47 protein-coding genes (2 of these 47 running past the window's edge) are annotated in these 57,671 nt (G+C 66.2%); 25 read left to right on the top strand and 22 right to left on the bottom strand.

Annotated elements, in window-relative coordinates; translation table 11 throughout:
* On the bottom strand, window positions 1–361 hold the 5' end (the start) of the coding sequence (locus tag ACP7AR_RS16790) for an alpha/beta hydrolase (protein ID WP_426188322.1). It extends 458 nt beyond the left edge of the window; the window shows 361 of its 819 coding nt (coding positions 1–361); it begins with the start codon at window positions 359–361; the stop codon falls past the left edge of the window.
* A gap of 172 nt (window positions 362–533) precedes the next feature.
* Here ACP7AR_RS16790 and ACP7AR_RS16785 point away from each other — a divergent pair, with 172 nt between their 5' ends.
* Window positions 534–1,514: a LacI family DNA-binding transcriptional regulator gene (locus tag ACP7AR_RS16785; protein WP_426188320.1), complete on the top strand. Its 981-nt coding sequence runs from the start codon at window positions 534–536 to the stop codon at window positions 1,512–1,514.
* A 28-nt stretch (window positions 1,515–1,542) separates the two neighbouring features.
* Here the strand turns inward: ACP7AR_RS16785 and ACP7AR_RS16780 are convergent, their stop codons facing one another.
* Window positions 1,543–4,773, bottom strand: coding sequence for a family 78 glycoside hydrolase catalytic domain (locus ACP7AR_RS16780; protein ID WP_426188318.1), 3,231 nt, complete (start codon window positions 4,771–4,773; stop codon window positions 1,543–1,545).
* 209 nt (window positions 4,774–4,982) lie between these two features.
* On the opposite strand from ACP7AR_RS16780, the gene ACP7AR_RS16775 reads away from it, so the two are divergent.
* The 6 genes from ACP7AR_RS16775 to ACP7AR_RS16750 are packed head-to-tail and all read left to right on the top strand — an operon-like array spanning window position 4,983 to window position 14,913.
* A complete protein-coding gene (locus ACP7AR_RS16775) occupies window positions 4,983–6,329 on the top strand; it encodes an ABC transporter substrate-binding protein (protein ID WP_426188316.1) in 1,347 nt (448 codons plus the stop codon).
* 59 nt (window positions 6,330–6,388) lie between these two features.
* Window positions 6,389–7,345 (top strand): carbohydrate ABC transporter permease, encoded by a 957-nt coding sequence (locus tag ACP7AR_RS16770; RefSeq protein ID WP_426188314.1) that lies wholly within the window; start codon window positions 6,389–6,391, stop codon window positions 7,343–7,345.
* Window positions 7,345–8,172, top strand: coding sequence for a carbohydrate ABC transporter permease (locus ACP7AR_RS16765; protein ID WP_426188312.1), 828 nt, complete (start codon window positions 7,345–7,347; stop codon window positions 8,170–8,172). Before ACP7AR_RS16770 ends, ACP7AR_RS16765 begins: the two co-directional genes overlap by 1 nt.
* On the top strand, window positions 8,169–10,772 hold the full coding sequence (locus ACP7AR_RS16760) for a family 78 glycoside hydrolase catalytic domain (protein ID WP_426188310.1): 2,604 nt from the start codon (window positions 8,169–8,171) through the stop codon (window positions 10,770–10,772). The genes ACP7AR_RS16765 and ACP7AR_RS16760 overlap by 4 nt, the downstream gene beginning before the upstream one ends.
* On the top strand, window positions 10,769–13,570 hold the full coding sequence (locus tag ACP7AR_RS16755; RefSeq protein ID WP_426188308.1) for a hypothetical protein: 2,802 nt from the start codon (window positions 10,769–10,771) through the stop codon (window positions 13,568–13,570). The genes ACP7AR_RS16760 and ACP7AR_RS16755 overlap by 4 nt, the downstream gene beginning before the upstream one ends.
* Window positions 13,567–14,913, top strand: a complete 1,347-nt coding sequence (locus ACP7AR_RS16750; protein ID WP_426188306.1) for a GH1 family beta-glucosidase — start codon at window positions 13,567–13,569, stop codon at window positions 14,911–14,913. The genes ACP7AR_RS16755 and ACP7AR_RS16750 overlap by 4 nt, the downstream gene beginning before the upstream one ends.
* 45 nt (window positions 14,914–14,958) lie before the next feature.
* On the opposite strand, the gene ACP7AR_RS16745 is transcribed toward ACP7AR_RS16750, so the two are convergent.
* From ACP7AR_RS16745 to ACP7AR_RS16730, 4 genes are all read right to left on the bottom strand, one after another.
* Window positions 14,959–17,793, bottom strand: a complete 2,835-nt coding sequence (locus tag ACP7AR_RS16745) for a DUF5722 domain-containing protein (RefSeq protein WP_426188304.1) — start codon at window positions 17,791–17,793, stop codon at window positions 14,959–14,961.
* A gap of 222 nt (window positions 17,794–18,015) precedes the next feature.
* Complete coding sequence (locus ACP7AR_RS16740; RefSeq protein WP_426188302.1) at window positions 18,016–19,482, bottom strand: ABC transporter substrate-binding protein; 1,467 nt, start codon at window positions 19,480–19,482, stop codon at window positions 18,016–18,018.
* A gap of 117 nt (window positions 19,483–19,599) precedes the next feature.
* Window positions 19,600–20,472, bottom strand: a complete 873-nt coding sequence (locus ACP7AR_RS16735; protein ID WP_426188300.1) for a carbohydrate ABC transporter permease — start codon at window positions 20,470–20,472, stop codon at window positions 19,600–19,602.
* Window positions 20,469–21,350 carry a carbohydrate ABC transporter permease gene (locus ACP7AR_RS16730; RefSeq protein ID WP_426188298.1) on the bottom strand — a complete coding sequence of 294 codons (882 nt, stop codon included), beginning with the start codon at window positions 21,348–21,350 and terminating at the stop codon, window positions 20,469–20,471. The genes ACP7AR_RS16735 and ACP7AR_RS16730 overlap by 4 nt, the downstream gene beginning before the upstream one ends.
* Before the next feature lie 319 nt (window positions 21,351–21,669).
* Here ACP7AR_RS16730 and ACP7AR_RS16725 point away from each other — a divergent pair, with 319 nt between their 5' ends.
* Window positions 21,670–22,659, top strand: coding sequence for a LacI family DNA-binding transcriptional regulator (locus tag ACP7AR_RS16725; protein ID WP_426188296.1), 990 nt, complete (start codon window positions 21,670–21,672; stop codon window positions 22,657–22,659).
* Between the two features lie 20 nt (window positions 22,660–22,679).
* Here ACP7AR_RS16725 and ACP7AR_RS16720 read toward each other — a convergent pair whose 3' ends face one another.
* Window positions 22,680–25,679, bottom strand: coding sequence for an MGH1-like glycoside hydrolase domain-containing protein (locus ACP7AR_RS16720; protein WP_426188294.1), 3,000 nt, complete (start codon window positions 25,677–25,679; stop codon window positions 22,680–22,682).
* 132 nt (window positions 25,680–25,811) lie between these two features.
* On the opposite strand from ACP7AR_RS16720, the gene ACP7AR_RS16715 reads away from it, so the two are divergent.
* The 3 genes from ACP7AR_RS16715 to ACP7AR_RS16705 all read left to right on the top strand — a co-directional run bounded on the left by ACP7AR_RS16715 (window position 25,812) and on the right by ACP7AR_RS16705 (window position 27,875).
* Window positions 25,812–26,600, top strand: a complete 789-nt coding sequence (locus ACP7AR_RS16715) for an EI24 domain-containing protein (RefSeq protein ID WP_426188292.1) — start codon at window positions 25,812–25,814, stop codon at window positions 26,598–26,600.
* Window positions 26,593–27,366 (top strand): DNA-formamidopyrimidine glycosylase family protein, encoded by a 774-nt coding sequence (locus ACP7AR_RS16710; protein WP_426188290.1) that lies wholly within the window; start codon window positions 26,593–26,595, stop codon window positions 27,364–27,366. The genes ACP7AR_RS16715 and ACP7AR_RS16710 overlap by 8 nt, the downstream gene beginning before the upstream one ends.
* Window positions 27,367–27,467: 101 nt before the next feature.
* Entirely contained in the window at window positions 27,468–27,875 is a 408-nt protein-coding gene (locus ACP7AR_RS16705; protein ID WP_426188288.1) for a transferase, read from the top strand.
* An 11-nt stretch (window positions 27,876–27,886) separates the two neighbouring features.
* On the opposite strand, the gene ACP7AR_RS16700 is transcribed toward ACP7AR_RS16705, so the two are convergent.
* Genes ACP7AR_RS16700 through ACP7AR_RS16690 form a run of 3 tightly spaced genes read right to left on the bottom strand, consistent with a single transcriptional unit; the run spans window position 27,887 to window position 31,593 of the window.
* Window positions 27,887–29,716 carry a PhnE/PtxC family ABC transporter permease gene (locus ACP7AR_RS16700; RefSeq protein ID WP_426188286.1) on the bottom strand — a complete coding sequence of 610 codons (1,830 nt, stop codon included), beginning with the start codon at window positions 29,714–29,716 and terminating at the stop codon, window positions 27,887–27,889.
* Window positions 29,713–30,609, bottom strand: a complete 897-nt coding sequence (gene phnC / locus ACP7AR_RS16695; protein WP_426188284.1) for a phosphonate ABC transporter ATP-binding protein — start codon at window positions 30,607–30,609, stop codon at window positions 29,713–29,715. The genes ACP7AR_RS16700 and phnC overlap by 4 nt, the downstream gene beginning before the upstream one ends.
* Before the next feature lie 39 nt (window positions 30,610–30,648).
* Complete coding sequence (locus tag ACP7AR_RS16690) at window positions 30,649–31,593, bottom strand: PhnD/SsuA/transferrin family substrate-binding protein (protein WP_426188282.1); 945 nt, start codon at window positions 31,591–31,593, stop codon at window positions 30,649–30,651.
* A gap of 168 nt (window positions 31,594–31,761) precedes the next feature.
* Between ACP7AR_RS16690 and ACP7AR_RS16685 the strand changes: the two genes are divergently transcribed.
* Both ACP7AR_RS16685 and ACP7AR_RS16680 read left to right on the top strand, forming a co-directional pair.
* The gene (locus ACP7AR_RS16685) at window positions 31,762–32,505 is read left to right on the top strand and encodes a substrate-binding domain-containing protein (protein ID WP_426188280.1); all 744 of its coding nucleotides are present in this window, start codon (window positions 31,762–31,764) and stop codon (window positions 32,503–32,505) included.
* Between the two features lie 19 nt (window positions 32,506–32,524).
* Entirely contained in the window at window positions 32,525–33,241 is a 717-nt protein-coding gene (locus tag ACP7AR_RS16680) for a glutamine amidotransferase-related protein (protein ID WP_426188278.1), read from the top strand.
* A 10-nt stretch (window positions 33,242–33,251) separates the two neighbouring features.
* Here ACP7AR_RS16680 and ACP7AR_RS16675 read toward each other — a convergent pair whose 3' ends face one another.
* The 3 genes from ACP7AR_RS16675 to ACP7AR_RS16665 form a co-directional block, all read right to left on the bottom strand.
* A complete protein-coding gene (locus ACP7AR_RS16675; protein ID WP_426188276.1) occupies window positions 33,252–35,792 on the bottom strand; it encodes an ATP-dependent Clp protease ATP-binding subunit in 2,541 nt (846 codons plus the stop codon).
* A 72-nt stretch (window positions 35,793–35,864) separates the two neighbouring features.
* Window positions 35,865–36,344 (bottom strand): glutaminase, encoded by a 480-nt coding sequence (locus tag ACP7AR_RS16670; protein WP_426188274.1) that lies wholly within the window; start codon window positions 36,342–36,344, stop codon window positions 35,865–35,867.
* Entirely contained in the window at window positions 36,341–37,549 is a 1,209-nt protein-coding gene (locus ACP7AR_RS16665) for a cation:proton antiporter (RefSeq protein ID WP_426188272.1), read from the bottom strand. Before ACP7AR_RS16665 ends, ACP7AR_RS16670 begins: the two co-directional genes overlap by 4 nt.
* A 97-nt stretch (window positions 37,550–37,646) precedes the next feature.
* Between ACP7AR_RS16665 and purU the strand changes: the two genes are divergently transcribed.
* A complete protein-coding gene (gene purU, locus ACP7AR_RS16660; RefSeq protein ID WP_426188270.1) occupies window positions 37,647–38,492 on the top strand; it encodes a formyltetrahydrofolate deformylase in 846 nt (281 codons plus the stop codon).
* Between the two features lie 23 nt (window positions 38,493–38,515).
* Here the strand turns inward: purU and ACP7AR_RS16655 are convergent, their stop codons facing one another.
* The 3 genes from ACP7AR_RS16655 to ACP7AR_RS16645 are packed head-to-tail and all read right to left on the bottom strand — an operon-like array spanning window position 38,516 to window position 41,843.
* Entirely contained in the window at window positions 38,516–39,244 is a 729-nt protein-coding gene (locus tag ACP7AR_RS16655) for an amino acid ABC transporter ATP-binding protein (protein ID WP_426188268.1), read from the bottom strand.
* Window positions 39,241–40,767 (bottom strand): amino acid ABC transporter substrate-binding protein/permease, encoded by a 1,527-nt coding sequence (locus ACP7AR_RS16650; RefSeq protein WP_426188266.1) that lies wholly within the window; start codon window positions 40,765–40,767, stop codon window positions 39,241–39,243. Before ACP7AR_RS16650 ends, ACP7AR_RS16655 begins: the two co-directional genes overlap by 4 nt.
* A gap of 11 nt (window positions 40,768–40,778) precedes the next feature.
* Entirely contained in the window at window positions 40,779–41,843 is a 1,065-nt protein-coding gene (locus ACP7AR_RS16645) for an NAD(P)H-dependent flavin oxidoreductase (RefSeq protein WP_426188264.1), read from the bottom strand.
* A 45-nt stretch (window positions 41,844–41,888) separates the two neighbouring features.
* On the opposite strand from ACP7AR_RS16645, the gene ACP7AR_RS16640 reads away from it, so the two are divergent.
* On the top strand, window positions 41,889–42,176 hold the full coding sequence (locus ACP7AR_RS16640; protein ID WP_426188262.1) for a DUF6412 domain-containing protein: 288 nt from the start codon (window positions 41,889–41,891) through the stop codon (window positions 42,174–42,176).
* Window positions 42,177–42,266: 90 nt separating this feature from the next.
* Window positions 42,267–43,016, top strand: a complete 750-nt coding sequence (locus tag ACP7AR_RS16635) for a YidC/Oxa1 family membrane protein insertase (protein ID WP_426188260.1) — start codon at window positions 42,267–42,269, stop codon at window positions 43,014–43,016.
* Here the strand turns inward: ACP7AR_RS16635 and ACP7AR_RS16630 are convergent.
* From ACP7AR_RS16630 to ACP7AR_RS16615, 4 genes are all read right to left on the bottom strand, one after another.
* Window positions 43,003–44,091 (bottom strand): alcohol dehydrogenase catalytic domain-containing protein, encoded by a 1,089-nt coding sequence (locus tag ACP7AR_RS16630; RefSeq protein WP_426188259.1) that lies wholly within the window; start codon window positions 44,089–44,091, stop codon window positions 43,003–43,005. The genes ACP7AR_RS16635 and ACP7AR_RS16630 overlap by 14 nt on opposite strands.
* A gap of 1 nt (window position 44,092) precedes the next feature.
* Window positions 44,093–44,803 carry an HAD family hydrolase gene (locus ACP7AR_RS16625; RefSeq protein ID WP_426188257.1) on the bottom strand — a complete coding sequence of 237 codons (711 nt, stop codon included), beginning with the start codon at window positions 44,801–44,803 and terminating at the stop codon, window positions 44,093–44,095.
* Window positions 44,800–45,939 (bottom strand): TIGR03364 family FAD-dependent oxidoreductase, encoded by a 1,140-nt coding sequence (locus ACP7AR_RS16620; RefSeq protein ID WP_426188255.1) that lies wholly within the window; start codon window positions 45,937–45,939, stop codon window positions 44,800–44,802. The genes ACP7AR_RS16625 and ACP7AR_RS16620 overlap by 4 nt, the downstream gene beginning before the upstream one ends.
* A 426-nt stretch (window positions 45,940–46,365) precedes the next feature.
* Window positions 46,366–47,508 (bottom strand): sensor histidine kinase, encoded by a 1,143-nt coding sequence (locus tag ACP7AR_RS16615; protein ID WP_426188253.1) that lies wholly within the window; start codon window positions 47,506–47,508, stop codon window positions 46,366–46,368.
* 228 nt (window positions 47,509–47,736) lie between these two features.
* On the opposite strand from ACP7AR_RS16615, the gene ACP7AR_RS16610 reads away from it, so the two are divergent.
* From ACP7AR_RS16610 to ACP7AR_RS16595, 4 genes are read left to right on the top strand one after another with little or no spacing between them, the layout of a single operon-like run.
* Window positions 47,737–48,396, top strand: a complete 660-nt coding sequence (locus ACP7AR_RS16610; RefSeq protein ID WP_426188251.1) for a response regulator — start codon at window positions 47,737–47,739, stop codon at window positions 48,394–48,396.
* Window positions 48,397–48,450: 54 nt separating this feature from the next.
* Window positions 48,451–49,749 (top strand): M18 family aminopeptidase, encoded by a 1,299-nt coding sequence (locus ACP7AR_RS16605; protein WP_426188249.1) that lies wholly within the window; start codon window positions 48,451–48,453, stop codon window positions 49,747–49,749.
* 35 nt (window positions 49,750–49,784) lie between these two features.
* On the top strand, window positions 49,785–51,236 hold the full coding sequence (locus ACP7AR_RS16600) for a purine-cytosine permease family protein (RefSeq protein WP_426188247.1): 1,452 nt from the start codon (window positions 49,785–49,787) through the stop codon (window positions 51,234–51,236).
* A complete protein-coding gene (locus tag ACP7AR_RS16595; protein ID WP_426188245.1) occupies window positions 51,233–51,802 on the top strand; it encodes a cysteine hydrolase family protein in 570 nt (189 codons plus the stop codon). Before ACP7AR_RS16600 ends, ACP7AR_RS16595 begins: the two co-directional genes overlap by 4 nt.
* Window positions 51,803–51,831: 29 nt before the next feature.
* On the opposite strand, the gene ACP7AR_RS16590 is transcribed toward ACP7AR_RS16595, so the two are convergent.
* Window positions 51,832–52,542 carry an MBL fold metallo-hydrolase gene (locus tag ACP7AR_RS16590; RefSeq protein ID WP_426188243.1) on the bottom strand — a complete coding sequence of 237 codons (711 nt, stop codon included), beginning with the start codon at window positions 52,540–52,542 and terminating at the stop codon, window positions 51,832–51,834.
* 103 nt (window positions 52,543–52,645) lie between these two features.
* Here ACP7AR_RS16590 and ACP7AR_RS16585 point away from each other — a divergent pair, with 103 nt between their 5' ends.
* The 5 genes from ACP7AR_RS16585 (at window position 52,646) to ACP7AR_RS16565 (ending at window position 57,555) form a co-directional block, all read left to right on the top strand.
* Entirely contained in the window at window positions 52,646–53,206 is a 561-nt protein-coding gene (locus ACP7AR_RS16585) for a TetR/AcrR family transcriptional regulator (protein ID WP_426188241.1), read from the top strand.
* Window positions 53,207–53,299: 93 nt separating this feature from the next.
* Entirely contained in the window at window positions 53,300–54,364 is a 1,065-nt protein-coding gene (locus ACP7AR_RS16580) for an alpha/beta hydrolase (protein ID WP_426188239.1), read from the top strand.
* 62 nt (window positions 54,365–54,426) lie between these two features.
* Window positions 54,427–55,293 carry a tryptophan 2,3-dioxygenase gene (locus ACP7AR_RS16575; protein ID WP_426188237.1) on the top strand — a complete coding sequence of 289 codons (867 nt, stop codon included), beginning with the start codon at window positions 54,427–54,429 and terminating at the stop codon, window positions 55,291–55,293.
* A complete protein-coding gene (locus ACP7AR_RS16570) occupies window positions 55,293–56,339 on the top strand; it encodes an amidohydrolase family protein (protein WP_426188235.1) in 1,047 nt (348 codons plus the stop codon). The genes ACP7AR_RS16575 and ACP7AR_RS16570 overlap by 1 nt, the downstream gene beginning before the upstream one ends.
* Before the next feature lies 1 nt (window position 56,340).
* Complete coding sequence (locus tag ACP7AR_RS16565; RefSeq protein WP_426188233.1) at window positions 56,341–57,555, top strand: kynureninase; 1,215 nt, start codon at window positions 56,341–56,343, stop codon at window positions 57,553–57,555.
* A 17-nt stretch (window positions 57,556–57,572) separates the two neighbouring features.
* Here ACP7AR_RS16565 and ACP7AR_RS16560 read toward each other — a convergent pair whose 3' ends face one another.
* Window positions 57,573–57,671 carry the 3' portion of a gluconokinase gene (locus ACP7AR_RS16560; protein WP_426188231.1) on the bottom strand. Its footprint extends 420 nt past the window's final position, so 99 of the gene's 519 nt are visible here — the last part of the coding sequence; its start codon lies off the right edge, out of view — the gene reads right to left on this strand; it ends in the stop codon at window positions 57,573–57,575.

Below are 57,671 nucleotides of genomic sequence, written 5' to 3'. Positions count from 1 at the left end.
GGCGCAGCACCGCACCCGCGACGAGATTGCCACCCGCACTCGCTCCGCCGACCGCCGTACGCCCGATGTCGATGCCGAGCACGTCGGCGTGATCCAACGTCCACGTCCACGCGGTGAGGATGTCGTCGGAGGGCGCGGGGTAGTGAAATCCTCCGCCGAGGTGCCGGTAGTCGACGGAGATCACAGTGACTCCGCGCGCGGCGAGCGCACCGGACGTCCAGTGCGCCTCCGGCATGTCCAGATCCCCGCCGCGAAAGCCGCCGCCGTGGGCCCACATCAGCGCCGGCGTGCGGCCCGACTTCCCGGGCGACGCCGGATAGACGCGAACCAGCCCGTCGGCCGCGTCGAATGGCTCAGTCATGCTCATGGCCTCCTGGCCTGTCGTCGTGCGCATCCACAGTCTGCGCGCTACGCTACATGAATCGTTTCAAGACGCGCAAGCCACCGGTTGCGATCCATATGATGGATTTCACCGCGCGCCGCGCGACCAGCTAGATGAGGTGCATGTGACCGGGCCAGTAGGAATTCGTGAGGTGGCCGAGCGTGCGAACGTGTCCGTCGGCACCGTCTCCAACGTGCTGAACAAGCCCGAGCTCGTCTCGGCTCGAACCCTCGCGCTCGTGCAGTCGACGATGGACGAACTCGGCTTCGTACGGAACGATCTCGCCCGGCAGCTGCGGATGGGTGGCGGCACCACACTCGGCATGATCGTGCTCAACGTCGCGAATCCGTTCTGGGCTGAGCTGGCCCACGCGTGCGAGGCCGCCGCAGAGGTGCAGGGCCACACGGTGATCTTCGGCAGCAGCGATCAGCTCGATGGACGCGAGGACCGCTACATCGACCTCTTCGAAGAGCAGCGGGTGCGGGGAATGCTGATCGCGCCCCTCGATGGCGCGACCGAGCGGATGAATCGGCTCACCCGACGGGGCATGCCCCTCGTCCTCTTCGACATCCATGCCGCAGGCGGCGACGTCTGCTCCGTCGCGCTCGACGGCAACGTCGGCGGCTATCTCGCGGTGAAGCATCTTCTCGACACCGGCAGGCGCAGGGTCGCGTTCCTCGGCGGACCGCTGCACCAGGTGGAGGACCGGTGGGAGGGAGCCCAGCGCGCCATCTCGGAGGTGGCAGATGCGACGCTCACCCATTTCGACACCGCAGATCAGACGATCGCAGACGGTCGCGCGATGGGTGAGCTGATCGCCGACCTGCCGGAGCACGCGCGCCCCGATTCGATCTTCGGCGCCAACGACCTGCTGGCGCTCGGCGCGATGCAGTCCCTCGTACTCGCCGACGGCGTGCAGGTTCCACGCGACATCGCGATCGTCGGCTACGACGACATCGACTATGCGGCATCGGCTATCGTGCCACTCACCACGATCCACCAGCCGAGACAAGCGCTGGCGACCGAAGCCGTACGGCTCGTGCTCGACCACGCGGCGACCGGAGGCGCGCACGAGCATGAACACCTGCTGCTGCCGCCTCAGCTCGTCGTGAGGGAGAGCACAGCACGCTGATCAGGACCAACCGATCACAGTCTGCCGATCACCACGTCGGGCGCCGCGTACTGTAACCGACCTCGCCCAGATGGAACGCGAGCGGAGTGAGATCGGCGGCGTCGTACGGCCCGGCATTGGATGCGTCGGTGCCAGAAGCTCGCACGCGGATGCCGACCTCCACCTCGGTGATCGCCGTACCCGTGACCAGGTCGGAGACGTCGACTGCCACGCGGTTCCATCCGGCCGGCCAGATGGTTCCGGTGCGCTGCACACTCGTGCCGTCCGCTCCGTGCACGATGATGATGCTTTCGAGGGGGCGCCGCGGATTCGGCGTGCACAGGTCCAGGAGCGCATAGACGAAGCGCGCACGCGACAGCATCCGCCCCGTCGCGGGATCCACGCTAGTCCCCGGCGGCATGCGCACAGTCACGCTTCCGACGTTCGAGTCGGACGACGCACCCTGCCGGGATCTCACCAGGAGGACAGGTCCCGCCGGCTGCTCATGCGGCACTGGCATGCAGCGGATGCCGTCGCCCAGGACCTCGACCGACAGGGCCGACGAGTCGACGACGGCCCCGGCAGTGATGGTCCGTGTGAGCCAATCACGTTCGCCCTCGACGTCCGGCGAGGGCGACGGACGGAACGGCGGCGTCCATACCGCCTCATCGGGCGGCGTCAGCCGACGCTCCGGAGGGCGAACCGTCGAGACGGGGACGGTTCGCTCGTGCACGCCCGCCCCCAGCGCCTCCGCCGTCCGTCCTGGCAGACGCAACTCTGCGTGAGACCCGACGGGCACTGTGAGGAGGAGGGACACCGTCTCGGCATCCTTCCGGTAGCTCAGAGCGACAGTGCCGCGCACAGTGCGCGACGACAGGGTCAGCGAGTCCACGCCGTCCACGAACTGCGGTTCGGCGACGAAGGCCGACCAGCCCCCGCCGGTCGGACGGACGCCGGCGAGCCACTGCCAAGCCCAGCCGGCGAACGGTCCGCCGAGTCCGATGTGATCGAGTGACCCTGTGCCGGTGTTCAGCGGGTCGATCCACCAGCACTCCCAGAACGTGCCGGGCCCGTGATCGAGCATCGCACCGATCCCTGGTTCAGCCGACTGATGCAGGGCATCGAAGACCGCCTGCGAATGCCCGGTGCGCGCCAGCGCACGAACGACTGTCCGCGTGGTGGCGAAGCCGGATGTCACCCGGTCTCCACCGGCTCGCACACCGGCGGCGATGCGCTCGGCCGCGCGCTCGCGCTCGTCCGGGAACAGGATCTCTCCCTCGATTCCGATGGCGTCCGCACCCTGCGTGCCGTTGCCGAACACGTCACGCTCCGCGTCGAAGAACGCCGAGCGTGCGGCCGCGCGGAGCTCGTCGGCGCTCGCGCGCCGTTCAGCAGCGGCATCCGCCTGCCCGACCGCGTCCTCGAGCGTCGCCAGAGATTCGAGGCAGTCGATGCTCGCCAGAGTGTGATGCAGCGGCGGAGGCGTCTGCACGAGTCCGAGCCAGTCCGATCCGTAGCTGATCGGGGCCAGCCCGATCACACCGTCATCGGTGCGCAGGGCCAGTTGATAGTCGGCCCAGCGCCGCAGCACGGGGAGCATGTCGCGCACGACGCGGGCATCGCCATAGTGCAGCCAATGGCCGAGCAGCACCCGCTGGAGGGCTGCGCCCCATACCGGGTCGGGTGTGATCCTGGGATCGCGGAGGTCGGGAGAGATCGCCGGAATGCTCCCGTCCGCCTGCTGACTGGTGCGCAGGTCTCCGAGCCACTTCGTGAAGAAGCCCTGCATGTCGAAGGCCGAGAAGTCGAATTCGGCGGCAGATGCGGTGTCTCCCGTCCACCCCGACTGTTCGCGAGTGGGACAGTCCTCCGGAATTCCATGCACGTTGTTCCGCAGCGTGCGCCTGGCGACGCGAACCAACGCATTGACCTGCGCGTCGTCCGTCTCCAGGTCACTGCTCGACTCCAGATCGGAATGGAGGCTCCACGCCTCCAACTCGACCTCGGCGTCGGCGGGGAGGCCGAGCACCTCGACATAGCGGAATCCGTGATAGCAGAACCACGGCGTGAGAATCGCGTCGGTCTGCCCGCCGACGACGTACTCGACGGCCTGGCGCACGCGCCCGCGGTCGTACGGCATCGTCAGATTGGTGGTGTCGATGCGACCGTCTGCGCCGAGATGCTCGCCGTGGACGACGCGGATCACGCTGCGCTGCGGCAACCGGGCCTTGACAGTGAGCGCGGTTCGCCCAGCGATGTTGGTGCCGATGTCGTACACGCGATACGCACCCGTGCGCGCGAGGAGCGTGGCGCCGTGCACAGCCACCCTGTGCACTGCCGGCGACGGGTCAGGGGCGATGTCGCGCGGGGGCGACTGAGGCGATGAGGGCGAGGCGCTCGGCTCGAGCAGCCGAGCAGCGGATGCCGGATGGAAGCCCGAATGCGTGGACAGCGTCTCATGCCGCTCGAGATAGAACGGCTCTTCCACCGTCACCGGGCTCGCAGCACTGAGCATCCCCTCACCGGTGCCGGCGCGCAGTACCGTGCCGTCCTCCAGGTGCACGACGACGACGGCGAGCACGCGCGGATCCAGCCCGGTTCTCGCCCACTCACCTGAAGCGACGGCGAGGTCGACCGCGTTCTCACCGGACTCGTCGCCACCCGACCGCAGCAGGTCGGTCACGTCGTAGCTGCGGTAGAGAGCACGTGCAGAATCGGTCCGCGACGGATCGGACGATGCTGGGTTGACCGCGACGCCGTTCACGGACGCCCGCACCAACCCCTGCGCGGTGAGGTGAAGACGGGCGGAGACGACCGGTGCGCCGACGTGGAACTCTCGCCGCAGGATCGACAGCGGCGGATGCGACACCCACTGCGCACCCCAGTCGGAGAAGACCCATGGCCCCGTCTCGATGTAGGACGGGGCCGACCAGTCCGACCAGACCCCTGTCTCGTCGCGCGCGCGAACGGCCCAGAGGTACGCAGCGTCAGGATCGAGTGGGGTCGTCAGCTCGACGAACGGATCGGCGCCGTCCTCACCCTCAGCCTTCACCACGACTGTCAGGACAGCATCCGCACGCCGGGGATCCGCGCCGTCCGACGAGACCCGCACCTCGAATGCTGTCTGCCTCTGCCCCGACCGCAGCAGAGGTACGACCCAGGACAGCCTCGGACGACGATGCGAAGCAAGCCGAACGAAGCGGTCCTCGCCGTTTCGTCCGACGGCCGCGCGCGGTGAATGGCCATCGGCACGCAGCGTGGTGGGTACGGGACTGGTCACTTCGCTCCTTCGCCGGCCGAACGGAAGATCAGAACAGCCTTCGCCCATCTTCGACCGTTCGAGAATTTGAAACGTATCATAATCGTGATCAGCAATTCAGTGAGGCACGCTTGACAAGCGGAATCCTGTCGCACATCATGATCTGAAAGGTTTCAATACCCGAGCCTCACCAGTGCACGGCAATCACATCCATGAAAGGAACGATGACAATGATGTCTCAGCAGGCGAAGAAGACGCGTAAAGCGCTCTTCGGACTCGCCGTAGTCGCGACGCTCCCGCTCTTCGCCGCCTGCGGCGGCGCAGCCGGTACCGGCGGCGGAGCCGCAGGAGAGGTCGACGGAAGTTCGATCGTCCTCAACACGATCACCGGCCTCGAGCCCCAGTTCCAGGAGTACGCGGACGCCTATATGGAGGAGTTCCCCGACCGCAAGGTCGAGGTGCGCAGCACCACGGACGATGCCGCAGAATACGCCCAGGGACTCGCCACCGCTCGCCTGAGCGGCGAGCTGCCGGACGTCTTCTTCAACGTCGACTTCCTCGCAGACACACTGGCGACGAACAACGTCACACTCGACCTGACCGAAGGGCTGAAGGACGGCAAGCTCGGCGATCTGGATGCGGATTCGTTCCTGCCGCAGTTCGTCGGCCAGTACCGACCCATAGACGATCCCGACCAGATCACCGGGCTCCCCGTGAGCGCCGATTCCGTGGGGCTTTACTACGACAAGAACGCCTTCGAGAAGGCCGGCGTCACCGAGTACCCTGAGGCCGACTGGACCTGGGACGACATGTACCGGGTCGCCGCGGAGATCCAGACGAAGAGCGGTGGAACCGTCACCGGTCTCGCTGCTCCGCTCGGGGACGGCACCGCACAGATCGTTTTCGGCCCCGTCATCGAGGCATTCGGCGGAAGCGTGTATGACCCGGAGACCAACAAGTCCAGCATCGGGCAGCCTGAAGCACTGAAGGCATGGGAGTTGCTTCTGAGCGCATACGGGACGGCATCCGGCCAGTACACGACGACCACCGACGACCCGACCCTCAAGTTCGATTCGGGCAACGTCGCAATGGCCATCGCGTCACGAGGTGCTGCACCCGGGCTCAAGGCGACGATGCCCGATGACAACTGGGATGTTCAGGTCCTGCCCACGATCGACGGCAATTCGACAGCGGGCGGCGGATCCTACGGACTCTCCATCGCGCAGACCAGCGAGAACCAGGATGCCGCGTGGGCGTTCCTGAGCTGGTTCTATGACACCGACGCGGGGATGAAGGTCGCCCAGGAAGTCGGCGGCGTCATCCCACCGACCGACGACGGCATCGACAACGGCATCTGGAAGGACGGCGCCCCACCGCCCGCCAACATCGAGATCTTCGGCGAGTCGGCGCGCACTGCTGTGCTCCTCACGCAGATGCCCGGATCCTCCTCCACGACGCTGACCGAGGCGACGAAGAAGGCGACACAGGAAGTCCTGTTGAACGGGAAATCCATCGAAGAGGCGTTCGGCGAGGCCGAACAGACCGTCAACGACGCCATCGAGAAGCAGACCAAGTAGCCCGAAGTCCGGGTGGGACCCCGCGGGGCCCACCCGGATCCCGATCATCGGAGATCGCAGTGTCCACCCCCATCGTTGATGTGCCGTTGCCCAGACAGGGCGAGACGAAGCGGCAGGTCCCCGCGGAAAGACCCGGAAATCGGCGGACCAAACGCCGTGACGCGTTGACCGCAGCCGCGTTCCTCACACCAGGGATGCTCGCATTCACGGCGTTCGTCATCCTCCCCGCGGTGGGCGGCCTGGTTCTGACCTTCTTCGAGTGGGATCTGTTCGGCACTCCCCAGTGGGTCGGTCTCGACAACATCATCCGCCTGTTCGGCGACGAGGACATGTGGCAGGCCCTCGGCGTCACTGCCATGTTCGTCGTGATGGGGGTCATCCCCACGATCCTCATCGGCTTCGTCCTGGCCGTTCTCGTCAACACGAACCTCCCGGGCACCGGCGCGATCCGAGTCTTCTACTTCGCGCCGATGATCGCTTCGGCTGCCGTCTCAGCGCTGATCTGGGTCAACCTGTACAGCCAGCAGGGCCTCATCAATCAGTTGCTCGCCGGGATCGGGATCGATGGACCGATCTGGCTCTCCGACCTCGCCTGGGCGCGGCCCGCTCTCGTCCTCATGATGATCTGGGGTGGTCTCCCGATCGTCATCATCCTCTACATGGCCGGGCTCCAACGGGTGTCCGATGACATCTATGCCGCGGCGTCACTCGACGGCGCGAGCAAGTGGCGCCAGATCTGGTCGATGACCTGGCCGAACGTGTGGGGCACCACGATCCTGATCGCCGTCCTCCAGGCCGTCAGCTTCGTGAGCGGCTCCTTCGAGATCGCGCTCATCATGACAGACGGCGGCCCGCTCGGGACCACGCAGTCGATCGCCCTGTACTCCTACAAGGTCGCCTTCTCAGAGCGAGACATCGGCTACGCGAGTGCGCTCTCGCTGTTCCAACTCGTACTGATGATCGTCATCGTCCTGCTCGTGCGCGTGATCGTGCGAATCCGAAAGGAGCGCAGCTGATGCGTACCTCCCCCCTGCATGCCACGCTCCGCTACGCGGCGATCATCCTGGGCGGCTTCATCATGGCCGCGCCGCTGCTCTTCATGGTCTCCGGTTCGCTCCAGTCCGCTGCGGAGGTCTCGGCCTTTCCGAAGCCGCTCCTCCCGGAGACGCCGATCTGGCAGAACTTCGTCGACGCCTGGAATTTCCTCACGCCCCAGGTCATCGCCAACACCTTCATCTTCAGCCTCGGCATCGTCGGCCTTCAACTGCTGCTGTCGTTGCCCGCGGCATTCGCACTCGCGAAGATCCCGTTCAAATGGTCTGCGGCCGTGATGGCGACGTTGATCGTTCCGATGTTCATCCCCGGCAACCTCACGCTGATCCCGCTCTTCATCGTCACCTTCCAGTTGGGCTGGCTGAACACCTACGCCGGGCTGATCATCCCCATGGCGGCGCAGTGCGCCTTCGCGATCCTGCTCTTCCGGCAGTTCTTCGCGACGATGCCAGCGGGCCTCATCGAGGCTGCGCGCATCGATGGGGCGAGCTGGGGGCGCGTGCTCACCTCCATCGCCCTCCCTCTGGCGAAGCCGGCACTCGCCACGTTCTGCTCGATCAGCTTCCTGACCGCATGGAACATGTACATCTGGCCACAGGTCATCGCGCCGAACCCCGCCAACCGCGTCATCAACGTCGCCCTCGCCCCACTCGCCGGCGGCGAGAACTCCGTGATCTCGCCGGCCGTGGGTCTCGCCGGTGCGGTCATCTCGATGCTGCCGGTGCTCATCGTGTTCATCGTGTTCCAGAAGTGGTACCTCAAGGGCATCGCCGGAACGGGGCTCGAGTGATCCAGCGGCTGGAAGAATCGGCCGACATTTCTCCGCAGGCACGCGAGTCGCCTGTGCGGCAGAGCGTCACCGTCACGAAGCTCCGTGCGGAGTATCAGGATGACGCGTTCGGCATCGGAACGGCGACCCCTCGCCTGTCATGGCGCGTCGAGGATGCCGGTCCCGAATGGCGGTCGGATCGATATGAGTTGACGCTCGAACGCGCCAGCGGCACCTCATCGGTGATCGTCCACTCCCCCGAGCAGCTCTTCGTGCCTTGGCCGTTCGCTCCACTGGAATCGCGGGAGCGGGTTCGAGTGAGCGTTCGCTCGGGCAGCGGCCCCTCCTGGTCTGCACCGAGCGAGTCGCTGGTGATCGAGGCCGGCCTGCTCGCGCAGAGCGACTGGGTGCGCGACCTCATCAGCCCGGCGACGATCGGTGGACTCTCCGACGGCGCACCTCTCCTCTTCGGCGACGCCGACCTCGCAGCCGATCCCGTATCCGCACGCCTCTACCTCACGGCGCACGGGATCGTGGAGTTCACGATCAACGGCCACCGCGTCGGTGACGACATATTCGCACCGGGGTGGACCGCGTACGAGAAGCGGCTGCGCTATCGCGTATATGACATCACGGAGCTTCTGCACGCCGGCTCCAATCGACTGCAGGCGCTGCTCGGCAACGGGTGGTACCGCGGGCAGCTCGTATGGCCGCAGAACCGCTCCAGCTACGGTGACCGCCTGGCGCTGCTCGCGCAGATCGAGGTGACGTACGCTGACGGCTCGCGCGGGATCTTCGGAACGGATGCCGGATGGGGAGCAGTCGGCAGCAGCATCCTGTTCGATGATTTCTACGACGGACAGCGTCGTGACATGCGCATCGCCGACTCCCCGGACGGGAAAGAGGTCGACAGGGTCGAGGTGCGCGGCGCAGCATCCGAACGCCTCGTCGCGCCGAGCGGCCCGCCGGTGCGCATCACGGAGACGCTGCCCGCAGTCCAGCTGATCACCTCGCCCTCCGGCAGGACGATCGTCGACTTCGGCCAGAACCTCGTCGGATGGGTGCGCCTGCGTGTCAGCGGTGCCGCCGGCGAGGAGGTCACGGTGCGCCACGCCGAGGTCCTGGAGCACGGCGAGCTTGGTGTCAGGCCGCTGCGCAGCGCGCTGGCGACGAGCACGTACATCCTGTCGGGTCGGCCGGATGAGGTCCTTCAGCCCACGCTGACCTTCAACGGATTCCGCTACGCCGAGATCGACGGAGTGCCGGAGCTCGCTCTCACAGACGTCGACGCACTCGTGCTCGGGACGGACCTCGAGCGAACAGGTTGGTTCGAGTCTTCGGACACCCGGCTCAACCGGCTCCACGACAACGTCGTGTGGAGCACCCGCGGAAACTTCCTCGCCGTGCCGACCGACTGTCCGCAGCGTGATGAGCGTCTCGGCTGGACGGGCGACATCCAGGTGTTCACCCCGACCGCCACGACGCTCTTCGACACCGCCGGGTTCCTGTCGGAATGGCTGGAGGATCTGGCGGCCGAGCAGAAGCCGGACGGCGGGGTGCCGTTCGTGATCCCTGACGTGCTGCGTGATCCGGATCCGGCAGCGGCGGCGTGGAGCGATGCGGCGACCATCGTCCCCGATGCGCTGCATTTCGCATATGCCGATGTCGGAGTGCTCGAACGGCAGTACACGTCCATGCGGGCGTGGGTCGAGAAGGTGCGCGGAATGGTCGGGCCGGATCTGCTCTGGACGACCGGTGGGCCTTTCGGCGACTGGCTCGACCCGACTGCTCCTCCGGAGGACGCAGCGCGCGCGCAAGCCGATCCCGATGTCGTCGCCACCGCCTACTTCGCACGCTCGAGCGGCATCCTCGCGAGAGTGGCCGCCGTTCTCGGCCGGCAGGCCGACGCGGAGGACTACGCCGTTCTTGAGCGAAGGGTGCGTGCGGCGTTCATCTCGGCGTACGTCGATGACACCGGAGTCGTGCGCAGCGACTGCCAGACCGTCTACGCGCTCGCGATCACCGGCGACCTGTTCGCGACGGACCGTCAACGCGACGGGGCCGGCAGACGCCTGGCAGAACTGGTGATGGACGCGAAGTTCCGAGTCAGCACCGGATTTGTGGGCACTCCGCTGATCCTCGATGCGCTGACCATGGCCGGTCGCGAAGATCTCGCCCATCGGATGCTCCTCACCGAATCCTGCCCCTCGTGGCTGTATGCGGTGTCGATGGGTGCGACCACGATCTGGGAGCGCTGGGATTCGATGCTGCCGGACGGCTCCATCAACCCGGGCACGATGACCTCGTTCAACCACTACGCCTACGGCGCTGTGGCCGATTGGATGTACCGCTGCCTCGCAGGTCTCGCACCCACATCACCCGGCTACAGAACGATCGAGGTGCGTCCGCGGGTGACGGGTGATCTGACGTCGGCATCGGCGAGGCATCTGTCGCCGTACGGTGAGATCGCCGTCTCCTGGCGTCTCGAGGACGGTAGGACGGAGCTGTCGCTTTCGGTTCCCTACGGAGTGACTGCCGAGGTGTGGATGCCTGGCGCTACCGCCCCGACGACCGTCGAGCACGGACACCACGAGTTCGCCGCGGAGGTGTCGACCGCGTGAGGGAACCGCTCGACCCCGACCGCTTCGCCGAGCCGCGGGCCGACGATCGCCCCGGCGTGCGCTGGTGGTGGCAGAGCGCAGTGCCGATCGACGATCTTCTCGGCCAGCTGCGCGGCATCGCCGATGCCGGCTTCCGCGAGGTGGAGATCGCTTTCAGCCGTGAATTCTGGGGCGACGAGGCGCAGCGCACGGCGCTCACCGCGGTCCTGCAGGAATCGGAGCGACTGGGCGTCGGTGTCGCGATGACTCTGGGAGCGGCGTGGCCGCTCTGCACGCCGAACACCGCGACAGGCACCGCGTACTCGTCGCGCGAGCTGCAGTACGGGTCTGTGCCGCTCAACGGCGCGACTCCAGCGCTCGTGCCGATCCCGACGGCATTCGATGACCCGGAGGCGAGGCGACCGGCCACGCTGGTGCGGGTCACCGCCGCCCGCGTGGTGCAACGCGGTGCGCCCCCGTCTGTCGTCAGCGTCCAGGACGAGAAGACGTCGCCTCGTGGGCCGATCCACCCACCCGCGACCTCGACCGTCCTCGACACGACTTCGCTGATGGATGTGACGTCCGAGGTCGTCGACTCGGCGATCAGGTGGCAGCCGCGCGACGGCGACTGGGTTCTCTTCGCCTTCTGGATGCGCGAGTGCGAGCAGGGTGTCACGAACTTCCTGGATCAGGATGCGACAGCTGCGGCCACCGCGTACATCGACGAGCATCAGCTGGGCGCCGAGAACGTCGAGCTGCTGCGCCGGGTCGGAACGGACTTCTTCGAGGACTCGCTGGAGCTGCACGCCGATTCGCTGTTCTGGACGTCCGACCTGATCGAGCGCTTCGTCGAACGACATGATTACGACCCCACGCCGTACCTTCCGCTTCTGTTCGCACACGGTATGTCCCACTTCTGGTTGCCGAACGAGGAGCCCGTCGCCGACTTCGAGCTCGACGACGACACCGACCCTGGAACCGGGCGCCGTGTGCGGCAGGACTATTACCGGTTGCTGACCGACCTCTACATCTCCCGTCGACTGCTGCCGCTGCAGGAATGGTCCTCAGGCCATGGCCTGCAGCACAAGTCGCAGGCGGCCTACGGGCAGAATCTCGAAGCGATCCGCAGCAACCGCGACTTCGTACGCGCAGGCGGTCGCGCCGAGGGCGAATCGCTGAACTCCGGCGACAGATTCCCCATCAGCCGCGAGGATGCCACCTGGAAGTTCGCACTCGACTGGCAGCGCTGCGTCGTGGGCGGGGCGCACCAGGGCGGTGCCGTACGCATCAGCACCGAGCTGGGCGCGCAGTTCCGAGCCGCCTACGCCGTCACTCTCGGCGACCTGCAGCGGATGCTGGCGAAAGAGTGGGCGGCTGGCATCACGAAGCCGTTCCTGCATGGTGTGGCCTCGCAGACCGAGGACGCAGAGTGGCCGACCCAGAACCGCTTCCAGCAGATCGTGTCGGACAGCTGGAACAGCATCCACTTCCCCGAGTGGGCGAACTGGCGGCCGCTCACCGACTACTGGGCGCGCGGAGCCGTCGTGCTCGAGACCGGGGTGCCGCGCACGGACGTCGCCATCTACCGGGACGGGTTCCTGACGATCGCGGCGCGGGGCGTGCGCGACCCCACCGCTGATGCGACGACCCCTGCCAGGCTGGCAGACACCGAGGCGCTCGATCTCGCCGGCTTCAGCGTGCAGTTCATCGATCCTCTCGGCGTCATCGACGGGGTGGGTCGACGTCCGGAACTCTTCGCAGACGGTCCGGGCTATCGCGGACTCGTCGTCGACGAGCGGACGCTCCCGCCGGAGACCGCCGAGGCGATCGCCGAAGCCGCAGAACGGGGGCTTCGTCTTGTCGTGGTCGGTGAACCACCGGCCGCCGACTCCGGATTCGCGCGCGGCGCAGACGGCGATGCACGCGTTCGTGCAGCGATGACCCGCGCCCTGTCGATGCCGACGACCGCGCGTGTACGAACGATGGCCGACGCCGCCGCTGCTTTCACCCGACTCGGACTGGCGCCGAGGGCGAGCACCGATGGCAGCGCCGTGCTCACGCAATGGCGCGAAGCGGGGAATGTCCGCTACCTGCTCGTGTACAACACGCAGTCGCGGCCGGTCACGACTCGCTTGTCGCTCGAAGGAGTAGGCCGCGTACGCGAACTCGATCTGTGGAGTGGGGACATCGTTCCGTCTCCACATGCCGCGGGAGATGACCGCACGACGTTCGCCGCCGGCATCCCCGCGCTCGGGGTCCGCGTGTTCGAGCTCGACACGGCGGTGGAGCCGGATCCCGCTGCTGATGCACCGCTCACGACCGATGCCCTGAGGGCCCACGATGCGGCGGCGACTCTCGAGTCTTGGCGGCTGGAGGTGATCAGCGAAGAGCCTGACGGCCCGCGGAGCATCGAGTTGGATGACGTCGGCCCTGGCGACTGGCGGACGATCGATGCGCTCAAGGGCGTCTCCGGCACTGGACGATATACCGCCCGAGTCGTGCTGCCGGACGAGTCGCCTGCAGGCGCGAACGCGAGGATCGACCTCGGCGCTGTGGCTGGGTCGGCCGTGATCCGCATGCACGGCCATGCTATCGGCGTGGCTTATCTCGACGACACAGTCATCGACCTCGGCCGTTCCGTCGTGAACGGAACGGAGATCGAGATCGAGGTCAGAACCGCGCTTCGCAACGCAGTGGTCGAAAGCGGGATCGACATCTTCGATGACCCGCCGACGCGTCCGCACGGATTGCTCGGCCCGGTGAGAATCCTGCTCGAGCATCCGTCATCATCCCCACCTCAAGAACGGCGCACCCCATGAGCCTCCTCAACCTCCCAGAATCGTTCGAGTTCGGAACCGCCACCAGCGCTTTCCAGATCGAAGGCGCGTGGGATGCAGACGGCAAGGGTCCGTCGATCTGGGACACCTTCGGACACACGCCGGGCAAGGTCCACGAAGACATTCCCGGTGACGTCGCCTGCGACCATTACCATCGGTACCCCGAAGACGTCGAGATCATGAAATGGCTCGGACTCGACAGCTACCGGTTCTCACTGAGCTGGTCGAGGATCATGCCCGACGGCATCGGCAGGACCAATCAGAAGGGCCTGGACTTCTACCGCAGGCTCACAGACTCTCTGTTGGATGCCGGCATCACCCCCAACGCCACGCTGTACCACTGGGATCTGCCGCAGGCGCTGGAGGATCGCGGCGGGTGGCCGAACCGCGACGTGGCCGATTGGTTCGCCGAGTATGCCTCTGTCGCCTTCGACGCGCTCGGCGATCGCATCAGCCGTTGGGCGACGGTGAACGAACCCATCTCGACGTGGGTGGGGTACGCACTGGGTGCTTTCGCACCCGGGCTGCGCGACGAGCGCGCCGGCCGCCAGGCCATGCACAATCAGATGCTCGCCCATGGCAAGGCCGTGCAGGCGTTCCGCGCGGCCGGTTCTCCCGGTGACATCGGCGTCGTGCTCGACATCTGGAAGCGCCAGCCCGCCACCGACTCTGCGGAGGATCTGGCATTGGCTGCTCAGGGCGAGGATGATGGCTTCCGCTTCTTCCTCGACACACTGCGGGGCGGCGGCTACAGCGACCGGCTTCGAGAGCGGCTCGAGGCAGAGGGGACGTTCCCGGATGTCCACGACAGCGACCAGGCGATCATCGCTTCGCCCGTGGACTACCTCGGCCTGAACGTCTACTCACGAGTGGTGGTGAACTCGAAGAACCAGGACTCGAACGGCTGGGCCGAGAGCGATCCGCCCCCCGGCGGAAACTTCCTCGACGACGGTTCGGAGTTCTACCCGCGCGCCGTGTACGAGGCACTGCAGATGGTCCGCGACGACTACGGCTGGAACGGACCGATCTACATCACCGAGAACGGCCTTCCCGACGGGCCCGCTGAGCCCGGCGCGGATCCACTCCACGATCAGGAGCGGATCCGCTACGTCGGAGGGTTCCTGGAATGGATCGACCGTGCAGTCGCGGAGGGTTCGGATGTGCGCGGCTACTATCTGTGGAGCCTGATGGACAACTACGAATGGGGCATGGGCTTCACCAAGAAGTACGGCATCGTCCGGGTGGATCCCGAGACGCTGGTGCGCACTCCGAAGGATTCCGCGCACTGGTACCGCGATGTGATCGCCGCGCACCACGCGAAGTGAGAAGCGGGGCAGGGATCGACCCGTCGGTTCCTGCCCCGCTTTCGACTAGTCCGTGAGATATCCGACGTCGTCGATCTGGAATTTGGGAACCCAGTTGGGATAGGTGGTCCCGGTCGCGGCGAACGAGACCTCGAACGAGACCACGGCGCTGCGCGAATCCCAATCGCTCACATCGATCGACAGCTCATTCCACTTGTCCGGTGAGAACGCGGTGTTCCTCTGCGTCACGGAGGTGCCGTCCGCAGCGGTCAAGGTGAACGTGGCCACATACCCGGTCGCACCGGGAGCACCGCCGTACGAGTCCACCCACACGTGAACCGACGTCGCCTCGCTCAGGTCGACCGGCTTCTCCGGTGTCGCCGAGATGACTCGCGGCGTCGTCGCCGGCGCAGGCACGCTCGTCGCTTCGAGCGCTCCGACGCCGCCGTGCGGCACGCGCGGACCGTTGGCGAAGCTCGTGACCCGTGCGACGGAGTCGACGTACGCACCGGCCTCCCACCCCTGCGTATCCACCTCGAAGTCGTATTCGCCGTTCGGTGCCGGTGGCGGGATCGTCACCGTCACCTCGACCGTGTCACGTTCGAGGCCCACGCACAGCGTGCTCGCGTCACCCCGGACCGCACTCACAGTGAATTCCAGTGTGGCAACGCCTCCTGTCGGCGTCTCGGGGATGTTCGCAGCATTCTCGGGAACGTCGAAATCACCGCAGTCGTCCGGGATGCGCACAGCTCCGCGGAGCGCATCCATATCCAGATTGGTCAGAGTCACCGTCAGCTTCGACCCGACGAGTTCTGCGCTGTCGGTCGCAGCGGCGACCACGACGTTCGTCGACTGAGACGGGCCGACAGTCTGGGACAGCGAGACCGACGCGATGTCGAAGGACGTCACCGGTTCGGATGTCCCGGTGCCGCGAACCATGACCTTCACCCTGACCAGGGTGTCGCCGGCAACCGTCTCTGGAAGTTGCAGTGCGACGGAATGGAATTCGCCATCAGCCAGAACCCTGGCCTCGCCTTCGACCACCTGGCCGGACGATGTCGTCGCCCTGATCCCCGCGAACGTGTCTGCGCCCAGTTCGGTATCGACAGGGAGCCTGACAGAAGCGGTGAGCCAGCCGCTGGCCGAGATCGCGTCATCCGCCGTGAACGACTTGGCGACGCTTCGCCACTGCTTGGCGAACTTCTCGGGTGCATCCACGACGTGGAGGACACCGTCGACTGCAGTCGCCTCAGCCACATTGTCTGATGCTTCCCAGCCGTTCTCATCGAGGTCGAACGCACCCAGCGGAGCCGAGCCGCTTTCTCGTCCGTCCACGCGTGTTCCCACCGTGGTCGTGATCGGCCGCTCGTCGAGCACGGTCGAGTCGAATCCGTCGATCACATCCGCCCAGTCATCGATCCCGATGATCGCCTTGGCGAACTCCGTGACCTCGAGCGAGCGTGCCGTGTCGATGTACTTGAACACGTCATAGCTGTACTTCTGACGCAGCGGCGCGTTCGGGCTGTCCGTCGTGGTGTCGTACGCCCACAGGCCCAGATTCAATCCGCCCTCCAACAGGTGATCGACGTGGCGGTGCAGGATGAAGCTGTCGATCGACGGCAGGAAACGGATCTTGTAGTAGGCGTATGCGAAGCAAGCCGCCTGCAGCTTCTCCGCGTCGAGAGTGAGATTGCTGCCAGGGCCCGGTGTATGACAGCCCTGCTCGGAAAGAATGATCCGACGCGGTTCGCCTTTGTACTGCAGCTCACTCGATGCCAGGTACTCGGGAAGCACTTGGATGTTCTTGAAGGTGAGCAGCTTGGTGTCGACGCTGTCTGTCGCGGCGGTGTCGTTCCAGAAATCAGGCTTGAACAAGTCCTGCGGATAGGGATGGAACGCGATGAACCAGGGGAAGTCGCCGCCTGTCTTGGAGATCGCGTTCAGTTTCTCGATCACGTCTCTCGACGGATAGAAGCGGGTCGCGTTCCCCCCGGCCGGAACCGTCCAGTGCTGTGTCAGCGACGTGTACGTGCGCGCCTGGTCGTAGAACTTACGAGAGGACAGCGACATGATGCGCAGCGCACGAGAATAGTCGTTCAGGAACTCGTCGATCGTCTTCTCGCCGGAGTTCGACCAGATCCACTGTGCATCGACCTCGTTGCCGACGATGAAGCCGACCGCACGACCGAACTCCTCATCGGTGCGCGACCAGCGGCTCGAGATGAACTCCATCGCGGCCGTCGTGTACTTCACACCCTCGTCAGTGACGGTGTTGAACCCGAACACCGGTCCAGCACCGGGCTCGCGCGAGGCGTCCGGGTGGATCAGGATGTTCGCAGCGCTGTCCGGTTCGTCATCGTGTTCGTAGAGCAGGACGATCAGATTGACCAGGGTGCCGTTGTCCGACACCGCCTTGATCTGAGTGTCCAGCGCTTCGACTTCTGCGGCGTCGAAGTGGTATTCCTGGCCACCGCTGGCGAACGTGATGTTGTCATCGCTCGTCTTCTTGTTGAGCATGATCGCGGCCAGGTCGAGGTTGATCGCCGCGTGCTGCACACCGAGGCTCTCAGCATCGTCCGACATCTGGACCTGAAGGCCCTTCTTGTCCAGCACCTGAGGGAAGTCCGCTGTGCTCGCCGTGGTCAGCTGCAGGTCGTCGGCGAAGTGGGGCGCACCGACCGCAGAGCCGTTGACTGCCGCTGCGAACTGCCCGTAGAGGCTGTCCGTTCCATCTGCTCGAAGGCGAGGACCCTCGATGGTGAACGAGCCGTCGGCACCCGCGACAGCAGTGCCGAACGCCTGCGCGTCATCGGCGCCGGCAGCCGAATGTGCGCTGGAGACGGACACCTCGACGTCGGCGCCGGCCTGCTCAGCGCCGACCGAGCCGGTTACGGTGATCATCTCGTCTGCCACAGCGACGGATGCGATACCGACGCTTAACTCGGCAGCCGTCAGTTCGCTGGGTCGTGGCGACGCCGCCGCGGACCCCGCTGTGATGCCGCTCAGGAGCAGAGCGGCCGTGGCGATCGTCGCGATCGCACTGAATCGTCTTCTACCAGAATGCATAATGCTTCCTCTCGTAAGGGACAGCTCAAATGGGTTGTGTGGATTGCGGCGTGCGGGTTACTGCGCCCACTCCTCTGTCCACTTCGCCTCGACGGCCTGTTCCTTGGCCCAGGCCACTGCGTTGTCGTTGAGCTTGATCAGTTCGTCCTCGAGCGACGTCGTGCCGAGGAGGTAGCCGGTGCGCGTGTTCTCCGCCGCGACAGCCTTCGGTCCACGCCACAGCCCACCGTTCTGGCCGCCGAGGGAGAGCGTCGCCCACGCGCCGTCGTTCATCGCCTCAAGGCCAGGAGGGGCAGTCAGAGCGGACACCGCTGGGATGCCTCCCGTCTCGTCGAGCCAGGTCTGCACCTTGGGGCTCGAGACGTACTGCAGGAAGGTGATCGCCGCATCCAGCTGCTTGCCCTTGATGTACGCAGGAATCATGTATGCCGTTCCACCGTTGTTGACGCCGAACTGCGCCGGCTCACCGGTCGCCTGATCCGAATCGCTCTTCGCCAGCGTCGGGAACGGGATCGTGCCGTATTCGAAGTCCACCGTGCCCAGCTGCGTGGAGGCGAAGTTGGTTCCCCATGCCATTGCAGCTTTGTTGCCGGGGAAGTCCGTTCCACCGGTGAATGCGCCCTCCGAGTTGATTCCGGACCAGTTCGGCGTCGCGCATTCGTCGTAGAGCTTCTTGAGCGACTCGAGGACGGCGGCGAAGCCGGGGTCCTTCGACATATTGATCTCATCGGTGAGATAGCCGTGCGCGACGCTCTTCACAGTCACGGGCGAGCTCGTGCCCGCTTCGCCATCCGCACCGAACTGGTTCACGGCCTCGGTCTCCGGCACGAGCAGCATCGAGGACAGTGCCGTCGACGCCCATCCGACCGGGAGGTTGCCGTTGTCCGTCGCGAGCGGGATGTGGCCGGCATCCTTGATCTCGCCACACGCGTCGAGGAACCCGTCGAAGGTCGCGAGATCTTCGACGTCGACACCGGCATCGTCGAGAATGTCCTTGTTGAAGTAGATGCCGACGGATACCAGGTTGAACGGGATCGACTCGTAGTGGCCGGCGGTGTTCTGGCCCAGACGGTCCTCGCCACCGAAGTACTTCGAGTTGAAGTCCTCGATCCATGGTTTGCCTGTGTCGGAGAACTCGTTCGGCTCCGCCAGCGCCTCGTCGAGGGACACGACCTGGTCCGGTGAATGCGTCGTCTGGTTGAAGATCAGCTCCGGTGCGGTGCCGGCGGTCAGCTGGGCGGCGGACGTCTGCGACCACGAGCTGAGCGGCAGCACATTGGTCTTCACCTTGATGTCGGGATTGTCCTTCTCGAAGTTGCTGATGAGCTTGTCCCACGCAGGACCGAAGGTCTTCGTGTCGCTCGTGAACTGGTTGGGCCCTGAAAGGGTGATGGTCACCGTGTCCGAGTCGACCCCAGCGGGTGCGCATCCGGCGAGCGCGGCGATGGTGCCCAGCGTCGCCACCGACGCGATCACGGCCAGGCCGCTGCGCCGCGGACGCAACGTCTTCGTTGAATTGAGCATGCTTCCTCTTTCTCACTTATCGATGTTCGGGAACTGCTGTGTCGGGGTAGTAAATCGTTTCAATGTGCGGTTGTCAGAGGCCGCGTCACTCACCCCTAACCCAGGGGCGAGTGCAGCTCAGTGGGCGCCGGGTACGCCGCCCTGCACTCCCGCGAGGAAGTACTTCGACAGGAACGTGAAGAGCAGGACGAGAGGGAGGCTGGCGATCAGGTAGCCAGCCATCAGCGGCCCGTAGTCCGTCGCGTTCTGCCCCTGGAAGAACTGCAGCCCGACCGACACCGTACGCAGATTGTTGTCGGAGATCACGAGCAGCGGCCAGAAGAAGTCATTCCACACTTCACTGACGGTGAGCAGCGAGATCGTCCCGAGAACGGGGAGCGAGAGCGGGAGCATCACGGACCAGTACATACGCGCGCCGGTTGCGCCGTCGAGGCGAGCCGCATCGAACAGCGCTTGGGGAATCCCCTCGACGAAGTTGCGGATGAGGATCGTGCCGAGTACCGCCCCGCCGACCGTGTACGGGACCACCAGCACGATGTAGGTGTTCAGCACACCCAGGTCTTTCATGATGATGAAGAGCGGGATCAGATTCGCCAGCCCCGGCACCATCATGAGCACCAGGACGGCTCCGAAGATGAGCCCCCGACCTGCGAATTTGTAGCGAGCGAGCACAAAGCCCGAGACCGAGGCGATCAGCAGGATCAGCACGATGGAGATCACCGCGACGATGGCTGTATTGACAAGGTACGGCCGGATCTGCTCCCAGGCGACGGCATAGTTCTCGAAATGAAGCGGGAAGGAGACTGCCCAGAAGCTGTCCGCGAACTGCTGATTCGTCTTGAACGACGTCACGACCATGAACAGGTACGGCGCAAGGGCGACTGCCGCCAGAAGGATCAGGACTGTCTTGATCCCGATCTGTCGCGTCCCGCGCTGGGGGCGCCTCATCGCGGGAACCGTGTTCACGTTGCGGGACTGAGTGATAGTCACATTGCACCTCCATCGGTCGTTGCTGAGTCACGTTTGCGCGCAATCATGACCACGGCGCTGACGAGCAGGGTGATGACGAACAATGTCGTGGACAGCGCCGCGGAGTAACCCCAATCGCCGCCCTGGAAGGCGACGTTGATCATTCGCAGGATGGGCACCATCGTCGCGTTGTCCGGACCCCCCGCCGTGAGCACGTATGCGACGAAGCCGTATTGCAGCGTGCCGACGATCGCGAGGAACATGAGGATGCGAACCTGGCTCGCCATCAGCGGCAGGTCGATCTGCCAGAACCGGGCGAATCGTCCTACCCCGTCGAGTTGGGCCGCCTCGAGGACCTCGGTGGGGATGTTCTGCAGGCTCGAGTAGAAGATCAGGAACGGCAGTCCGGCGATGAAGGGAAAGCCCACGAAGAGCAGCGAGAGCAGTGCGGTGCTCGCCTGCCCCGTCCAGTTCTGCGCCAGCGCGCCAAGCCCGAGCGCCTTGAGCGCCTGGTTGATCACGCCATCGTTCGGGCTGTAGAAGAAACCCCAGACGAGCGCGGTCACCACGCCGGGGAACGCCATCGGAACGATGAGGAGGGTGCGCATCGTGAGCTGCCAGCGTGCGCTTCTCAGGGAGATCAGCAGCTCGGCGGCAAGCAACGGGAACACCCATGCGACGACAGTGAACACGAAGATCAGACCGAGGTTCCTGAATGACGACCACCAGATCTGGTCGCTGAACATGGTGACGTAGTTGCCGAATCCGAGGAACGTCGAATCGGCCGCCGGCTGCCAGTGGAAGAACGACCAGAAGATGGCCGATATCGCGGGATAGTACGCGAAGTACCCGATGAACAACGCCAACGGCAACAGCGCGAGATAGATCCACCAGCGCACGCTCCGTCTACGAGGCGAGTGCACCCGCCGCCGTGGATCAGGCGACGGGGCCGAGCTGAGCGCAGAGGCGTCGAGTGTCACAACCAAATTCAGTGCCTCGCCATCGAGTTCGAATCGGACGCACCTGCAGCAGGCGCGTTCGTGGAAATAAAACGTTTCATTATGATCGCTGAGAATCGGTGCATACGTCAAGTACTTCCATAGGAAATCGATTCATTGCTAGAAGTCGGCAGTCGCTATGATCGTCAGTGAGCGACAACCTTCGGATCCGAGGCGATCCTCGACATCAGGAGCGACTGAATTGGTCAGTATTCGAGATGTGGCACACCAGGCCGATGTGTCGATCGGCACGGTCTCCAAGTACCTGAACACTCCGCTTCGGGTCGCGCCCGACACGAAGAAGCGCATCGCCAAGGCGATCCGCGACCTCGGGTACGTGCGCAATGAGGCCGCCCGCCAATTGCGGGCGGGCGCCAGCACGACGCTGGCTTTCGTGGCCCTCGAGCTGAACAACCCGTTCTTCGGCGATGTCGCCGAGGCGATGGAGCGACGGGCAGCCGAGTACGGGCTGTACCTCTTCATCGTCAGCAGCAACGGCGATCCCGAGCGCGAGGGCCGCTACATCGAGATGTTCGTGCAGCAGCGTGTCTATGGTGTGATCCTCGCATCCGGAATGACTCGTGAGCGCGAGCTCGACACTCTCTCCACTCGCCGGATCCCCACCGTGCTGGTCGATGCGTACGGTCCATCGGATCGCTTCTCATCGACATCGGTGAACGACTTCCTCGGGGCGGAGCGAGCAGTCACTCATCTGATCGAACAGGGTTGTCGAACCATCGCGTTCGTAGGCGGCGAGATCCAGATCCACCAGATCACCGAGCGGCTGCGTGGCGCTCGTGCCGCCGTCGCTGCGCACTCCGGTGTCGCGCTCGAAGTCCTCCCCACGTCGGAGCGGTCGGTTCAGGCCGGACTGACCGTCGGCCGGCAACTGCTGAGCAGGCCCAGGACGCTGTGGCCGGATGGTGTCTTCGCTGCGAACGACTCTCTGGCGATGGGAGTCATGCAGGCCATCTCCTCCGGCTCGGACGTGCGCATTCCCGAAGACATCGCCGTCGTCGGCTACGACGACATCGACTTCGCCTCGACGGCCGCAGTGCCGCTGTCGACCGTCCGGAGACCACGGGAGGTGTTCGGCCGCAGCGCGGTGGACCTCGTGAAAGATCAGGCGGAGTCTTCACAGGCTCTGCCCGTCCGCAGCATCGTGATCCAACCGGAGCTCATCGTGCGGGCAAGCTCGAAGCGCATCTGAGCCCCGGATCATCCCCGCGACTACAGCCGCGATGACGTGATCCGCACCGAGTCTCCGCGCGAGTACGGCTCGGAGATCGCCACACCCTCCCCCGTGAGCGACACCGTGTCGGCAGTGACCTGCACGTCGAGCGCCCTTCCTCGCCAGTGCAGGTGCCGGACACCGGCATCCGTCAGCGCCGAAGGCAGGTTCGGGGTGATCACCAGGGCGCCCGGCTCCGCCTCGACCCCGATGAAGGCGTAGAGGAAGCTCGCGGGGGCGAGCCCGCTCTCGGGGAACGGGATATCGGTTCCCACCGAGGTGGCACCAGGGCTGTTGACCGTGCCCTCACCGCGGAACAACGGAGACCCGCCGCTGATGTGGTCGGGTTCGCTCCAGCGATCCAGCATCGCTGTCATCCTCGCCCACGCATCGTCGGCGCCGCGGTAGCGAGCGCGCGCCATGACGTCGAACCCTGACGTGTAGAGGATGGCGCCACCGTCCTGCACCTCGTCGCCCCACGGGGTTGTCAGATGCGTCAGGAAGAACCAGTAGCTGTTGCGACGGGTCGTCGAGCGCGGCGCGAACACCCACTTCGAGTAGATGTCTGCCGGGCCCTCGTAGTACTCGCCAAGGGCGACCACGAACCGCGACGACGCGTTCGGGTCGATCGCGCCGTCGAAATACGCAGCACCGCCGGGCGCAGCCTTCGCCGATGACCACCACGCGAGCTCACCGCTGACGTTCGACACCTCCAGGTAGTACACGCCGGGAGACTGCCTGGGAACCTCGATGTGCGCGACCCGCCCGTCCGACCAGTCATCGAACTGCTTCTCAGCGATCTTCACTGCACTCGCGCTGTACGGCGTCCCTGCGAACAGGGTCATGGTGAACGCCGCCCCACGCGCGCCGTACGTCGGGAAGCGTGCAGCAACGCTGACGAATGCGGAATTGGCCGTGAAGCTCTGCGCCATGGTGTGACCGGCTGCCAGCTTCGGCGCGAGGCCACCGCTCTCGATGAGAACAACGGAATCCTGAAGCTCGGTATGGCCGTTGTCGAGCCAATCGAAGATCTGCGCAGCCTGCTTCTTGGATGGGAGGCCGAAGGACGCCGCCTCGAGGTTGACGTACGTCGAACCGTAGTCGTGGACGATCCCGTCGACGTCGACCGTCTGCACGTACCTGCCCGCATCCTTGTTCCAGAACTCCCGTCCGTACCGTTTCTTCGTCACCTTGCGCACGGTTCTCAGCCGCGCTGCTCTCGCCGCATCGCCGGCGTGCTCCTCCAACTGGGCGAGCGCCTCCAGCGCCCCGTAGAAGTAGGCGTTCAGGAACGCGTCTTTGTAGCCGAACGAGGTGACATCCCAGTAGTTGGATGGGAGGGATCCGTCGGTGCCGTCGTGGTCGGGCGAGTCGATCGTGACGATACCGCTCTTGCCGTCGAGAGAGTCGAGGTAGAAGTCCATCGCACGCCTCACACGGGGCATCATCGTGGCGAGGAACTCCTCGTCACCCGTCCACGAGTAATAGCGCCAGGTGCCGAGGATGTACATCGCGTTCGACGTGAAATGTCTGGCATCGAAGAGCTTGGGGTCAGGGAACGGCCATCCCCGTGAGTCGCCCCACGACCAGACGTAGCCGTCGTCGTCCTGCTTCGTGTTCAGGATGGAATCCGCCTGTGCCCGCGATCCGGCCGTCGCCGTCCAGTCGAGGATGCGGCCGTTCCAATCCGCCCAGTCCATCGCGTGACTGTCGAACCGATAGCTGAACGCCCGCTCCCAGTAGAAGGTCGAGACCTGCGCGGCTCTGTCCTGATCGGATGCGACGAACACGGGGAAGATCGCCGGAAGCTCATCGGTATGCGCAACGAGACCGACATCGATCGCACGAGAGATCGTCGCCTGCGCATCACCAGGTCCTGATGTGAGCGCGAGAGTCAACGAGTCATCTGCCATGGTTCCGGCAAGGCCTGGCCGTTTGCCGCTGAACTGGAGGTCGTACGGTCCTGTGCCGGTCGCGGTCACCGTCGTCGCTCCCGTCACCGGGTTCGTCCAGGCATCGCGCCTCTTCATCTGCTGAGCCGGAAGGTACGCGCCCTCGTCGCCGTGGAAGCGACTGAACAGGACGCCATCGGCATAATCGACCGAGTAGCCGTCCTTGACCCAGGATGTGATCAGAGTCATCCCAGGATCCTTGCGGGCGACACCCTTCCATTGGACGTCATACTTCATCGCCAGCGCTGCGCCGTCGAGCGTGAGGTCCCATGAGGCGACGCCGTCGACATTGAAGCCGCTCACATCGAGCGTCATCGTTCGATTCTGCTGTCGCTGCCTGTTGTTGTACGCCGCTCCGCCGAGATCGACCTCTGTGCCGTCGAGACGGCTCCACCATCCAGGTGTGCCGACGGCGCCGGATATCTCCAGGTAGTACACGCCGGCGGGCTGCGCGGGGAAGTCCAGGTACGCCCACCCGTTGTCCTGCACAGGGTCGACGTCTCTCGTGGCGATCTCGGTGAGGCCGGTCTCAGGGCTCCCCGCGTGAAGCGTCATCGTCACCTTCGAGGTCGAGCTGCTCCAGGTGGGGAACTGTCCGCCCACCCGCGTGAACCGGTACATCGCAGCGGTGAAGGTCTGGCCGAGTGTACTGTCGACCGGAAGAGGAACCGGTGAGTTCAGCTGCTCCTGCTTGAGCGATGCCGTCGACGGAAGCTGAATCCCCGTCAGGCTCAGGGCCCCATCCGCGCTCTCGAACGCGACGTCGCTGTTGAAGCTCGTCGTGAAGAAGTCGGTGGCTCCGAGAAACACTCCGCGGAAGGCTGCAGGCTCGTACGCTCCCGCCCCCGTCGGATCGCACGCTACTTCAGTGAGCTTGCCGTATGCCCCGGTCAGACTGAAGAATCCGTTCTCAATTCGGTAGGTGTCCTCTTCAGCAGCGACGGCGGCGGTCGGTCGCGCGAACGAGCCGGCAGCGGCGAGCACCAACCCGCCACCCGTGCCTTGAAGAAATCTGCGCCGCGTGGTCGTGAACTCGCTGAACTTCATTCGAAATCTCCATCATCATTGATATTGAAACCTTTCAGGTGAGCATATTCACAAGCTTTCGACTGTGTCAACCGGGGCGGGCGGATCTCACCTCGCCGGCCGCTTCTGATTGACTGGCGGCATGATGCAAGAGTGGCGCGCCCGGTGATCCGCGAGTTCTTCACCGGCATCCGGATCCTCGGCAAGGGGTTCGGCATGTGGCGTGCCAAGCCGAAGCTGCTCGCGCTCGGTCTCATCCCCGCACTCATCTCTTTCGTGCTTCTCGCCGGCGCTCTGGTGCCCTTCGGACTCGCCCTCGGATCGATCACCGACTGGATCACGCCGTTCGCGGACGGGTGGGCGTCCCCTTGGCGAGAACTGCTGCGGGCCGGACTCGGCATCGTGCTCCTGGTCGTAGCACTGGCGCTCGCCGGTGCGGTGTTCACGGCGCTCACACTGACGATCGGCGACCCGTTCTACCAACGGATCTGGCGTGGCGTCGAACGCTCTCTGGGCGGCCCTGAGCCCACCGGAGACACCGGCGTGCTGACCACGATCGGGGAAGGCATCCGACTGGTGGTCCTCGGGATCCTGGTGGCGCTGCTCACCCTCGCGATCGGATTCATCCCGGTGGTCGGCGGGATGCTCGCCACCGTCATCGGCGTGATCCTGTCCGGCCGGCTGGTCGCGCGCGAGCTCACCGGTCGCGCCTTCGATGCCCGCGGACTGACCACGTACTCGCGTTCCGAACTGCTCAGGTCCGGCCGGGCTCGGGTCATCGGATTCGGTGTCGCGACGCAGCTGTGCTTCCTCGTCCCACTCGGCGCCATCGTCACGATGCCTGCCGCCGTGGCAGGATCCACGATCCTCGCGCGCTCACTGACCGAACGCGCCACCCCCTCGCCGCAGGCGGTCGAACAGCCGCTGCCTCCTCATGCCTGAAGGCGACACCGTATTCCGAACCGCGGGGCGCCTCGATGACGCGCTGGCGGGTGATGAGGTGACCCGGTTCGACCTGCGTGTTCCCGCCTTCGCGACCGCCGATCTGACCGGTGCCACCGTTCGCGGATGCACATCCCGCGGGAAACATCTGCTGTTGCGCGTAGGCGATCAGACCTTGCATTCCCATCTGCGCATGGACGGTGCCTGGTTCATCTACCGCCCCGGCGAGAGGTGGCGGCATCCGGACTTCAAAGTCCGCGCGATCGTCGGCACAGCTGAGCGCGAAGCCGTAGGCGTCGACATCGCAGAGGTCGAGCTCGTCCCCACCGTGGCCGAAGACCAGCTGCTCGCCCATCTGGGTCCCGATCCGCTCGCAGACGACTGGGATCCTGCCGAGGCCGTGCGCCGACTCGGCGCCGACACCCGCAGCATCCATGTCGCCCTGCTCGACCAGCGCAACGTCGCAGGGTTCGGCAACGAGTACGCGGCAGAACTGCTGTTCCTTCGCGGAATCCTGCCCACGACACCCACCCAGGAGGTCGACATCTCGGCCCTGGTCGATCTCGGCGTCCGCACCATCCGCGCGAACAGACTGCGCTCGAACCGGACCTTCACGGGGGTCGACAGACCCGGCCGGAGCACGTGGGTCTACGGTCGCGCGAACCGCCCGTGCCGGAGATGCGGAACACTCATCCGACGAGGCGCGCAGGGCGCCGATCCCACCCGCGAGCGCATCACCTTCTGGTGTCCTAACTGCCAGCGGTGACGCTTAACCCGGCTCGTTGACCCAGCATCCCCGTTCGGGAATGAATTCACCCATCCCATGGTTGTTCATATATCCGGAGATGTCCGGACACGGGAGGAATCTTGGGTAAGAACTACATCGATATCGAAGACGACCAGGGCAAGGCGTTGCGTTATCGCAAGCACGTCAACGGCCGCGGCCTCGTCGCGCATGGCGCGAAGGTGCACCCGAAGGCTGTTGTCGAAGCCGGCGCCTATGTCGAACCAGGAGCGCGCGTCGGCGCGGGGACCAAGGTCGCCCGCGGCGCGTGGGTGGAACCGGATGCCGTGATCGGCGACAACGCCTACATCGACGCGCATGCGCACATCGGGCAAGGTGCCGCCGTCGGCGACGGCGCGCACATCGGTGTCCGTACGGAGATCGGTGCCGGAGCGCGCATCGCACGCGGCGCCCGGATCGGCGCCGACGAGATCGTCGCCGCAGGCCTGCGGATCGCCACCGACCGGAAAGGGCTCTGGCTGGCGGCCTGAGCCCGCCGGCGCTACTTCAGAGCGCGTCGGATGAGGATCGACGCCGCCTCCACGATCACGACCATGCCGATGATCACGAGAACGTAGGCGAGAACCTCGTCGAAGTGACGACCCTGCAGTGCGTTCAGCAGCAGGAAGCCGATGCCGCCTGCCCCGACGATGCCGAGCAGTGTGGCCGAGCGGATGTTCTGCTCCAGCAGATACATCAGATGGCTGACGAGCGCCGGCACCGACATCGGCACTGTGGAGGAGAAGAACACCTGCGCACGGGTGCCTCCTGCAGCGGCAAGCGCCCGCTCCGGACCGTTCGGCACCTCCTCCATCGAATCACCGATGAGTTTGGCGAGCAGTCCGACGCCGCCGATGCCGAGCGCCAGCGCGCCGGCCTGAGGTCCGATTCCCGCGGCGATGATGAACAGGATCGCCACCACGAGATCGGGGATCGCGCGGATGACGAGCGCGATGCCGCGGAAGAGGTTGCGCACCCCGCTGTTGGGCGCGACGTTGCGCGCTGACAGCGGTCCGACGACGGCGGAGATGATCGTCGCCATGAGCGTCGCGGCGAACGCGATCTGGATGGTCGTCACGACGGCGGCGAGCACATCCGACCAGTCTCTGCTGCCGAAGTGCGGCGGCCAGATCGCTCTGTCCCTTGTCGGGTCCACGAGCTCGTTCCACGCAGGGGCGAACATCTTGGTGACGTCTGGCGCCGTGTAGAGGAAGGCTCCGACGACAGCCACCACGCCGAGCCAGATCCACAGCGTGTTGCCGATTCGGGTCCGATCCCATGGTCGGTGCATGGCCGCTTCGATCCGCGTGTGCCGCTCCTGCGTCGTCACCGGCGATGCGGTTGCGGCTTCAGCGGCGCGCGCGCTCCTGCGTGCGACCGCACGGGCCACGGTGTCGCCCACGCTCCTTCCCGTCGGCCTGACATTCAGCAGGCGGGTGCGCAGCAGCGAGGAGACGATCTCGAACAGCACGCAGAGCACGATGATGATCACGACGAGAGGGATGACGCGGCGCATGCCGGCCGGACCGCCGTGCAGCGCGTCGTCCAGCTCGTAGCCGATGCCGACGACACCGACGACACCGAGGATGACCGTGCCTCGGAGGTTGATATCGGCGCGATGAAGGGTCACGGCGACCCATGCCGGAAGGACCTGTGGAACGACGCCCGACCAGAACTGCTGCGCCTTCGTGCCGCCGGCGGACCGGATGGCGAGCCGCGGGCCCTCATCGATCTGCTCGATCGCATCGGCGAACATCTTGGAGATCATGCCGACCGAGTGGATTCCGATCGCGACGATCGCGGGAAGCGTTCCGGAGTTGAACCAGAGGAAGGCGAGCACGACGACGAACACGACGTCGGGAATCGCTCTGGCGACGACGCCGATCCCGCGGCACACCGCCATCACAGCCGTGTTCGGCGTCGTGTTGCGCGCTGCGCCGTAGGCCACCGGGATCGAGAGCACCGCTGCGAGCGCCGTGCCGGCGATGACCAACGCGAGAGTGATGACGATCGTGAGGAACATCTCCCAGATCGGCTCGAAGCCGACCCATGTCGTCACGAAGACCTTTTCCCCACCGGCCTGTACCTCGGCGGTGACGTCCCACCCCGGCCACTGCATCGGCGTCGCCATGCTGAGGAACCGGGAGAGATTGGCGCCTGTCGTCTCGAGGCTCTTCAGGCTGTAGTCGAGCCCGATGAACGACCATACGCCGAGGCCGAGAATGGCGATGATGACGCCGTATGAGACGACCGAGGACAGTCGAGGGGCGGGGCGCGGAAGCCGCGATATGCGGTCGGCGAGGGCCGCGGGGCGCTCGGCGAGGGTGGTCACGCCGGCTCCTCGTTCGCGAATTCCTCTGCAAGACGCTCGCGCGCCGCGGAACGCTGCAACTCCTGCGTGAGCACCTGCTCGCGCGCCTCGGCGAGCTCGGTCTCCAGCGCGGCGATCTCGCTCGTGCTGGTGGCCACACGGCCGTAGATCTCCATGACCTCTTCGCGCGTCAGGTCATCGGTTCGCGTGTCGAGCACGATACTCCCGGCGCGGAGCCCGATGATGCGGTCGCCCCAGCTCAGCGCGAGATCGACCTGGTGAAGTGAGCAGATGACCGTGAGCGAGCGCTCAGCGGCGATCTCGCGGATGAGCGACATGACCTGGCCGCTCGACTCGGGGTCGAGTGATGCGACGGGCTCGTCGGCGAGAAGGATCTCCGGGTCCTGCATGAGGGCGCGGGCGATCGCGACACGCTGCTGCTGACCACCGGAGAGATTGTCGGCGCGTTGATAGGCGAAATCGAGCAATCCCACGCGGTCGAGATGACCGAGCGCCTTCTCGCGCATGCGTCGCGGGTAGCTCAGGCTGCCGACGCGTGGGCCGCGCAACGTGGCGAGACCTCCGGTCAGCACGTTCTCGATGACCGTCAGAGCGCCGACGAGCTCGAACTGCTGGAAGATGAATCCGATCCGCCCGCGCAGCGCACGCAGCGCCTGCCCCCGCAGCTCGGGAACCGCCTGGCCGAGCGAGACCACGGAGCCGGAGGACGGCGTCTCCAGTCCGTTGACGTGGCGGAGCAGCGTCGACTTGCCCGAGCCGGAGAGGCCGAGCAGGACGACGATCTCGCCCGGGACGACGGACAGCGACACCCCCTCCAGAGCCGGTTGCACGGTTCCGGGATAGATCTTCCCCAGATCGGTGATCCGGACTGCGGGGGTGTCGCTGTTCGTCATGTCATCTCTCCTGTGGTGCGTGCGAGTGGGCTGATCGGGTCAGGCCTGGCAGGCCTCGACCTCGTCGGCGATCTCGGTGCACAGGGTGCGGATGAGGTCGTAGTACGCGTCGTCCACTGCACCGAAGCCGAACCATCCCTCGGTGAGGAACTCGTTGAGTTCGACACCGGCGTCGGTCAGGTCGGACTGAGTGCTGTCGGCGAGCGCGTCGACGAGCTGGTCCTGCACGTCCTGAGGCAGCGCGGCCTGCATCACGATCGGCGCGGCGGGAACCTGCACACGGGTGACCTCTTCGAGCTCACCCGATTCGATCAGCGGGTCGGCGTCGACGTCCTGTGCGAAGCCGACCTGGCAGTCGGTGCCCTCAGCGACCTTCTTGGCGTTGAGGTCGTGCTCCTCGCCGAAGAGGCGGTTCTCGTCGGCGACGGTCACGCCTGCCTCGAGCAGTCCGCCCATCGGAACGGCGAAGCCGGAAGTGGAGGTCGGGTTGACGAAGCAGACCGGCTGATCGGCGAAGTCCTCGAGCGAGGTCACGTCAGAGGCGGCCGGGTTCTTCACGGCGACCGAGAAGTAGCCGGGCTCGGCGCCCTCCTGGGTGATCTGCGCGCCGATCGGCACGATGTCCGCGCCGGCATTCTGCGCCTGGTAGTAAGTGAAGGCCGAGATCTGCGCGATGTCGATCTGGTCTGCGGCGAGGCCCTGCACGACGGCGGTGTAGTCGGTGGCCTGGAAGAGCTCCACCTCCTTGCCGGTGATCTCGGCGATCCAGTCCGCGATCGGCTGAGCGTCCTGGTCCGCGCCCTCGTGGTCGGGCAGCACGGCGAAGACGAGGGTGTCCGAGTTGCCAGAGGCGAACGTGCCTTCTGCGGCAGTGGTGTCGCCTTCGGTGTCGGACGAGGCCGGCGAGGGGGCGCAGGCGGCGAGCCCGAACGCGAGTGTGAGACCAGCGGCGACGGCGAGGCCGCGCGTGAGGGTGGACTGCATGGGGAGGACCTTTCGGTGACAGTGCAGGGTGAGGATCGGCGGGACGACCGACTTCGACAGTCAAGGGGCGGGAGGAGACGCCCGTGGATCGAGAATCCAAAGGTCGCGTAAACGAGACATGAATTCGCAGCGGCATCGCGTGCGCTGAGGCACGGGTAGCCTGAAGCCATGGCGAAACAGCGCGGGCGTCAGGGCGAGCGCGGAGCATCGGCGAAGCGCCCTTCGACATCGAAGACGTCGTCACGCGCGTCCCACCAGTCGAAGAGACAGCCGAGCGCACCCGCACGCAAGGTCGTCTTCGACGCCCCCGCAGTGGTGGAGGAGCCGCGTACGTTTCGCCTCGGCGCCGTCCCCGGTGCCACCCCCGGAAAGTGGATCGACACGTGGAAGCGGCGCATGCCGCACGTGACTCTCGAACTCGTGCCGATCGACGCCGAGACCCAGCGCACCTCGATCGAGGAATTGGATGCCGCGCTCATCCGGCTTCCTCTCGTCGATGAGACCCTGCATCTGATTCCGCTCTACGACGAGGTCTCGGTGGTCGTGACATCAGCGGAGTCGCACCTGCTCGTCGTCGACGAGCTCGATCCCGCAGATCTCGTGGGAGAAGTGCTGATCACTCCGCTCGACGACGTGCTCGGACCGCTCGACATCCCCGGCACCGTCGCACCGGAATTCGCCCGGCTCGAGACGACGGCCGAGGCGATCGCCACTGCTGCCACCGGCGTCGGTATCGTCATCGTGCCGATGTCGCTGGCTCGTCTCCACCAGCGCAAGGACGCCGGCCATCGGCCGCTGCGCGGAGGTCCGATCTCCACCGTCGCGCTCGCATGGCCTCGGGAGCGCACGACAGAGGACGTCGACACCTTCGTCGGCATCGTACGAGGGCGCACCGCCAATTCCTCGCGCTGAGCGACGATAGGTTATCTGCATGGCTTCGCTTCTCTACGTCTGCGTTCGGCCGGAGCGCGGTGCAGCTGAGGCGGAGCATGTCTCATTCCTGCGGGGCCTCGCCGTCGACGACCTCGACCAGTTCGACCTGCTCGCCGCTCCCCTCACCGATGAGGTGCTCGACCGCCACGACGGATTCGTCATCGGGGGCTCGCCGTTCAATGTGACGGACGCTGTGAAGTCACCGTTGCAGCAGCGCGTCGAGGCCGATCTCGAGCGGATCGCCGCACGAGCACTCGCGAACGATACCGCGGCCCTCTTCACCTGCTTCGGCATCGGGGTCGTGACGCGCATGCTCGGTGGCGCGCTGACCCTCTCGTATCCTGAAGCGACCCGCGCGACCGAGATCAGAACGACGGATGCGGGGGCCGCCGATCGCGTCTTCGGACCCAGTGCGCCCGCACTGAACGTGTTCACTGCGCACAAGGAGAGTGCGACCGCTGTCCCGCCGGATGCGGTGCTGCTCGCGACGAACGACGACTGCCCTGTTCAGGCCTATCGTGTCGGCACCCGCTTGTACGCGACGCAGTTCCACCCGGAGCCGAGTCCGCAGGACTTCGCCGACCGGATGACGTTCTACCGGGGCAACGGGTACTTCGACCCTGAGGCTTTCGACATCGTGGAAGCAGAGATCCTCGCCGCCCAGGGTCTGGGCGGCGAGGATCTGCTTCGCAGGTTCGCGGAGACCTTCGCGTGAGCGAGAGGCCCTAGGCGATCGCGTGCACCGCGGCCTCGACGACGAGGCCGTCGCCCGTGGCATCCACTCGTACAGTGCCCCCGTCATCGAGAGCGCCCGCGACCAGCAGGTCGGCGATGCGGTCGTCGACCTCGCGCTGGATCAGGCGACGCAGCGGACGCGCGCCGAACTCGGGCTCGTAGCCGTTCTCGCCCAGCCAGGCCACCGCGTCATCCGACACGTCGAGGCGCATGTCGCGCTCGGCGAGGCGGGTCGAGGTCGCCGTCAGCATGAGCCGCACGATACGCGCCAGCTCATCCTTGGTGAGCTTCTGGAACAGCACGATCTCGTCGATGCGGTTCAGGAACTCCGGACGCATGGCTTCACGCAGCTTGCCCATCACACGGTCACGGAGATCCTTCATCGAGGAGAACCCGTTCGCCGACGCATCCTGCGACGAGACGAAGCCGAGCGCACCTGAACGCGAGGCGAGGAACTCGCTGCCGACGTTCGATGTCATCACGATCACCGTGTTGCGGAAGTCGACCGTGCGGCCCTGCCCGTCCGTGAGGCGTCCGTCGTCGAGCACCTGCAGCAGCAGGTTGAACACGTCAGGGTGCGCCTTCTCGATCTCGTCGAAAAGCACGATCGAGTACGGGCTTCGACGCACACGCTCGGTGAGCTGACCCGCCTCGTCGTAGCCGACGTATCCGGGAGGAGCACCGACGAGTCGCGAGACGGTGTGCCGCTCACCGAACTCGCTCATGTCGAAGCGGATCACGGCGTTCTCGTCATCGAACAGGCGGTCGGCCAGGGCCTTCGCAAGCTCGGTCTTGCCTACGCCGGTGGGGCCGAGGAACAGGAAGGATCCGACCGGACGGCGCGCGTCGCCCATACCCGTACGGCTGCGCCGCACGGCGCGGGCCACGGCGGTCACGGCGTCCTCCTGACCGATCACCCGCGCATGCAGGTCGGTCTCGAGATCGCCGAGGCGCTCCCGCTCATCCTCGGTGAGACGGCTGGCCGGGATGCCTGTGGCCCGTGCGATCACCTCGGCGATCTCACGCTCGTCGACGATCGCGCTGATGGCACCCGATTCGCCGGAGGCCATCGCGTCGATCCGGGCCTGGGTCTGCACGATCTCATCGCGCAGACGCGACGCCTCCTCGTAGTGCTCGGCGCTGACGGCCTCGTTCTTGCGTGCTTCGAGGTCGGCGAGCTCCATCATGAGCTCTGAGGTGTCTGCAGGCAGGCCCAGCTTCAGGCGCAGTCGCGCACCTGCTTGGTCGATCAGGTCGATCGCCTTGTCAGGCAGCACGCGGTCGGGCAGGTAGCGGGCACTCATCGTCACGGCGGCACGAAGCGCGGCATCCGTGTACGTCACGCGGTGGTGGTCCTGATAGGCGTCGGTCAGCCCTTCGAGGATGCGCACGGCGTCTTCGATGTTCGGCTCGTCCACCTTCACCGGCTGGAAGCGGCGCTCCAGCGCAGGGTCCTTCTCGATCTGGCGGTATTCCTTCAGTGTGGTCGCGCCGACCATGTGCAGGTCTCCTCGGGCAAGACGGGGCTTGAGAATGTTGCCCGCGTCCATGCCTCCCTCACCGGATCCACCGGCACCGACGACCGTGTGCACCTCGTCGATGAACACGATCACCTCGTCCTTGTGCGCGGCGATCTCGTCCATCGTCTTGGTCAGGCGCTCTTCGAAGTCACCGCGGTAGCGTGTGCCGGCGAGCATGCCGGGCAGATCGAGTGCGATCACCCGACGACCCTCGAGCTGCGCGGGAACCGTGCCGTCGACGATCGCCTGAGCGATGCCGTCGACGATCGCCGTCTTGCCGACACCCGCCTCGCCGATCAGGACAGGGTTGTTCTTCGTGCGGCGGCTGAGGATCTCGATGGTCTGCTCTATCTCATCGCTGCGACCGATCACGGGGTCGAGTTCGCCGGCTCGTGCCCGAGCCGTCAGGTCGATGCCGTACTTGTCGAGCATGGCGGAGCCGGATGCCGACGCCTCTGCGCCCGCAGCGTCGCCGCCGACGGGGGCGTCGACGTGCCCGCGCGCGGCATCGGTGAGCGCATCCGCCGTCACGCCGATCTGCGCGAGAACCTGACCTGCCGGCACGTCCTGGCCGAGCACGAGCGCGAAGAAGACGTGCGCCGGCTCGATGTAGGTCGCGCCGGAGGAACGCGCCACCTGATAGGCGTGGAAGAGAGCGCGGCTGGCGCTCGGCGTTATGGTGGCTGCGTCCGCCTCGGCGCGCGCCGCCGGCGCCGGAAGCCGGGTTTCGACGGCGTCGATGATCTGCTGCGGCGTCACGCCGATGCGCTCGATGGCCTGTGCGACGGTGGCGTCCTCGACGATCGTGCGCAGAACGTGCAGAGCGTCGAGCTCGGTCTGGCCGCGCTCGAGTGCCAGACGGCCCGCGTTCTGCAGGATCTCCTGCGTACGAGCCGTCAGGAATCGACTGAGGTCGATCGACCGGGTCTGCCGGGCTCGCTCGCCTGCGAGATATCGGGCGAGGAACTCATCGAACGAGTTCGCGCCGTTGTCGCTGAAGTCGTTGGGCATTGCGTTCTCCTAAAGTTGAGCGTGCTTCACTCAACTTCAACGCCGTTGGTTCCGGAGTATTCCCCGTCATTCTCAGAGATTGCGCATCAGGTCGATACGCTCACGCAGATAGGCCTCCAACGGCATGTATGCCCCGGCCCCCGAGCCTGTCGAAGGGCTGGACCATCGCACTGACGGCACCCCATCGATCAGCGCGAGCGGACCGGATGAACCGCCGGCATCCACGGCGGCCACGTCGATGATCGACCAACCGACATGCACGACGTCGCCCTCGTCGAAGCCGCCCCGCAGCGCCAGCTGTCGTCGCGCTGCTCGTGCGCGGGCCGACTCTGCGGTGTATCCACGCCGCCCCGGATCGGCCGCACGCAGGATCTCGGCGGTCGCGAGCACCCGGTCGTCAGTGAGCAGCAGCACTCCCACGTGCCAGGCGTCGCCCACACGCACGATCCGCTCGCCGCGCCAGCGCGATGAACGCTCCTCGCCGAGCCCCTCCCTGGGTGCGCCGAGCAGCGACGCCCGCGCGGCGTCCAGGATCTCGGCCGTCGTGGTCACAGCTCCCCCTGCGGCAGCGTCCGCTCCGCGGTGTCCAGTCGTTCACGATCGCCGCGCAGGATCATCGCCACGAGCGGATAGATCAGCACCGACAGCATGCCTGCTCCGACCAATGCCGCCGCGATCGCGGGATCGAGGATGCCTTCATCCACGCCGATCGCCGTGACAGCGACGATGATCGGCAGGCCGGTCGCCGCGAGCATCCCGAGCGCCGTGCGTTCGCGCAGACTCGCCCCGCGTGACGCCGAAAGCTGGGCGGCGGCACCGCGGATGACGAGCAGCGCGATCAGGAACAGCGGAACCAGTGAGATCGCCAGTGGCGACGCCATGAGCCGGCCGAGGTCGAATGTGACGCCGGTGTACAAGAAGAAGACCGGCACCAGGAACCCGAAGGCGATCGCCTCCAGCTTGCTCTCCACGGCGACAGCATCCGACTCCGGTGCGCGCGCCATGATGATGCGCCACACCGCGCCGGCGACGAAGGCACCGAGCAGCATGTCGAGGTCGAGCAACACGCTGAGCCCGACCAGCGCGGCGATGAGCATCAGCACGAACCGCACTCCGAACTGGTCGGAGGTGTGCAGCGTTGCTCCGACGAACGTGTGCAGACGACCGTGCGGTGTGCGACGCGCGATCAAGATCACGAGAGCGGCGAGCACGACGAACGTGAGCAGGATCGCTGCCGCCACCGGTGCACGGCGCGTGCTGAGGAAGATCGAGATCGCGATCAGCGGAAGGAACTCCCCCACCGCACCGATCGCGGTGACGATCTTCCCGAACGGAGTGTCCAGTTCGCGGGCATCGCGCAGGATCGGCATGAGCGTGCCGAGCGCGGTCGAGCTCAGGGCGATCCCGATCACGATCATGCCCTCATCCGGGGCGATCAGGAATCCGACACCGACGCCCAGCATCACGCTGAGCAGCCACCCGAGCGAAGCCCGCACGAGCGGCCGACCGGCGATCGCCCGGAAATCGATCTCGCTGCCTGCCATGAAGAACAACATCGCCAGCCCGAAATCACTGAGCTTGTCGAGCACTTGCCCTGGCGCCACCCAGCCGAGCACGGCCGGTCCGAAGATGATCCCGAGCACGAGCTCGAACACGATGATCGGCACACGCAGCACCGGGCGGATGCCGCGAGCCAGCAACGGCGCGGCCACCGCGAGAAGCGGTATCAACACAAGTCCGATCTCGCTCGCAGTCACCCGCTCAGAGTATCGACACCAGGGCCCGCAGCGGTGTCGATTCGTCACGGCGGGCGGTGCCGCGAGAGAATCTACGAACACCCTGCAAGGAGCATCCATGTCTCAGCCCGACACCGCCCGCCTGCTCGTCGCCTGCGATGACCAGCCCGGAATCGTCGCTGCCGTCGCCGGCGTTCTCGCCGAGCACGGCGCCAACATCGTCTCGCTCGATCAGCACTCGACGGATGTCGGCCGATTCTTCCAGCGCACGGTCATCCAGCTCGCAGGACTCGCCGCCGCGCGTCCCGTACTCGAAGCATCGATCACCGAGGTCGCCGAGCGGTTCGGCATGGAGTGGTCTCTGCACGATGTCGCCAAGCGCAAGCGTGTGGCCATCTTCGTCTCGAAGTACGACCACTGCCTGATGGAGCTGCTGTGGCGCACACAGCGCGGACAGCTCGACATCGACATCACCATGGTCATCTCGAACCACCCCGATCTCGCAGAGTCCGTGCGCACCTTCGGCGTGCCGTTCGTGCACATTCCGTCAGCAGACAAGGCCGCGATGGAGCAGCGTCAGCTCGAACTGCTGCAGGGCAATGTCGACCTCGTGGTGCTCGCACGGTACATGCAGATCCTCACCGATGACTTCATCGAGAAGGTCGCCGCTCCCGTCATCAACATCCATCACTCGTTCCTGCCCGCGTTCATCGGCGCCAATCCGTATGCGCGGGCCAAGGAACGCGGAGTGAAGCTCATCGGCGCCACCGCGCACTACGCGACCGCCGACCTCGATGAGGGGCCGATCATCGAGCAGGACGTCACGCGCGCCACGCACTCCGATTCGGCCGCCGACCTGCAGAGCCGCGGGGCCGACGTCGAGCGTCAGGTTCTCGCCCGAGCCGTGCAGTGGCACGCGGAGGATCGCGTGATCGTGCACGGGAAGTCGACCGTCATCCTTTAGCCGACCGCCGCGGGGCAGGTGCCTCAGAGCACCTTCGAGAGGAAGTCCTTCAGACGGTCGCTCTTGGGTGATCCGAAGAGCTCTGCCGGTGTTGCCTCTTCCACGACGACTCCGGCATCCATGAACACCGTGCGACCTGACACCTCGCGCGCGAAACCCATCTCGTGCGTCACGAGCACCATGGTCATGCCGCCCTCGGCCAGGTCACGGATGACCTGCAGCACCTCACCGACCATCTCGGGGTCCAGCGCGCTGGTCGCCTCGTCGAACAGCATGATCTCCGGGTCCATGGCCAGAGCGCGCGCGATGGCGACACGCTGCTTCTGACCGCCGGACAGCGAGGCGGGCTTCGCGTCCGCCTTCTCAGAGAGGCCCACGCGCTCCAACAGCGAAAGCGCACGATCGCGCGCCTCTGTCTTGGACAGACGACCGAGTTCGGTCGGCGCGAGCGTGATGTTCTCCAGCACAGTCATATGCGGGAAGAGGTTGAAGTGCTGGAACACCATGCCGATGCGCTGACGCACCTCATCGAGCTTGACGCTCTTGTGAGTGAGGTCGACGCCGTCGATGATGACGTGTCCCGAGGTCGGTTCCTCGAGCTTGTTGAGGCACCGCAGCAGGGTCGATTTGCCCGATCCCGACGGGCCGATCACCGCGACGACCTCGCCGTCCTCGACCGTGAGGTCGATCCCCTTGAGCACCTCGTTGTCCCCGAAGGACTTATGCAGATCCCGGACTTCGATCTTGCTCATGCGTTGAACTTCCTCTCGAGGCGATCAGCGAGCAGCGTCAGCAGTGTGATCACGATGAAGTAGATCACAGCGACGATGGTCAGCACCTGCGCGGACAGGTAGGTGGAGGCGATGATCTGCCGTGACTGGAACGTCAGCTCCGCGAGACCGATCACGCTGAGGAGAGACGTGTCCTTCAAGGTGATGATGCCCTGGTTCACGAACGACGGGATCATGATGCGGAACGCCTGCGGCAGCACGACCTTCTGCATCGTCTTCCACTGTCCGAGCCCCAGCGAGCGCGATGCTTCGGTCTGCCCCGGGTCGACGGCCTGGATGCCGCTGCGGATGATCTCGGTCATGTACGCACCGGTATTGAGCGACAGCGTGATCGCACCGGCCACGAACGGGTTGAATGTGATCCCAGGGAACAGCTGCGGGATGGCGAAGAACACGAAGAACGCCTGCACGAGGATCGGCGTTCCACGGAACACGTAGACGTATGCGGTGGCGAGCCAGCGGTACAGCAAGAAGCCGGACAGCCGACCGAATCCGAAGACGAGGCCGAGGATGAACGCGGCCACGATCGCGATGATCGTCGCGAGGATCGTGAGCCACAGGCCCTCCATCAGTGCGGGCCAATACTGTACCGCGACCGAGATGATGTCCGTGGGCTGCGTCGACTTCTCGCCGCCGCCCAGGTAGGTGTCGACGATCTCGTCGTACTCGCCGGATTCCTTGAGGTTGGCAAGACCCGCGTTGATCATCTCGAGAAGCTCGGGGTTCTGGCCCTTGTTGACCGCGACGCCGTACTCGCCACCGAGCTCCGGCTCGCCGATCAGCCGGAAGCCGGAACCCTGCTGGATGCCGTAGGCGAGCACCGGGAAGTCCTCGAAATAGCCGACGGCCTGACCTGCCTTGACGGCGTCCACCATGTCGGTCGTGTCCTGATACGGCGATACGCGGAAGCCGTACTCGTCCTTGTTGTCATCCGCGAAGGTCTGCCCCTGCGTACCGGTCTTGACGGCGACGGTCTTGCCGTCGAGGTCGTCCAAGGACTGTATGTCGCTGGTCTCGAGCACGCCGAGCTGGATGCCGCTGGTGAAGTACGGATCGCTGAAGTCGAACGTGGCCTTGCGCTCGTCGGTGATCGACATGCCCGCCATGACGGCGTCGACCTGATTCGACTGCAGCGCCTGGACTGCCGCGTCGAAGCCGAGCTGACGGATCTCGACCTCGAAGCCCTGGTCCTCGGCGATCGCTCGAAGCAGATCCATGTCGATGCCGACCAGGTCACCCTTGGAGTCGGTGAACTCGAACGGCGCGAACGTGGTGTCTGTGCCGATGACGTATTTCTCGGCGTCGTCGGCGGCGACGGCAGCGGGCGCGCCGCCGAGCAGCACGCCCACAGCGACGAACGCGGTGAGCGCCATCGCCCCGGCAGTGCGCGCGAGCGTGCGCAGTCGCGCGGGCGCTGCAAATGGATTTCGGATCACGACGGATGCTCCTCGGATCGGATGGTACGACCGGACAGCCGCGGTCATCCAGCCTAGCCTTACCGGTCGCTGGGCCTGTCGGCGCGTCCTGGCAGCCCGGCGACCAGCTCCTCGAACACCTCGATCGCGTCGTCCAGTCGAGCGAGCGGTGCTGCTTGACCGAGCCACAGCGATTGGAGCTCGCCGAGGTTCTGCTCACCCGCTGCGGCGCGGAACCTACCGGTGAGCCAGTTCTGCATCGGGAACGACGCGATCGTGCCGCTCGCCTCGATCGCCCGCACCGCGCGGTTGCGAGCGCCTCGGGCCAGGCGACCGCTCATGGCCCTCGTCAGGACGGTCTCATCTGCCGCTGTGCTGCGGATCGCCGCCCTGTGCGCGTCGGTCGCCGCTGATTGCGCAGTGGCGAGGAACGCCGTGCCGACCTGTACCCCGGATGCGCCCAGTGCGAACGCCGCCGCGACGCCTCGACGCTCGGCGATGCCGCCTGCCGCGATCACCGGAACGGATACGGCATCCACCACCTGCGGCACGAGCGCGAACGTGCCGACCAGCGACTCGTCGGCCGGCCGCAGAAACGAGACCCGGTGGCCGGCCGCTTCAGAACCTGACGCGATGATCGCGTCGACTCCACCGGCATCCAGCGCAGCCGCCTCCGCGACCGTCGTCGCGGTTCCGACGACGCGGATGCCACGGCGATGCGCCTCCTCCACGACCTCAGGCGACGGAACTCCGAACACGACGCTGAGCACGGATGGCGATGCCTCCCAGATCGCGGCGAGTTGCTCATCGAGCGACGGCAGATATCGCTCGGGGCGTGAGGGCACGTCGACGCCCACCGCCTCGTAGAACGGCTCCAGCGCCTGCGCGAACACTGTGTGCTGCGGGCCGGGTTCGACCTCGTCCCCTGTGGGCAGCCAGATGTTGAGCGCGAACGGCGAGTCCGTCGCGTCACGCAGTGCAGCTGCTGTGGACCTGATCCGCTCGCCGTCATATCCGTAGAGTCCATGGCCCCCGAGCCCGCCTGCCTCGCTCACCGTGGCCGTCAGTGCGACCGATGACAATCCGCCGAACGGTCCCAGAAGGATCGGATGCCTGACGCCGAGGATCTCGCTCAGTTCGCTCATGCCTCCGAGGCTACGCCTCAACCACCCGCTGGTACCCTCGATGACATGGCGGACTGGATCGAGAAGCTCATGCAGCTCGTGCTGTCCGCGCTCGGGCTGGCCGGCACGCCCGACCTCGCGACGCTGGATCTCGCAGCACTGAGCCTTGCGGTCGCTGTGCTCGCCGTCGCCACCCTCATCGTGACCATCACGCTCGGTGCGGTGCGCACAGGGCAGGGGTCTGCTCCGCATCCCCTGCGTGCCATCGGCCGCTCCGTGCTCCTCTCGCAGAGTGATCCGGATGCCGCAGGTCATCCCCGTCCGAGGGCGCCGGGAGTCGTGCGCGCCGTGTGACCATCCGTTCGTGACGGGAGCGCGGCACATCTCTTGATGCATGCGCCTTAGGCGCAGCCGACCTTCCCGCACACTCTGAACGGACTTCTCTTGGACATCTATGCCATTGCGCCCATCGCGGCGATCCTCGACGCCGCGTACGGCGCGCTCACCGGCCTCGCCGACCTGCTCGCACCATTCACCGGCGCCTCGGCGGCAGCGGCCGCCATCATCCTCATCACTGTGATCATCCGCTCGCTGCTCATCCCCGTCGGCGTATCGCAGGCGAGAGCAGAACAGACCCGCGCGCGGCTCGCGCCGAAGCTGCGAGAGATCCAGCGCCGACACAAGAAGAATCCCGAGCGTCTGCAGCGCGAGACGATGCAGCTCTACAAGGACGAGAACACCTCGCCGTTCGCGGGGTGCCTTCCGGTGCTGCTGCAGGCGCCGGTGATCGGCATCCTCTACACGCTGTTCCTTCGCACCGAGATCTCCGGGCACCCGAACGACCTGCTGACGCATGACCTGTTCGGCGCCTCACTCGGCACGAGTCTCGTGAGCATGCTGACCGTCGGGCCGTTCTCGATGCCGACGCTCGTCGTGTACGGCGCTCTGATCGTGGTCATGATCGCGGTGGCCGAGGTCAGCCGCCGGGTGTTCCGGCCTGTTCCCGTCGACGACTCCCCGCTGTCATCGCCAGGGATGCTGCGCATGATGAGCGCCCTGCACTACCTGACCGCTGTGTTCGCCGTATTCGTGCCGTTGGCCGCAGGGCTCTACCTGACCGTCACCGTCGCGTGGACGCTCGTGCAGCGTGTGATCCTGCGCCGACGTTTCCCGCTGCCGGTCAGCGTGGGTTGAGGGCGACGCGCAGCGGCGCTCCCGGTGCGGCCGCTGCGGCCACCGCCGCATCCACGTCATCCAGCGGGTGCACTTCGCCGACCACATCGGCGAACGGGTAGGCGCGCCCTCGGCCGGCGAGGAACCCGACGGCGGCGGCGAGCTCGGCGCCGGTGTAATTGTGCACACCGGTCACCGTGAGCAGCCGCCGCACCACGCTCTCGGCGTCGAACGGCACCGGCTCTGCGGGGAACACGCTGCCCACCAGCACGACGGTGCCGCCGATGTCTGCCGCAGCGATCGCGTCTGCGACGGCATGACCGGATGCCTCGATCACGATGTCCGCCGGCCCGGTCGCGGCCGCCGCGGCGGTTGCGCCGAACCTCGCGGCGAACGCCCGTCGAGACTCGGACGGGTCGACGACCGTGACCTCTGCGCCTTCGTCTGCGGCGATCGCCGCTGCGGAGAGTCCGACGAGCCCCGCTCCGAACACGAGCACGCGTCTGCCCTCGAGGCTGCGCCCGGTCATGCCTCGGGCGACCGCTGCCCACGCAGTCGCCGTGGCACACGATGCCGGTGCCAGCACAGCTGCGGGGAGTGCCTCAGGTACCCGTACGATCGTCGTACCGGCGCGCAGATGCACATGGCTCGCGAAGCCGCCGGTCAGCTCCCACCGAGGCCCGATCCGTTCATGGCCGTACTTCGCCAGAGTGCGGCATTTCTGAGTGAGTCCGGCCGCGCAGCGATCACACGTGCCGCACGAGACGGTCACGGACCACACGACGCGGTCGCCGATGCGCAGCGGAGCACCGTCGGCAGCAGTCGTCCCGCCGTCTCCGATCGCGATGACACGGCCGACGCTCTCATGTCCGAGCACCAGCGGCGTCGGCGCCGACCGGTGTCCCTGCACGGTGTGCACGTCGGAACCGCACACCGTCGACAGTTCGATCGCGATCAGCACGTCACCGTGGCCGAGTCCCACCCCTGGCACCGCGACGGTCTCATGCGCCTGGCCCACTCCGAGCCAGACTTTCGCCGTCGCCGCGGGTCTCAGCGTCACGTCCTGCCGTTCATCGTGCGGAAGCAGGGTGCGCATGTCAGGAGGTCCGTGCGAGAGCGGTACCGAGAAGCGCTCTTTCGTGAAGCGCAGGCAGCAGCGCGGTGACGTCGTCGAGCACGGCGTCCGCACCGGCGCCTATCAGCGCGGCGCGGTCGTGCGCACCGCTGAGCACGCCGGCGACGAACCCTGCGCCCGCGCGTCGTCCGGACTGCACGTCGCTGCTGGTGTCGCCGACGACGGCCACGGCGGAGACCGCAGACGTTCCTGTGCGCAGCAGCGCAGTGAGAACGAGATCAGGGGCGGGGCGTCCGCGACCGGCGTCCACCGGCGACAGAGCGAGGTCGATGAGACCGCTCCAGCCGAGGCCGTCGATCAGCGCGTCGCGCGTGACAGGGGCGAAGCCCGTCGTCAGTACGACCTTGAGCCCGGCATCGCGCATGTGCGCGATCGCCTCTGCAGCGCCGGGGATCTCAGCGACGCCCTGCTCGGAGACGAGCTCCGAGTACGCGCCCTCGAAGGCGGCCGTGGCTGCCGTGGCTGCGGCGACATCGCCCCCCGACAGGTGGGTGAAGACATCGATCTTGGACATTCCCATGGTGTCGCGCACGTACTGGAGGGCATCGGCCCACGGCAACCGCTCAGCGACGCCGGTGCGCTCGGCAGCGCGCCCGAATGCCTGCTCGACGACGCCATCGTCGCGGATGGTCGTTCCTGCCATATCGAGGACGACGAGTTCGATGGCGGTCATGAGGTTCCTCCCTGTGCGGGCAACGGCGCCCGGTTCAATGCGGTCTCAAGAGTGCGCTCCGCGAGCCCCAGCCCCGTCGTCATCCCGATCCCCGTCGTCGCGGCGATCACGTGCAGTCCGGGTTCCGGCTCTTCGATGAGGAAGTCAGTTGACGCGGATGCGTAGACGCCCTGCCAGCGCTCCAGCACGCGGAAGCGGTCGACCTCGAACAGGCCCGTTGCCTCGGCCAGGAACGCATCGAACGCCGCCTCCGGCTGGAACGGCCCTGGCTGGGCGCTCTTGGAGTGAGAGTCTCCGATGATGAGCGTGCCGTCAGGCAACTGCGTGTACATCTGGTTCAGATCGAGCGCGGCGAGTTCGGGCCGCTCGGCGTGCAGTCGTTCGCGCAGTGCTGCGGTCTCGGTGAAGGACCCGAACCGCCCGTAGCGCAGCAGCGACCATCCGGTCAGCAACGGGGCGTCGAGCGCGCGCGGCAGATCTGCCGTCACGCGCATCATGTCCAGCGCGCAGCGGACGACGCCGACTCGCTCGGCGAGTTCAGGAAGCAACTGATCGATGTCGTGATTGACAGCCACGATCACCAGGCCGGAATCGATCGCGCCCCGCGTGGTCTGCACCCGTGATGCCGAGACTTCGGTGACAGCAGTTCGGAAGCGGAACTCGACGCCGAGCGAAGCAAGGTACGACACGATCGCGCTCGCTGCTTCGCGAGGATTCGTCTGCAGGTCAGTCTCGATGCGAGCGCCGCCTACGACGGCTTCTCGTCGCAACGGTGCATGTCGCAGCAACTCGTCCGCATCCAGCATCCGGATGTCGTCAGACAGCGACGCGCGCTCCAGCAGAGCGATCTCGTCATCGCCGCGCGCCGCGATCAGCGTGCCGGATTCGCGCAGCCAGAAGCCGGCGTCGCTCGCCAATCGCAGCCAGATGTCGCGCGATGCGTCGGCGAACTCGCGGGCGAGTCCCGTCTGGGCGCCGATGCACAAGTGCCCGAAGTTCCGGATCGTCGCGCCGACGGGGGCCGCCGTGCGATCGACGACGATTACCCGCAGTCCACGGCGCACGGCCGAATAGGCGGCTCCCAGGCCGACGACGCCGGAACCGACGACGACGACATCTGCGACGAGATTCGTCATGGCGGCCTTTCGATACTGAGGGGTGTTCAGCATCCACTGTGACACCCGAAAAAGTCGGGAGTGGGCCGCTCAGGTGATCGTTCGGCTCGCGTTCACCGCCCCTTCTTCCGGGTGAACAGCAGGCAAACTCGCTCGGGAAAGCCGCGCCGTCGCCGCGCAGGCACGCGGAAGCGAGGCTCGAATACGGCCGATGCGGAAGAGACGTCGATCGCTCGAAAAGCTCCAGCAGCGACCGCGAGCGCGACAAGCTCGAACACCATAGTCACGCTCGCGATCAAGCGCTGGGGACGCTCCATCAGACCCAGGCGCTGGGGACGCCTATTTGGGGTGATCTCAAAATATCGGGACCAGCCGATCCCCATAACGACCAAACGTCGAGAAGATACTGGACCTTCGTCCAGAGAATTGATCTCACGGGCCTCGAGGTCAGTTGATCGGCAAGGAGGCCGACACCCGCCACTGCCCGTCGACCGCGCCGGCCGTGAACTCACCGCTTGCCCCGAGAACGCGCTCGGCCATCCTGTTCACGCCGGTGCGACTGGAGGGAAGATCGCGTCGCGGCGTCGCCGGCAGCGGGCTGCGGATCTCCAACGTCAGCGCCTCGTCATCGACGTCCAGTCGGATGCTCACATCGCCTGGGCCGGCGTGCTTCAGGATGTTCGTCGCCGATTCGCGCATGATTCGCGCGAGGATGATCTCGCCGGCGCGGTGGATGCGTTCGTCGCGCGCGTCGCCCTCACTGACCACGGCATGGCCCGCAGCCTCGATCTCGCCCTGCGCCTCGTCGATTGCGGTGGCGAGGTCGCCCGAGTGCACAGCAGACGAGCGCGGCCCGTCGTCGGCGAGCTCGATCACGAATCGCAGATCCGTCATCGCCGTTCTGGCGGCGACACGAATCGCGTCCTGCGAATCACGACTGCGCTCCGGATCGTCCAGCATCTGCACGTGCAGCGCGACGACGGTGAGGTGATGCGCGATGCTGTCGTGCAGTTCGCCCGCGATCCAACGGCGTTCGGCGAGGACCGCTTCGCGCTCGTGCTCGGCTCGTTCCGCCAGTTCCTGCTCAAGCCGACGCCCCTTGTCCAAGGCGAGTCTGAGGGCGAAACCGATCGCGCCCGCCACCGTCGCGATGATCAGGTAGATGCCGACGTTGACCGGGGCATCCGGGTTGCTGTAGCCCACGATCGCGGTCGCGACCAGAAAGGCACCGGCGTACGACAGGATCAGTGACATCCGACCCAACCGGACGACGAGTCCGACGGCGACAGCTGCGGCGAAGATCGCCGCCGATTGCGTGCCCGCTACGAACGACAGGGCGAACACGATTCCGAGCGCCGCGGTGGCGACCCAGGGTGACCAGAGATACAGCGCGAACACGATCGTGGTCGCGATGCTGAGGAGAGACTGAGGCAGGCTCGGCCCATACGAGAAGATGATGCCGAAGAGGTCGACCGCGATGACACCGACGATGACCACCAGCACGGTGATGCGCTCGAGAGTGCTCAGCGCCCCGGATTGCGTCAGCCCCGGAGATCCCGTGCCGCTCCGGATCAACTGACGGAAGGCCATGTCTCCAGTATCCCCTATTCGCTAAATGCGTTAGCCTTTGATACCGAAGGCTCTCGCCATCATTTGCCAGAAAGTCATAGTATTCACCACCAATACCGGGTCTTATGTCGAATGTCTGAACTCATCTTCTCGATGAATCCGCGCCGCCACATCCGACTCACAGGCAGACTTTTTTAGCCAAAGGTCTAGGCCCTCCGCGACGGAGTTCTCGGCCGTTAGGCTTCTCCCATGCCGGAAATCCGTGTTCTCATCGTCGATGACGATCCACTGGTGCGCTCAGCGCTGTCGCACTTCGTGTCGCGTGATGCAGAGATCCAGGTCATCGGGGAAGCCGAATCCGGACTCGAAGCGATCGCTTTCGTGGAGCGGGATATCCCGGACGTCATCATGATGGACGTGCAGATGCCGGACATGAACGGGATCGAGGCGACCGCCGCGATCGCCGAACGCTGGCCGGACATCCGCATCCTGGCAGTCACCACGCTCGAAGGAAGCGACACGGTGCTGCCGATGCTGAGCGCAGGCGCCTCGGGCTACATGCTCAAGGACTCCAGTGCAGAGAGCATCCTCGCCGGCGTTCGCGAGGTGCACAAGGGCGCCAGCTCTCTCTCGCCGAGGATCGCATCCATGCTCATCAAGCACGTCCGCGCAGCGGAATCGAGCGGGATCGGCCAGACGGATCCGCTCGTGTCCCTCACAGAGCGCGAGACCGAAGTGCTGCACCGTCTCGCAGAGGGCATGTCGAACGCCGAGATCGCGCGCACGCTCATCGTCTCGGAGGGCACGGTGAAAGCACACCTGGGCAGCATCATGTCCAAATGGCACGTCCGCGATCGGGTGCAGATCATCGTCACGGCCGCACGTGCAGGGCTGGTGGACTTCCGCTGACCTGCTCTGCCACCGCGGTTACGATCGAAGAGCCGCATAAGCAGAAAGGCCCCCATGCCTGTCACCAACGACGCCCTCTCGCACGCTGAGGATCTCGCAGACTTCGTCGCCGCCTCTCCCTCGAGCTACCACGCCGCGGAGGAAGTCGCCCGTCGCCTGGAAGAGTCCGGATTCGTGCGACTCGAGGAGACGGACGCCTGGCCGACGCAGGCCGGTGGTCGCTTCGTCGTGGTGAGAGACGGCGCGGCGATCGGCTGGGTCGTGCCGGCGGATGCGGCAGCGACGACACCGGCGCAGATCTTCGGCGCGCACACCGACTCCCCCGGCTTCAAGCTCAAGCCGCGGCCGACCACCGGCTCCCGCGGCTGGCTGCAGGCGGGCGTGGAGGTCTACGGCGGACCGCTGCTGAACTCCTGGCTCGACCGCGAGCTGCGCCTCGCCGGGCGCCTCGCCCTCGCGGACGGCCGCGTCGTGCTCGCCGACACCGGTCCGCTGCTGCGGTTGCCCCAGCTCGCCGTGCATCTGGACCGCGGAGTCAACAACAACGGCCTGGCGCTCGACAAGCAGAGTGAGACGCAGCCGGTGTGGGGCCTCGGCGATCCGACCGAAGAGGACCTGCTGGGCGAGCTCGCCGCATCGGCGGGCGTGGACGCCGCCGACATCCGTGGATTCGACGCCGTCGTCGCCGACTCAGCGCGCGGTGCGGTCTTCGGGAAGGACAAGGCGTTCTTCGCGAGCGGCCGCCTGGATGACCTCGCCTCCGTGCACGCGGGCGTCGTCGCTCTCGCCGGCGCGTCGACAGGCACGGCGAGCGGAGAGCTCACCGGCATCGCCGTGCTCGCCGCGTTCGATCACGAAGAGCTGGGCTCCGAATCGCGATCGGGCGCTGCCGGCCCCTTCTTGGAAGACATCCTGGCGCGGGTCTACGCCGGACTCGGCGCGGACGGCACCGAGCAGCGCCGCGCGTTCGCGGCATCCTGGCATCTGTCCAGCGATGTCGGCCACTCGGTGCACCCGAACTACGCCCAAAAGCACGACCCCGTTGTGCAGCCGCTGCTCGGGTCGGGCCCGATCCTCAAGATCAACGCCAACCAGCGGTACGCGACGGATGCCATCGGGGCTGCCGCGTGGGCCCGCTGGTGCGAGAGCGCCGGTATCGCATCGCAGGAGTTCGTCTCCAACAACGCGGTGCCGTGCGGCTCGACGATCGGACCGATCACGGCCACCCGGCTCGGCATCCGTACGGTCGACGTCGGGATCCCCATCCTGTCGATGCACTCCGCTCGCGAGCTCGCCGGCGTGAGTGACCTCCACGCGCTCGCGCGCGTTGCCGAATCGTTCTTCGCCGCCTGACCCCGTAGGCACCGACGCGGTGCCAATATGGGGGCATGTCAGAGAAGATCGCAGCGGGGCCCGGACTGATCGAGCGCGCCGGTATCGAGGTCATTCCCGAATCCGAGCGCACAGCGAAGCCACGTGACCTGTTCTGGCCGTGGTTCGCGGCGAACGTCTCGGTGTTCGGCATGTCATACGGGTCGTTCGTGCTCGGCTTCGGCATCTCGTTCTGGCAGGCGACGATCGTGTCGGTCATCGGCATCGTGGTGTCGTTCCTGCTCTGCGGCCTGATCGCGATCGCCGGTAAGCGCGGCTCGGCACCGACGATGGTGCTCTCGCGCGCCGCCTTCGGCGTGCAGGGCCAGAAGGTGCCGGGCATCATCTCGTGGCTGACCTCGATCGGTTGGGAGACGTTCCTCGCGATCATGGCCGTGCTCGCCACCGCGACCGTCATCACGCAGCTCGGCGGAGACGGCGAGAGCATCGCCCTGCGGATCATCGCGACCGTGATCGTCGCTGCACTCATCGTCGCGGCATCCGTCCTCGGCTATCACACGATCATGAAGATGCAGTCCGTGCTGACCTGGATCACCGGCGCCGTCACCGTCCTCTATGTGATCCTCGCGTTCTCGAGCATCGATTTCGGCGCCGTGCTCGCCCGCCCGGACGGCAGTCTCGGCCAGCTCATCGGCGCACTGGTCATGGTGATGACCGGGTTCGGCCTCGGCTGGATCAACATCGCCGCCGATTGGTCGCGCTATCAGAAGCGCACCGCGTCCGACGGTGCGATCGTCTTCTGGAACACCGTCGGCGGATCGGTCGCCCCCGTCATCCTCGTGATCTTCGGCCTGCTGCTCGGCGCCTCGAACGAAGAGCTGCTGAATGCCATCGCCGCCGACCCGGTCGGCGCCCTCGCGACCATCCTGCCGATCTGGGTGCTGGTGCCGTTCCTTCTCACCGCCGTGCTCGCACTCGTCTCGGGCGCGGTCCTCGGCATCTACTCATCCGGCCTCACGCTGCTCAGCCTCGGCATCCGCATCCCGCGGCCGTCGGCGGCCGCGATCGACGGCGTCATCCTCACGATCGGCACGATCTACGTCGTCTTCTTCGCGACCGACTTCCTCGGGCCCTTCCAGAGCTTCCTCATCACGCTGGGCGTACCTCTGGCGTCGTGGGCCGGCATCCTCATCGCGGACATCCTGCGTCGCAAGAAGGATTACGACGACGAGGCGCTCTTCGACTCGAAAGGCCGCTACGGCGCCTGGGACTGGACATCGATCATCACCATGGTCGTCACCAGCGTGATCGGCTGGGGTCTCGTCGTCAACAACTTCGCCGCCGATGCGCCGTGGAACAATTGGCAGGGCTATCTGCTGTTCCTGATCGGGGGCCGCGACGGCGACTGGGCGTACGCGAACCTCGGCGTGTTCTTCGCTTTGGTGCTGTCGTTCCTGGTCACCTACTTCGCTCGGGCGGGGAAGATCCGTCGCCAGGAGCAGGCGTGAGCCCTTCGGCTGGCTCGAGGGCCGATTCCTGGCTCGTCGTCGTCGACCCGCAGAACATCTTCGCCTCACCTGATTCCGACTGGGGCTCGCCGTTCTTCGCAGAGGTGATGCCGCGCATCCGCGAACTGGCTGATGCCTTCGGCGACCGGGTGCTCGTGACCAGATGGATGCCGACAGCCGACCGTTCCACGTCGTGGGGCGAGTACTTCGCGGCGTGGCCTTTCGCGGATCAGCCGCCGACCGATCCGCTGTTCGACGTCGTGCCGGAGGCCGCATCACTCAGCCCGCTCGAGACCCTCGACCTGCCGACCTTCGGCAAGTGGGGACCGCAGATCGAGCAGATCGTCGGGCACGGCGCATCCGTCGTGCTCGCTGGCGTCTCCACCGACTGCTGCGTCATCTCGACAGCGCTGGCAGCGGCCGATGCCGGGGCCCACGTGACCGTCGTGTCAGACGCCTGCGCAGGTTCGACGGCCGAGAACCACGCCGCCGCGATCCAGGTGATGGGCCTGTACCCGCCGCAGATCACGATGAGTTCGACGGCCGAGGTGCTCGCGGGGCGCTGAGGCCCGGCCGGGCGACGCGTCCGGCCTTTTCATCGCGCGGCGCGAACGGCGGCGGCGATGTCAGCGGGCGAACCGTGCCACGGCGCCCCATGACCGGGCAGCACCCAGGATGCCGATACCTCGGCCAGGCGGTCGAGTGAGGCGTCTGCACCCGCAGGATCGTCCGTGAAAGGGGCGGGCTGCGCGCCGTCGTGTCCGGTCAGCACGTGCCTGGTCGTGAGGGCGTCACCCACGAACACGGCATCGACGAGAGGAACGTGCACGGCGACACTGCCCGGCGAGTGCCCCGGCATCCCGATGATCAGCGGCGCACCCGGCAGATCGAGCACGTCGCCGTCGGCGATCACCTGCACCTCTTCGACGTAGACGGGGCGCAATGCCCTCTTGCGGATGCCGTACGCGAAGAACCCCAGCATCGGCCCCAGCCTCGACGGTCCCATCGGCGTCTTCGGCTTCGCCCCGGTGCGTGTGCGCTCGGCATCGGCTGAGTGCACGAACACGGGAACGCCGTGCTCGGTGCGCAGCCGTTCAGCGAAACCGATGTGGTCGCTGTCGCCATGCGTGAGGATGAGGCCCTTGATGTCTGACAGCGGTCGGCCGATGGTCGCCATCTCCTCCTGCAGATCCTTCCAATGACCGGGCATCCCCGCGTCGATCAGCGTGACCCCCTCCGGTGCGTCTACGAGATACGAGGCAACGATGTCGTTTCCCAGCCGGTGCAGGCGCGGTGCGAGCTTCATGGTGTCCTACCGATCGATGTGTGATGATCTTGCGATGGCTACACTACATAGCTATCATGGCTAATGTCAATAGCCAAACTGACACACGATCGGAGAATCCGCTATGCCGACACCTGAGCGAACCTCGACCGCGGCGATCATCGCTGCAGGGCGCGGCATCCTCGAGTCCGACGGGCTGTCGGGCCTGACGATGCAGGCCGTCGCGGCCCGCGTCGGCGTACGGGCACCCTCGCTGTACAAGCGGGTGCGCGACAGGGATGCGCTGATCGTCGGAGTCGTCGAGGCCATCATCGACGACCTGTCGGCGGAGCTCGAGGGCGTGGAAAGCGAGCCGGCGACCGGCGGTGGCGACAGCGCCGAGAGCGTGCTCGCCGCTCTGGCGGCGACGTACCGTGGATTCGCCCTGGCGCATCCGGAAGGATTCCGCCTGATGTTCACGGCATCCGCTCCGCTCGCCTCCCTCGACCGAGCCGCCGGACCCGTGCGCCGAGCGAGCGCCGCCGTCGTCGGCGACGAGGACGCCCTCGACGCCGCGCGACTCGTCACAGCATGGATGACCGGCTTCCTGCAGATGGAACTCGGCGGCGCTTTCCGCCTCGGCGGTGACATCGATCAGGCATTCGACTACGGTCTGCGGCATCTGCTCAAGGGCTTGGCCCGCTGAGCCGACCGACGCATGTCGCGGCGACGCGGCGACGCGGCTCGAACGAGCACGGCGGCACCTGGTACTGCCACACTGATGCGTGGAGGGGATTCCATGACCACGCTCACGCACGAGAACGACGCCCATGACAGCGATGACCGCCCCAAGAAGGTGCACGGACGCTGGTACAGGACTCGGGTGGCGATCGTCATCGTCATCACCGTCGCACTGGTGGTGGCGATCGTCGGGTCGATCACACCGTGGCCGTCCGCGATGGTGATCAGGGCGGTCTTCACACAGGGCGGCGACGCGACAGCCGCCGAGATGGACAAGCACGTCCCTGACACGAAGCTCACCGAGACGCTCGACGTCGCGTACGCCGATGAAGGCGTCGACACGACGATGGACGTCTTCACCCCGGCATCCGCCACAGGCCCCATGCCGACGATCGTGTGGATCCACGGAGGAGCCTGGATCTCCGGCTCGAAGGAGAACGTCGACCCGTACATGCGCATCCTCGCCGCCGAGGGATACACGACGATCGCAGTGAACTACACGCTGGGACCTGAGGGCTTCTACCCGAAGGCCGTGCATCAGATCAATGACGCCCTCGGTTACATCGACGAACACGCCGAAGAGCTCAACGTCGACCCCGCGCAGATCGTGCTTGCAGGAGACTCCGCCGGCGGACAGCTGGCCAGCCAGATGGCGACGCTCATCACGAGCCCGGATTACGCCGAGATCATGGACATCACCCCGAAGTTGTCCGCCGACCAGGTGGTCGCGACCGTTCTGAACTGCGGTGTCTACGACCTCGCCGCGCTGGCGCAGCTCGACGGCATCGTCGGGTGGGGCTTCAAGTCGTCCATGTGGGCGTATGCCGGCACGAAGACCTGGGCAGAGGACTCCTCCGGTGCGACGATGTCGACTGTGAACTGGGTGACGAAGGACTTCCCCACCACCTACATCTCCGGTGGGAACGGCGACGGTCTCACCTGGCTGCAGTCGATCCCCATGGCCGACCGTCTGAACGAACTCGGCGTCGACGTGACGACGCAGTTCTGGCCGGCGCCGCACGAGCCGCAACTTCCGCACGAGTACCAGTTCCACCTCGACATGCCGGACGCACAGACCGCCCTGCAGAAGACGATCGACTTCCTGGGTGCGAACACGGACTGAACCCGACAGATCCGCGCTCGGCCCTGACGGTCGACGGCACGTTCGGGATAGCCTCGAGCATCATGGGCACTGAACAATCGAACACCGACAACGAGCGCGCGCTCGAAGACGGAATCGTCACCGACCTCACAGGACGGATGACCTACGGCTCGTACCTCGGATTGGACGAGCTGCTCAACGCGCAGCATCCGGTCAGCGACCCTGAGCACCACGACGAGCTGCTGTTCATCATCCAGCACCAGACCACCGAGCTCTGGCTGAAGCAGCTGCTGCACGAGCTCGGCTCCGCCCGCACTCTGCTCGCGAGCGACGACCTGCGAGAAGCGCTGAAACGGGTCGCGCGCGTCAAGCGCATCCAGGACGTCATGACGCAGCAGTGGTCTGTACTGGCGACCCTCACCCCCACCGAGTACGCACAGTTCCGCGGCGCGCTGGGCAACTCGTCCGGGTTCCAGTCGGTGCAGTATCGGGCGGTGGAGTTCGCCCTCGGCAACAAGAACGAGCGGATGCTGCAGGTCTTCCGCGATCACCCCGCGAACCTCGCACTGCTGAAGGCAGAGTTCGAGCGGCCGACGCTGTACGACGAGTTCCTGCGCTTCGCGGCCCGACGCGGGCTGCCCATCCCGACCGAGATCCTTGAGCGCGACGTGCGCGAGCCGTATCGTCCGCATCCCTCGCTCGTGCCTGCGATCCGCGAGATCTACGAGAACCCGCAGACTCACTGGGATCTCTATGAGGCCTGCGAGGATCTCGTCGATCTCGAGGACAACTTCCAGTTCTGGCGATTCCGGCATCTGAAGACCGTCACGCGCACGATCGGGATGAAGCCGGGCACCGGAGGCTCCAGCGGCGTCGGCTTCCTGCAGCGGGCCCTGGAGCTGACCTTCTTCCCCGAGCTGTACACGGTGCGCACGGAGATCGGCGGCTGATGCCGTCTGCGGTCACCTGGTTCGACGTTCGCGGACGCGCCTGGCGCGAGGGCACAGCCGCCGTGGTCGATACCCGCGTGCGGCTCACCGCAGATCAGCCGAGTAGCGGGATGCCACGGTTGAACGGCGTCGTCGCCGGGGCATTCACCGATTCGCACGTGCATCTGCAGCTGGTCGACGTCGCTGAGCTGGCGGGTTCGACGTTGGGTCGGGTGTTCGACCTGGGCGGGAACCCGGAGGTGCTCGCCGGGCTCCGGCACAACTCCGGAGTGTTGACGCGAACACGCCGTGTCGGCGCCGACTACGGGCCGATTCTCGAAGATTCTCCGGAGTCATGCGGCGGGATCGGCGTCGAGGTAGGGTTCGCCGGGGCGTTCCTCACCCCGCCGGGCGGATATCCGTCCGACCGTTCGTGGGCGCCGGCAGGTGCGGTGCGCGAGGTCGTAGACGCGGATGCCGCCGAGCGCGTCGTCGTCGAGATGAAGGATGCAGGGGCGACGCGCATCAAAGTCGCCAGCAATGCCGCGGCGGGGGCCGTGTTCTCGGACGAGATGTTCGCCGCGATCGTCGCGATCGCCGCGAACCACAGCATGCCGGTCATCGCCCATGCGGAGGGACCGGGCGAGGCTCAACGCTCCACGCGTTTGGGGGCACAGATGCTCGCGCATGCGCCCTTCTCGGAACGCCTCACCGACGCCGAACTGCTCGCCATGAGCGGAAGCGTCTCCTGGGTGTCGACGCTCGCCATCCACGACGGCGAGGCGTATGACATCGCCGTCGACAACGTACGTCGTTTCCACGCCATGGGCGGCGACGTCGTCTATGGCACGGATATGGGAAACGGACCCACTCCCGTCGATGTGAACCCGCGCGAGATCGCCGCGCTCAGGGAAGCAGGGATCGACGGCGACGAGCTGCTGCGATCACTCGCACCTGTGGATCCCACCTCGTCGACGTCCCGCCTGCTCTTCTTCCCCGGGTGCGCGACGGACACCGCCGACCCTCTACTCGCTCGACTGCTCACTCCCGCCGATCTGGAGCCCTGACATGACTGATCTCCTCGCCGAAGCCCGCGACCTCGATGCTCGCGATCCTCTGTCCGCGCACCTGAATGCATTCGTCGAGGCGCCAGGCGTCAGCGCATACCTCGACGGCAACTCTCTCGGTCGACCTCTGAGATCACTTCCCGAGCGTCTCGCGGAGTTCGTGCGCGATGACTGGGGCACACGCCTCATCCGCTCCTGGGACGAGCAGTGGATGGATCTTCCGACGGCTCTCGGCGACCGGATCGGCCGGGTCGCTGTGGGCGCAGCCGCAGGCCAGACGGTCGTCGCCGACTCGACCACGGTGCTGCTCTACAAGCTCATGCGAGCGGCAGTGGCAGCCGTTCCGAGCCGTTCGGAGATCCTCATCGAGGAGGGCAACTTCCCCACCGACCGGTTCGTGGCCGAGGGCATCGCCGCCGAACGCGGGCTCACCGTGCGCTGGCTCACCCCTGACCCGGTCCACGGCGTACAGGCTGCGGATGTGAGCGCGGCGGTCACGGAGCAGACCGCGCTGGTCGTGCTCAGTCATGTCGACTACCGCTCCGGTGCGCTGGCAGACATGAGGGCGATCACGGATGCCGTGCACGAGGCGGGCGCGCTCATGCTGTGGGATCTGTGCCACTCCGCCGGCGTCATCCCCGTCGAACTCGACGCGTGCGGCGTCGACCTCGCGGTCGGCTGCACGTACAAGTACCTGAACGGCGGACCCGGCTCCCCCGCGTTCGCATATGTGAGTGCGCGTCATCACGGCCTTCTGCGCCAGCCCATCCAGGGGTGGATGGGGGCGGGCGATGTGTTCGCCATGGGATCCGCCTACGCCCCGGCCGAGGGCATCCGGCAGTTCATCAGCGGCACGCCGCCGGTGCTGGGGATGCTGGCCATGCAGGGCATGCTCGATCTGATCGAGACAGCGACGATCGACGGTGTGCGCGCGAAGTCGAAGACCCTCACCGACTTCGCCGTGCGGGCGTTCGACGACGTGCTCGCGCCGCTCGACGTGCGACTGCTGAGTCCGAGGGATGCTGCGAGACGCGGCGGGCACGTCACGATCGGCCATCCGGACTTCGCCGACGTGACGAAGACACTGTGGACGGACGGCGTGATTCCGGACTTCCGCTTTCCCGACGGCATCCGCCTCGGTCTGTCGCCGCTGAGCACTTCGCATGCGGAGGTGCTCCACGGCGTGCTGGCGGTGCGCGACGCGCTGAGTCGATGAGACGCCTCAGCGTCGCGTCACGCTGCCGCTAAGGCCGCGAGCGCGGCATCCACCGCCTGCTCAGGCGTGACAGCGACATCAAGCACTGCGCCCTGCTCATCTGCCCCCAGCGGTTC

The sequence above is a fragment of the Microbacterium sp. TWP3-1-2b2 genome (assembly GCF_049896145.1).
Lineage (GTDB): Bacteria > Actinomycetota > Actinomycetes > Actinomycetales > Microbacteriaceae > Microbacterium.
The sequence above is the reverse complement of the archived record's forward strand: the minus strand, read 5'-3'. Positions and strand labels throughout refer to the sequence as shown.

What these genes read in the sequence shown, in the direction of transcription:
- ACP7AR_RS16675 (WP_426188276.1), bottom strand. Translation starts at nt 35,792, where the DNA reads ATGCCCAACGACTTCAGCGACAACGGCGCGAACTCGTTCGATGAGTTC.
- ACP7AR_RS16745 (WP_426188304.1), bottom strand. Translation starts at nt 17,793, where the DNA reads ATGATCACCGTAACCGGCTCGGTCGGCGCTGAGCAGGCCGGCGCCGAC.
- ACP7AR_RS16680 (WP_426188278.1), top strand. Translation starts at nt 32,525, where the DNA reads ATGGCTTCGCTTCTCTACGTCTGCGTTCGGCCGGAGCGCGGTGCAGCT.
- ACP7AR_RS16740 (WP_426188302.1), bottom strand. Translation starts at nt 19,482, where the DNA reads ATGCTCAATTCAACGAAGACGTTGCGTCCGCGGCGCAGCGGCCTGGCC.
- ACP7AR_RS16750 (WP_426188306.1), top strand. Translation starts at nt 13,567, where the DNA reads ATGAGCCTCCTCAACCTCCCAGAATCGTTCGAGTTCGGAACCGCCACC.
- ACP7AR_RS16690 (WP_426188282.1), bottom strand. Translation starts at nt 31,593, where the DNA reads ATGCAGTCCACCCTCACGCGCGGCCTCGCCGTCGCCGCTGGTCTCACA.
- ACP7AR_RS16655 (WP_426188268.1), bottom strand. Translation starts at nt 39,244, where the DNA reads ATGAGCAAGATCGAAGTCCGGGATCTGCATAAGTCCTTCGGGGACAAC.
- ACP7AR_RS16575 (WP_426188237.1), top strand. Translation starts at nt 54,427, where the DNA reads ATGGGCACTGAACAATCGAACACCGACAACGAGCGCGCGCTCGAAGAC.
- ACP7AR_RS16630 (WP_426188259.1), bottom strand. Translation starts at nt 44,091, where the DNA reads ATGCGCACCCTGCTTCCGCACGATGAACGGCAGGACGTGACGCTGAGA.
- ACP7AR_RS16580 (WP_426188239.1), top strand. Translation starts at nt 53,300, where the DNA reads ATGACCACGCTCACGCACGAGAACGACGCCCATGACAGCGATGACCGC.
- purU (WP_426188270.1), top strand. Translation starts at nt 37,647, where the DNA reads ATGTCTCAGCCCGACACCGCCCGCCTGCTCGTCGCCTGCGATGACCAG.
- ACP7AR_RS16620 (WP_426188255.1), bottom strand. Translation starts at nt 45,939, where the DNA reads ATGACGAATCTCGTCGCAGATGTCGTCGTCGTCGGTTCCGGCGTCGTC.
- ACP7AR_RS16645 (WP_426188264.1), bottom strand. Translation starts at nt 41,843, where the DNA reads ATGAGCGAACTGAGCGAGATCCTCGGCGTCAGGCATCCGATCCTTCTG.
- ACP7AR_RS16615 (WP_426188253.1), bottom strand. Translation starts at nt 47,508, where the DNA reads ATGGCCTTCCGTCAGTTGATCCGGAGCGGCACGGGATCTCCGGGGCTG.
- ACP7AR_RS16570 (WP_426188235.1), top strand. Translation starts at nt 55,293, where the DNA reads ATGCCGTCTGCGGTCACCTGGTTCGACGTTCGCGGACGCGCCTGGCGC.
- ACP7AR_RS16710 (WP_426188290.1), top strand. Translation starts at nt 26,593, where the DNA reads ATGCCTGAAGGCGACACCGTATTCCGAACCGCGGGGCGCCTCGATGAC.
- ACP7AR_RS16610 (WP_426188251.1), top strand. Translation starts at nt 47,737, where the DNA reads ATGCCGGAAATCCGTGTTCTCATCGTCGATGACGATCCACTGGTGCGC.
- ACP7AR_RS16685 (WP_426188280.1), top strand. Translation starts at nt 31,762, where the DNA reads ATGGCGAAACAGCGCGGGCGTCAGGGCGAGCGCGGAGCATCGGCGAAG.
- ACP7AR_RS16775 (WP_426188316.1), top strand. Translation starts at nt 4,983, where the DNA reads ATGATGTCTCAGCAGGCGAAGAAGACGCGTAAAGCGCTCTTCGGACTC.
- ACP7AR_RS16600 (WP_426188247.1), top strand. Translation starts at nt 49,785, where the DNA reads ATGTCAGAGAAGATCGCAGCGGGGCCCGGACTGATCGAGCGCGCCGGT.
- ACP7AR_RS16765 (WP_426188312.1), top strand. Translation starts at nt 7,345, where the DNA reads ATGCGTACCTCCCCCCTGCATGCCACGCTCCGCTACGCGGCGATCATC.
- ACP7AR_RS16625 (WP_426188257.1), bottom strand. Translation starts at nt 44,803, where the DNA reads ATGACCGCCATCGAACTCGTCGTCCTCGATATGGCAGGAACGACCATC.
- ACP7AR_RS16605 (WP_426188249.1), top strand. Translation starts at nt 48,451, where the DNA reads ATGCCTGTCACCAACGACGCCCTCTCGCACGCTGAGGATCTCGCAGAC.
- phnC (WP_426188284.1), bottom strand. Translation starts at nt 30,609, where the DNA reads ATGACGAACAGCGACACCCCCGCAGTCCGGATCACCGATCTGGGGAAG.
- ACP7AR_RS16585 (WP_426188241.1), top strand. Translation starts at nt 52,646, where the DNA reads ATGCCGACACCTGAGCGAACCTCGACCGCGGCGATCATCGCTGCAGGG.
- ACP7AR_RS16565 (WP_426188233.1), top strand. Translation starts at nt 56,341, where the DNA reads ATGACTGATCTCCTCGCCGAAGCCCGCGACCTCGATGCTCGCGATCCT.
- ACP7AR_RS16720 (WP_426188294.1), bottom strand. Translation starts at nt 25,679, where the DNA reads ATGAAGTTCAGCGAGTTCACGACCACGCGGCGCAGATTTCTTCAAGGC.
- ACP7AR_RS16640 (WP_426188262.1), top strand. Translation starts at nt 41,889, where the DNA reads ATGGCGGACTGGATCGAGAAGCTCATGCAGCTCGTGCTGTCCGCGCTC.
- ACP7AR_RS16590 (WP_426188243.1), bottom strand. Translation starts at nt 52,542, where the DNA reads ATGAAGCTCGCACCGCGCCTGCACCGGCTGGGAAACGACATCGTTGCC.
- ACP7AR_RS16650 (WP_426188266.1), bottom strand. Translation starts at nt 40,767, where the DNA reads ATGACCGCGGCTGTCCGGTCGTACCATCCGATCCGAGGAGCATCCGTC.